Raw genomic sequence first — 57,671 nt, forward strand, 5'->3', positions numbered from 1 at the left:
ATTTATTAAGAGGCGAAAATTAGCTATTTTTAAAAATGTGTCTAAAGTACTGCCACAAAGCTGTATTATGAAACGAAAGTATAGAAACGATAAATGGGATAAAAAATTGGCATTTAAATATATAATACGTTCTCGAGAAAATATTGAAATGATGTATTTATTCATAAATGGAGAGAATAAAATTTATAATAAAATGAGTCAAGGCTATTTAACCTAGAATATATTTTAATTGATTGGGTTTATGTGAACACTGATTATAGTCGACATTAAGAGCGTTATTGATAGTATAAAAGTTGTTCTATTGCAAAAGATAGTCCATTTATTATACAACAAGAAGAATAAAAATAAAAATTGATCATACGCTATAACCAGCAATAAGATGGTTATTATACAGAAAATAAAATAACTAAAGAAACATTAGGATAGATCAAACCGAGAAGGAACAATGAATATTGACTTGATTTATGAATCAGTGCGTTTATTGCGTTGGTAGATGTGTACTAAATCCTATGCTATAGTAATATTAAGATTGAAATTGTGTGGCTAAATTAGAGAAAGAGGTGACATGCATTCACTGCTACAAATGCATTCATTACATTTCATGCTAAACTCAGGGAAGTATACGGAATACCGTTCAGATCCCTGGAAGGAATTGCCAGGATATTCTCCAGAATCAATGGAATGAGGTCGGCATGCTACACCAGCATATTCAAGATGATCAGGAAGGTGGTTCCACAACTTCTTGGAACCACTTGAAAACCTGTGGAATGTGCCATTGATTCCACAGGTTTCAAGATCACAATCCGAGGTGACTATCTGGGAAACAAATGGAACAGAAAGAGAAAGGAATGGCATAAGTTACATGCGATTATATCCATCCGTGATGTTATTCAACATCACCGATGATCATGTTCATGACGTAATGGTCGGAAGGAAGATACCTGAATCCATAAAGGATCGTATAGCAAAGATATTCAGAGAGAGGCGTTATGATTCAAAGGCAATATTCAATGACTTTAGATCAAGGAAAGTAATACATCCCGGAAGGAATGCATCTTCACGGAGTGGATGTTCTCAAGCAAGGGCAAGTATTGTGAGACTGATAAAGAAGACATATGAGGAGGAGTGGAAGGAATCTGTCCAGTACGGAAAAAGGTGGAATGTTGTGATCTATTTTTTAGGCTTGAAGAGAACCATGGGAGAGGTGATCAAGGCTGTTAGGTCTGAATACATTGTTCAGGAGATTGCCCTGAAGGTGCAGTATTACAAGATCATGAGAGATAACCCATGCGTATTGAATTGTGCAACATACTTATTCGTAACCTATGCGGATACTAGAAATAACATCGAAAGAGTACTCTAGGTATGGAAGCATAGTGATTAGGGATAGTAAATTATCCGAGTGTCCAATTGTGTAAACGTTGACCACGATTAGGACGACTGTGATCCCAGGACATCCGAAGCTTTAGCTATGATAGTATGTCAGTAATCATACAACACTCTATAAAAGTACCATAGAAAAGTATATGTTAAATAGTAGAATAGGGAATAAGGTACCTAATTTGGAATTAATCTGCTGTATTTCAGTAGATATTCTATGATGGGTGCAGAGGTCATATCATGTACACCGGGGCACAGTCGTTGAGATATTACGCATATTTGAATATAACAATTCCAATCTGCACTGGGCCTTGGATACAAACTGACGAAGTCGCAAAATTTTGCAACTTTTGTTTTGCAAACTAATATACATACTGCAGAGGTGTATTTTATGGCAGATGATGAACAGATAAGAAGATATGAATTTAAAAGGGCCTTGGAAGAGCTTTCAAAGCTTCACGGGCGAGGTACTGAGCTTATTTCGCTTTATATACCTCCGGAGAAGCAGATATCTGATGTAGTAGCGTATCTGCGTGATGAATATTCGACATCCTCTAACATAAAATCAAAATCAACGAGAAAGAACGTATTGGCAGCGATAGAATCCATTATGTCAAGGCTCAAGTATTACCGATTTCCTCCACCAAACGGCCTAGTTTTTTTTGTGGGCCATATAGCCACAAGGGGAGACCAGACTGAGATGTATACGAAGATAATTGAGCCTCCAGAGCCAATAACCACGTTTATGTATAAATGCGATTCCGAGTTCCATACCGAGATGTTAAAGGCAATGTTGGATGAGAAGGAGATCTATGGGCTCATTGTTATAGATCGAAAAGAGGCTACGGTAGGTTTCCTTAACGGTACGAGGATCGAAGTGGTTGAAAATGTTCAGTCTCAGGTTCCGAGCAAGCACCATCAAGGTGGTCAGTCATCGCGAAGGTTTGAGAGGCTTATTGAAATTGCTGCAAACGAATTCTTCAAAAAGGTAGGTGAAATCGCAAACAATGCTTTTATACCAAGGATAAAAGAAATACGTGCTATTTTCCTTGGCGGCCCGGGAGCTACAAAAGAGTATTTCTTTGAGAAGGACTACCTGAGGAATGAGGTTAAAGATAAGATCAAGGATTTATTCGACGTTGGATATACTGATGAATCTGGTCTAAGGGAACTTGTTGAAAAAGCCTCAGAATCCATAAAAGATATGAAAATATCCAGAGAAAAGGATCTCATGGATAGATTCCTAAGAGAAGTCAAAAAACCGGACGGAGGGCTTGCAGTATACGGAGAAAAAGCTATAAGGGATGCACTTGAGCAAAAGATGGTTGATCTGCTTTTGATCTCAGAAGGCATAAGGAGAGTCAAATATACTTACAAGTGCCCTACATGCGGAGAAGAAAAGACGTTTTCTGAGGAACCCTCTGAATGGCCTGTCTGCGACAAAGATGGGACGCCTCTTGAGCTTATCGGCGAAGATGACATGATCGAAGATCTGTATAAGTTAGCAAAGGAATCTGGAGCCCAGGTGGAGATTATCTCGGATCAGAGCGATGAGGGGAAACTCTTGAAGCAGGCTTTCGGTGGCCTAGCTGCTGTACTCAGATTCATCAGAAAGGATAACGTACAAAATGTAATGTGATCAATATGATGCACGCAGAATTAGGGCCAGATATGGTTTCCAAGATTCTTGACCACATGAAGGCTGCGCATATAGGAAATACGCCTGTAGAAGAGATCGATGCGAATGGCAATATATACGCTAAGATAGAATGGGAGAATAGGTTCGGGTCGATCAAAGATAGGCCGGCATTCTTCATAATGGATTATCTTAAGTCCAAGGGTGTACTTGAAGGTAAGGCTATAGTAGAAGCCTCATCAGGAAATACTGGCCTTGCGATATCTACAATATCCTCTATGTTGGGCTTGCAGTCCTGCATTGTTTTGCCAGAAAACGCAAGTCAGGCAACAAAGAAAATTATAGTTGAAAATGGCTCTCAACTCATTCTTACGCCTCCCGATCTTGGTACTGAGGGGAGCATAGAAAAAGCAAGGTCATTAGCCTCTTCAGGCAGTTTTTATTGGATAAATCAGCATTCGAACCCACTCAACAGCGATGTACACTACTACAGTACAGCACCTGAATTGCTAGATCAGGAAGGGATGCCTGAAGCAATAGTTGCGGGAGTAGGAACGGGTGGTACGATCACAGGCATAGCAAGATACTTTAAGGAAAGAGACCCATCAGTAAAGGTGATAGGCGTTCAGCCATCGCTATATTCCCACATCCCTGGGCTAAGGGATATAAAGAAGACTTCTAACAAAGGCTTGATCGATCTTTACGGCAGCTACATCGATGATTTCCTATATGTGAAGGAATCAGATGCCATTGCAGAAGTTTTCGATCATTACGTAAATACAGGGGAGCTTATAGGGATATCTTCGGGTGCAAATCTTTACGCGTCTAAGCAGCTCTCGAGCAAATTTAAGAAGATATTCACAGTATTCCCAGATAGCGGCCGCAAGTATTTGGATATTTTAAAGCCATACGATAAAAACAACGTTTTAAATTATTGAATATAATTTGGTTGTTAATGAATATAGTTACTTTGATTTCGTGGGACTTTAAAAGAAATAATGAATCATTTCAAAGGGCAATTATTAATGGATATGATTATTGGTCACGTATATTGGACGATCATGGAGTAGAAAAATACGTTATACTCTTGACATGCAACAGAGTAGAGCTTTATTATAGGGGCGACCCGTTCGATGTTCAGGAAAAAGGTTATAACATAATTTCTGACGATATGGCAATAAATCACCTATTTCACGTTGCTGCAGGATTAGATTCAATGAGTATTGGTGAAAACGAAGTCTTGAAACAGGTAAAGCAAGCCTATGAAAAGTCTTCTTCTATGGGGAAGAGTGACAAGTTTCTATCCCTAATTTTTCAGCGTGCCATAAGTGTTGGCAAGCTTGTAAGGTCAAAAACAGGCATAGGCAAGGGGAAAGTATCTATCCCATCGATTGTATATGATATTGTCCGAAAGAATGGTGGCAATAAGATACTTCTCGTAGGAAACGGAATGCTAGCATCTGAAATTGCTCCCTATTTTTCATACCCGCAGTACAAGGTCACAGTTGCCGGTAGGAATATAGATCACGTAAGAGCTTTTGCTGAAAAGTATGAATACGAGTACGTACTTATAAACGATATAGACTCTTTGATAAAGAATAATGACGTAATAATAACAGCAACTTCTTCGAAGACACCAATAGTGGAAGAACGATCATTGATGCCTGGAAAACTCTTCATAGATCTTGGGAATCCGCCTAACATTGAACGCGGAAATAATGTAATAACCTTGGACGAAATTTATGAGATTTCAAAAAAGAACGAGATGTTACGGGAGGAGAAGATAAACCAGGCTGAAATACTTATAGAGAACGAAATGAAAGCAACGATGAACAAGATAAAGGATCTAATGATAGACGACATATTCTCTCAATTCTATAGATTTGCCTCCGTGGTTCAAACCATGGAGATACAGAAATTCAGGAAAATGCATCCAGAGGTAAACGAAAATGATCTTGAAGCTCTTGCACATTCAATAATAAACAAAATACTTAACGTACCTGTAACGACACTCAAAGCGGTTTCCAGATCTCAGGGCAACTCAGATTTCAACAGATTATTTGAATCATTCTCAAGCAATTTCAACGATATCGTGTCTGCTGCCCTTCAGAGCTACGAAGGTCTTCGAGATACCCAAAGTCTACGAGACCGAACTCGTCAGTTATTGCAAAAATCCTGAAGCTGGAGGCCTTCATGCCCTTTAGTGAAGGCGTGAAGTGTTCTTCGCTAAGCAATGACTGTGATAAGTCTGTTCCGGATGAAAAGAAGCTCATTGCCGGTGTTATTATTACGTTCTTCTTAAAATTGAAGGCAAAAGCTGGCAGTTTGTATATCCCGCCGACTCTATCCCTCAGTACAAGCGAAGGATGCTCGTGTCCAAGAATGGTTATTTTCTTTGTTGAGAGATCTTTGTCTCCGTGGTATATAAAATATCTATCGTCTTCATAGTAGTCCAGAAGTTCTTTGTTCTTCTTAGATAGTATTGTGGCAAGGTAATTGTCATGGTTTCCTCTCACAAATATGAGATCTCTATCATCATATCTATTTATGAAATATATAATATCGTCCCATTCACTTGGGAGGTTTTTTGAGAACTCCTGTTTAAAGTCTCCGTTTATTATTATTTTTTCAGGATCGTACCTCTCAACAATTTTATCCATGATATGCGTAACGTGATCTCTTTGCATCCTAGGCAGGAACAGTCCGTGAAGGTTCATCTCCTCCTCATAACCCAGATGGAGATCTGACACTACCACTGCGCTAATGTCACGAAGGTAAACACAGTAGAGATCGCTTAGAAAAACGTCTCTAAGTATCTCGATGTCCCTCATTGATACCTCCAATAAAATGCTAAATTAAACAGTGATGCCTTTCTGGTATATCAATTACTACGGTCTTCCTGGAGTAAAAAAATCGTTAATAATTATGTATCCTTCAAAAATAATGATATAGAGCATTTGGATGGATCTTCTATTTTCCAACCTGCTTAGATCCGATAAACTTTATGTATTTTATGACCTCTGGTATGTTAATTTTCATTGGGCAAACTTCTTTGCAACCCCCAGAATGAACACAGTATGAAGCAGGCCATGGATCCTTGTTTGTTATGTAGTTCCACATAACGCCTGTAGGCCCATTGTACGGCGATTTTGTGGATATCCACTCCTTGCCAAGCGTCCTATATATGGGGCACGAAAAATAGCACCTGCCGCACTTTATACAAAGCAGGGCTTCCTTCAGATCTTCATTCTTGCTCGCTTCAAGCCTTCCATTATCAATTAATACAAGGTGGAAGTCCTTCGGTCCAGTAGCTGGAGATACTCGCCTAAGTTCAATGTCGGCTGTGGAGCTCGGGCCGGAAGTCACGTTTATGTACGTTGGCGGAAATATCCCCGCGTATGCAGCCTGTACCATCACTTCGTCGAGCGCATCTCTCATTGTGGGCACTATTTTATCTATGCCAGTAACGGCGATATGCATCGGTGGCATAACAGTATCAATCCTTATGTTCCCTTCATTTTCGACTAGAGCTACGGATCCACTGTCAGCAGCAACTGCATTTGCGCCAGTTATCCCCACGTCAGCTTTAACATACTTCGACATTAGGAACTTCCTAACCGCCGCTACTATATCCTCTATTTTTGAATTCTCATTTATGCTAGGATCGATCTTTTTCACGGCCTTTGCTGCTTCTTCTCTCGTCATATCCAGTGCAGGTGCAACAATGTGTGTCGGCCATCCTCGTGATATCTGTACTAGGTATTCACCTAGATCTGTTTCCCATACTTCGTTATTTCTCTCTTGCAAGAATTCCCTAAGGCCTATTTCGTATGCTACGTTTGTCTTTGAAAAAACAACGGTTTTCTTTTCTCCTACGAGATCCCCGATTATTTTTCTTGCCTCGTCTTTATCCTTTGCTAGATAGGCATGTCCGCCAAGTTTCTCTACGCTATCCATAGTTCTTTTTACATACGTGTCTAGATTTGCGATGACCTTTAGCTTCTGCTCTCTTAGGTGATCCGCCATGTCGACTATGTAAGGATAATCCTGAAGTATCTTCTCCACTTCCATGTAGTTTCCGGCTGAAACGAGGGAAATTATTTGAGACCAATTCATGCAATCACCTCCGCTATATCCTTAACATTACAGAACTCGGATAAGTTTGCATAGCAAAGAGGACACGCTACGAGTACATCTTTATTCACGGATGTTAGTGTTTCAGCCCTTGCCTTTGCAATTTCATTGCTTAATTTATCGTTAAGCGGCCCTACTGGCCCACCACAGCAGAAACCCGCGCCCTTTCCAGTGACCGTGGGATCCTCTACTAGTTCGACACCGGCTGATCTTATCGTCGTTCTTATGCTTTCGTACATACCGAGGAAACGGGAATATAGGCAGGAATCATGAAGGACGAATTTTCCGGTACCTTTCGCTTCCTTTATCAAGTTTAAATAGGGAGTAAACGGAATATCAAAGCCGATGTATTTTTTTAGGTTTGTTAGAGTATTTGTGGTATGCGGATCTATTGTTATTATGTTTGATACTTTATGCTGCTTAAAGAGTTCAAATACCTTTTTGCCGTATTCTTTGAATTCGTCCATGAACCCAAGCTCATAGAGTAAAGATCCGCTATAAGGCTCCTCTTCGTAAAGATACCCTATATTTTCATTACTTCTCTTCACTATTCTGTATATATTCTGAAGTATTGCATTGAACCTTTTTATATCCTCTTCCTTCGGCTTTATAAGTTTTGCTCCTATTGAAGCTATTATTTTTGAAGACCCAAGGGAACCAAATGTAGGCACATACTTTTCGTATGATTTGAATACATTCGCCATTTGATACATGTAAGATGTGTAAATAATTGTCGAACCACCTCTCGGAACATTTATGGCGTAAGCCCATTGTGTTGCGATCTTTTTGTCGAGAGGAAAAGGGACGTAACTTTCCATTAGGTTCTTTACAAGGACATTTCTTATGGTAGCTTCCTGCTTCTTTACATAGTCTTCGTCCAAGATTTCACCTTTACATGTAAAGGAACTAGAACCTAATAAATTAATTTACGACCTAGTCCAGAATTTTTAAATAAATTCAGGATGGACTTGAAACGTCCAACCTGGCGTTTTTGCTTTCCTTTCCCAATGCCCAAGCAACCATTGTTAATGGGAAAACTATAAGCACCAGTAAAAGCAAAGAGTAGGAATAGTTATCGGAGAACATCGATGATACCGCAACTTCTATGGAGGCGGCAGTTGATGTTACCATAACCCCAACCATGTAGGCAACACCAGGTATGGTTGCCCTAGCTTCAGCAGGTGATCTCTCATTCATGTATACTCCTGGCATCGCCCAAGCGCCCTGTACTATGAACTGCATAACAACTGGGGCCAGGAACGCCATGTATATAAGTGAACTATGTCCGAACAATTGTGGAAAGGCCCAAAGCGGTGATATGACTATACCAACAGCCAAAAAAGCGACAGCGTTCCACTTCCTGCCGAGCCTAGTGTTCTGAGATATGATGCCTGATAAGATCCCTCCAACTATTGCCGCTGCGTTATACGCTATAGCTATAGAAGCTGCGTATGTAGGAGAAAATTTGAGCTGGTGCTCCAGGAACGTAGGATAAAGGTCCTGAGTAGAGTGGGAAACGAAGTTCATTCCAATGAGGAGTATCGAAAGATATACGAACAGTTTCCAGTTTTTCCCTATGGTAGTCAATGTCTTCTTAAAGGAGGCTCTTTCTTTGTACTCTGCGTACACGGGGCTTTCCCTTGTTGTGAGCATTATGTAGATAACTGCAATGGCTGGCAGGGCCGCAAAGAAGAACATAGGCCTCCAGCCGAATCTTGGATAAATCGCAAGATAAACTACGGCTGCGAGAAGGTAACCAGTTGGATATCCGCCCTGTATTAAGCCGGAAACCCAACCTCTAGCCTTTGCTGGGAGGGATTCCATTGCAAGGGCAAATCCAGATCCCCATTCACCTCCCATACCGAAACCGTACAATGCTCTCAGTATAAGAAATATTGTTATGGTTGGTGAAAATGCAACAAGGGTGTCAAAGAATGCAAGGAAAAGCAGGCTTATTATCATAGTTATCTTTCTCCCGTATTTATCTCCGATAGGGCCAAAGAATAGTGAGCCGATGAACCTCATCGATAGAGTTAGTGTTATACTCAACGTAACTACTATTAACGCTACATTGAAGGTTTTGGCTATCGCTAGCATAACAAACGTTATAAGGAAGAAATCAAATGCATCAAGCGACCAACCCAGATACGTAGCTATTATAGTATGCATTTACCATCTTGTCATCTTATTAGGGGTTTGATCTGAATAATTTTCCATAGCGGGCTATGATTATTCTAAATAAAAATTATTTGATTTCATCTGTTTGTCATATAAAAAATATTATGAATACATTTCTGGAAAAATTATTAGTCGGAGAGAGAATCAATAATATTCAAAAGTGCTAAGTCATTGAAGCGCGAATTTCCATAAAAATACGTGATGCCGGACTTAAAATAACGATTTCATTTTCGGATCGTAAAACCTATAACAAGAAATACAGAGTTGGGATATAATCCTTAGAAATGCTGATTTACTTGCCATATCTAATGCACTATGTATCATGGGGATTTCAATCAAATGAGAGCGGAAATGTCGTATACAGTGTCGTCCTTTGCCAGATTAGCATAACATATTGGACATGCAGTGATGATGGGCAACCCCTCAGCCTTTAATTCGGAAAAGCGCCTCTGTGAAATATTTTCTGATATCTGAGGAAATAGAAGTTCGTCTGGGCCGCCGCAGCATTTAGTTTGACCTGTGTCCGGAGAGACGTCGATAAATTTAGAGATGAACGATGTGAAATCGAAATATCTGGAAAAGTGGCATGGAGTATGCACAGCATACCTGCCTTCGAGCTTCTTTGGTTCTATGAGCTCAAGGTAGTAAACTACATCAAAATCAAACTTCACATACCTAGGATATATATATTTTAGAAGCTCGTATGTGTGTGGGTCTACCGTTATTATCCTTTCAACGCCGTGTTCCCTAAATAAATTCGAGACGTATTGTGCGTACGACACGAAGTCGTCCATAAAGCCGAGGTCATAGATGAAAGTACCTGGATAAGGCTCTTCCTCTCCAAGATACCCGAACTTTATTCCGGCTTTCTTAAGAGCGTTTACTATATTTCTCAAGTAAATGCTCATTTGATCCATCATCTTCCTATCGTACATTCTACTTAGGGCCCTTATCAACGAGGGCCTCTCCCTTATTAGCCGAGCGAACTTAGCGTCATAGCTTCCGATCATCTTCCTAACCCGGGAGAAAGATTTTAAGTAAGCCATAAGTTGGTACATGTTGCCAGTGTATAATATCGTCGAACTTTTATCAAAATCGATACCAGTAGCCCATTTAGCGCACATCTCCCTAACTGCCAGGGGATTCTTGTACAGCATAGTTATCTGGACTATCATCTTCGCAACTTCAGGGGCGTTTCCTGATTTTGCTACTATCTGCCTTCCTATTTCACTGACTTTGCCTGCATTGACGCCAGCCGGGCATACCGCTACGCAGGCGTAGCAATCTACGCAAGAGTAGAAGCTAGTCGATGGATCAATTACCGTGCCGTTTTTGTAGACGAATTTTGCAATATCTACTCTTCCCCTTGCGCCGATGCTGGCTATGAAACTGGATGCAGGGAGCGTAGGGCACACTGATTCGCAGAAACCGCAATTTACGCATTTTCCGGCTTCCTGAATGAGTAGTTCCATCTCATTCAAAGATATTACCCCTGTTTAAGATGTTCTTTGGATCGAACACCTGCTTTATCGCCTTCATTATATCTAGCGTACGCAGATTGTTGTTGTACTTCATCTCTTCTATCAATAATTGCTTCTTTTCTATCCCGATGCCGTGTTCAGCAGAGACGCTACCTCCGTGCTTCACTGCCACCATAGCGAGGTCCATCATGAATCTGTTTACTTTGTCCATCGCCGAATTATCACCTAAATCTGCGAATATGTTTGCGTGTATATTCCCATCGCCTATATGCCCGAATATAGCAGCCCTGACACCGTCTTCATCCCTCTTTTTCTCTATCTCCTTTAAGGATGTAGGCAGCTCGGATACCGGCACAACTATGTCCCCTATAACTATATATTCCTTTTCGCTTTTCCTTAATTTAAGTATCGAAGCATAAAGTCCTTTTCTAGCTCTGTATATCTTCTCCATTTCTGCTGGATCAGTCGTACTTTTTGTAGAGATCGCATACCTCTTCAATAGCTCTTCCGTTTCAGTCTTCTTCTTGCCCAAGAGTTCAGGTGGCCCTGACACATCGATTATGAGCGCATATTTTGTGCCTGGTGGATATGTTATGGCTTCCGGAACGGAATCCAGGGATATTTTATCCAGAAACTCTGCCATCTCTGGTATTGTTGAAACTTTCAGTTCGTTCACAGCTCTGCCAGCGCTCTCGATGTCTTGGTAAAAAGCAACGAGCCTTGCAACTTTTTGAGGCTTTGGCCAGATTTTTAGATACGCTTTGGTGATAACTCCTAAAGTACCTTCTGATCCTATCATTAGGGAAGTTAAATCGTAGCCAAGTGTCCGTTTTAATGTTTTATTTCCGAATTTTACCATCGTGCCGTCAGCAAGTACCACATCAAGGCCGAGGATCCAGTCCTTCGTCACGCCATAAGCTACGCCACGCAGACCACCTGCGTTGGTAGATATTGATCCACCCACAGTTGCAGCCATAGAACTGGCTGGATCAGGTGGATAGAAATGCCCGTATTTATCCAGATAGAGTTGCAGATCATTCAATCTCAAGCCAGGCTCTACAGTTACGCATTTGTCGTTCAAGTTTATATCTAATATACGGTTCATTCTTAGCATCGACATTACTATGCCACTTTCCTTTAGGATGGAAGATCCAGTTAATGAAGATCCCCCACCCTTTACAACCACTGGTTTTTCGTATTTATAGGCTAATCTCATTATAGTTTGAACGTCTTCTGCGGATCCAGGCAGCACGACTGCCTCTGGCATTTCACCGGTAAAATAGGAAGCGTCATTCATATATGGTATAAGATCTTTCTTCTCAGTTATTACGTAGTTGCCCAATGCTGACTTGATCTCTTCTATAAAACCCATACTTGATATAACATCAGATAGTTAATTACCTTTTTGAATCTAGATTCGCATCTATTTGTGTTAAGATGAACAACTATTGTATAATTAACAACACTTTATTAAAATGCAGGATATACCATCATAAAATACTTATGAAATGCTTAAATTAGCCAATTCGAAACATTTTATCGAAATATAAAAATAAAAATGATGGATCGCGTATAATGAAATTGATACATATCTTAATTGTCGCAATGCTTGTCGTCCCGACCTTATTTTTAGGGATAAGTTCTGCTCAGGGCATTAATAGTTCAAACATAGGTGATGCGGAAACGCATTCTTCCTACTATTTCTACGGAAACATGACAGTAAATGCAAATTCAACACTGGACATAATTAATGAAAATTTTTACTTTTTTGGTCAATCAATAAGGATTTATGGGAAGCTAACATTGATAAGTTCAACTATATACTCTCAGGAGGCAAATCTATCTGTTATTGACGGTACCCTAGATATTTATAGCTCGGTATTTCTTATGAACGGAAGCATATACGTTTATGGATCGGATTTTAGTTGCAATGAAAGCAGAATTGGAAACCGTAATTCGGTAATAGGCATTAACTTCCTTAATTCAATGGTATCCATAACAAACTCAAGCATATTTGGTCAGCAAATCGCTAATGAACTGAATTTTACTTCCATGGCTTTATTCAACAATAGTTACCAGCCGTTTAGTGGGAACATCGATCTTAAAAGCATTACCTACGTCAAAGCTTTTGTAAACGAGGTGGTGCTGAACGTTGAATACCAATCAACAAATAGCACAAGCGCATATCTTCGCCTAAATGTATCTGGCAAGAACTTTATGTACCATTTTTCGAATTCATCTGTACTGGCAAATAAAACTGCAGAATTCGATCTCTCTAAACCGGTGTTTGATCCCAGCATAGTACTTACATATTCCGAAGGTAGCTCGAATGTACGGCTTTACGGTGTAAGCCTTTCTGAACGTTCTAACGATACATATGATTATTACGGCCAATCTAGGTTCAACATTGTCTTTAAAAACACTACTGCCTTAATTTCGCATTCTCTCCTTGCTCTAACCAACGGATCACCGTTCATCTATTACCACTTGAGAAATTATAGGAGGACAGGATTAGCACTCTATAATTCTACGGTATTCCTCATAAGCTCTGCGTCATCATATGGCGATATAGAGAGCTGCCCGATAATATCGTTTAATTCCCGCACCTACTATTTTGAGGAAACTAATATTACGAACTCTACAGACGGACTTTATTTTGGGCAAGATAAGAATGTATTTTATTCTAATTTAACACGTTATGAGGAACCAAAAAGTCTTCTTGAAACCGAATCTTTTATGGATGCATACGTACTAGGTAATCCGCTTCTTGTGTGGATATACAATGGCACATTCAAATACTACGGAAATTATGCCGCAAAGGTCTACAGTGCATTCGAGTATTTTTCTATTAAGCCCTTTCCAGATCTTACACTCCTGCCCTATGAATTCAACGTCACATACAAAGTGCCGTTAATATCCATCAGTGGAACAATTAATAAACTTGTTTCAGGCGCATGGAACAACTTTACTTTTTTACTTTCCGATTCTTATGTTTCCAGCAGGAACGTCTCACTTAACTTATATATAGAGAACAAAACAACAAATGTATTGATCGCCTCAAAGGAAGGAGTTTACATAGGTTCCGGCACAGAAAAAAACGAAACTTTCCGTTTTTATTTAAATGTCGATCCCGGATCTTACGATGTTGTTGTGACGGTTAATGAGTCAATTCCACATATCGGATTATATGCCTATGATTTTCCTGTTAACGTAAGCGATGACGTAAACCTGACTTTTAGCTACGAATATTCCTATCTAGTTCCATTCACTAATTTATCTTTAAAACTTTACTTGGAAAATAAATACGGTGTAAATGCGTGCGGAACTCTTGAAATATTTTCCGGAAATGCGTCCTATAAAAAAATATACAATGATATTCCGTTTAATATTGAGCCGGAAAATTCTGAAGAATATAGCATGATTCTACATAGCAGCAAGGCTGTGAGAAATCTAACTATTGTTGTCAATTACGGAGATAATATGCATAACCTGCTGAAGCAAAGCGTTTACGTAATAAACCTGAAACCTCTATTTTTGGTATATCGTGTAAATTTCCATATAGTTGGCAATTACACAGGATCGGCAGTAGCTTATATCTCAAATAAGAGCATCGATATAGTGAACGAATCAGGCTATACTTATCTGCCCAATGGTACTTATGCATTGGCGATTTGGCACGATTCTGCGTATTCACTTAATTATACACATACATTTTCAGTGAACGGCGCTATACTAAATATAACGATTGAGGCAACGCCGATCACTTACGAGGTAATATTTCGTTCATACTTAAATGTGAGCTGGTATGGCTATTTACAGGATCGCCTCGTGGAAAATAATTCCGTATTATACCTTCAGAACGGCAGTTACGCACTCCATGTATCCGCAGTTAAAGGATACTACAATACAACGATTAGCTTTAATATCTCTGGGCGGCAGAAAATAGTGATGATCACTCTGTCACCTTTCACTTATTTTGTATCAATATTTTCGGAACCTTCGATCTATCCATTCACCATAGCTATAGATAGAAGAGTTGTAAATATAACCCATCCAGGCTACACCCTACATTTAAGTACAGGTACTTACAAAATTATTGGACTTGGAAACGCGAATTATACATCAACTTTCTTTGATACAGTCACTCTTAGCAGCAATTTGAGCCTAACGATACAGCTTGTACGAAAGGAATCTAACGTTACAATCCGTTTGCAGAACTATACAGGCAACTTGACGCTGGAATTGGGCAAAGAAGCTTACAACGTGAAAAACGGAAGCGTATTAAGAATAGTCTACGGTTTATACACCGTAAGGACCTCTGGAAACCGCAATTTCTATTTCTTACATAGTGAAACAGTGGAATTATATACAGAAAATGCAACTATTTACATCAATGCCTCAGCATATAAAAATCCAGTTACACTGTCATTCAACGTTCCGGTACGTTTAAAAATTAACAACATGTCAACAAAAGGACAAGTTTTTGATATGGAATTTCAAAATGGGACATACTATGCTTTAGCCTATGCGCCAGGTTACAGACCGTTAAGTATCCTCATAGAAGTTAATGGCTCGGAAAGCCTAAACTATACTATGAAGCAATTTACCTATGCCGTATCAATAATTTCGAACATTAAGGGCTTCAATTTAAGCTTGGGGTCTAGGTATTACACGTTCAGGGGCAGAACAGCTTCAATAGATCTTCCAAATGGTACTTACACAGCCGTATTTGAAAAACGAGGATACGCTCAATCTTCTATTAGAATAATCGTGGATGGATCAGATATATCGGTCTCTATAATTATGCATAAGATTACTTGGTATCAACATCTATTATCATATCTCATTAAAAATATCTGGGGTATTATGACGGTCTCTGCTATAATCTTAGCGATCTACGTTTTCTTGCTTAGAAGAAGGGTTTATATTAGTGTTAAGAGTATTGAGAGCGAAATAGATAAACTGCATTTAAATTATGGGGTGTTAGATGAAAATAATATACAAGACTGATAAGGAGGAAATGAAGACATTATTTATAGATAGGGACGGAACAATTAACAAGGATTGTCCTTACTGCCACAATCCATCGGATCTTTTCATATACCCCGATGCAGTTGATCTTCTTCAAAGATACCAGGATGATGGATTTAGAATAATAATTGTGACAAATCAGTCAGGTATAGGCAGGGGTTATTTTACAGAAAGCCAGTTTAAGGAATTTTCAGATTTCATGAACGACAAGCTCAAGGAAAATGGTATTGTAATTTCAGCCATATATTACTGCCCTCATAAGCCAGAAGATAGCTGCAACTGTAGGAAACCCGAAACCGGTCTCTTTAGCGAAGTATTAGAAGATTATAAAGTGGATATCCCATCATCCATAGTGGTAGGGGATAGGAACGAGATCGATGGGGAATTTGCAAGGAGAATAAAGCTTCCATTCAGGCTTCTAAGGCATTAATTTTTGTCTTGAACATGCTTTCTATTTCAAACGGCATGGAAAGATGCCGTCTCGCTACAACAGGAACATCGTATTTCCCTGGAGAAATTTCTCTCTTAACCTCATGATAGTCGGGCGTATTATACCTTCTCCCGCATTTGGGGCATCTGAAATCGTTTTTACCCTTTGATTTTGTTCTCGTGTTGCAGAACTTGCATAACGGCGTTACACGCGAAAACACCCTGGATACCGAAATTATCTGCATTTTTTCAACATTCAAGTTTCCATTTGTAAAGCTACCATAAAATGTAACTGTGTCTCCTGGCATTAGCTTTGAGAATGTATGCCTAAATTCCTTTGTTGGCTCAAACGCTGCAGCAGTGAATTCACCTGCTCTGGAAATAGACCTCACAAAATAATGGCCCCCTGCTACTGAGAATGGTTTATCAATTATCTCTGCTGTTATCTTGTAAGAATGAAGATCCTCTATAACATTTGGTTCATCTATTATGTGGTCATCAGTTGCCTGATTTGTCAAATAAGTGACTGTGGAATCATAGTTTATAGAACCATCATCAATTACCTTCTTTGCTGCATTTGCTAGAACGGATGGATATAACCCTCTGATCCCGAAGATGACCGGAGTCTTAGGATTAGGAAAAATAGCCGGATATTTATTCGCAATATCTACGTTGTTAAAAGTACCGCGAAACGTATCTGCTAGAATAGAAAGGCGCATCTTTTTTTCTGTTTCTATCTCCTCTGGATGAGGGTATTTATAAGCGAGTATCTCGTATGTCGTTCTAGTTGCAGGCCACGATATAGCAGCGCCTGATCCTATAATACCTCTTCCACTTTTGAATTTTAAGAACTTGCCGTTGTTTTCTGTAATGAAATTTTCAGCTTCCTCTATCCTTATTTCTCTTTCCAGAGCTGACCAGTAATAGTTCTCTGGAAATGGATTTTTGGAAACAACGATACCTGGATTTGTATTGAAATAATCCAATTCAGAGTATTTTTCTACAAGATCCTTCATAACATAAAGGACGTTCTCATCGTATTCATCTTCACCTTCAGCATAACCATAAAGTATCTTCCCATGGAGTTCGCCTATGGTGTGTTTTTTTCCGATCCCTCTTCCAAGGTGTACACTAAGGGCGCCATTGCCGCGGGTCTTGTACCTAATATTTGGGTTTAGGCGGACAAGGCGGGGATAGCCAATAACATCAAGATTCACCTTCCTAAGGAATTCTTCCATCAAGTAGGTGGTGCACATTCCAGAAGGTGAATCGGTATCATCAAATGCAAGAAACATATAGATTACCTTCCAAACCTCCTCTGCCTCCTTTGGTACGAATATATTGCTCTAAGAAAATCTAATTTAGAAAATTCTGGCCAGTAGACATCAGAGAAGTAAAGCTCAGAATAAGCGCTTTGCCAGAGGAGGAAATTTGAAATTCTCTCTTCGCCGCTAGTCCTTAGAATAAGATCTGGATCCGGTAAATTTCCATCGTATAGATAGTTCCTAAACTTGCTCTCGTCGATCTCATCTACGTTTATTTTTCCTGCGATAGCATCTCTAGCTATTCTTTTAATTGCGTCTAAGATTTCCTCCCTACCTCCGTACCCTATGGCGAGGTTCATATGGTAATTAGAGAAGTTTTTAGTCGTTTCCTCTGTTATCTTAATGGTCTCTCTTAGATACTCTGGGAGCATTGATACATTACCTATGACCTTGACGTTTATTTTATTTTTATAAACGCGCTCGTCCTTTAACAAGGAAATGAAAGCATCATTTATTAGGTGAAATAGAAAATCAACTTCCTCAGGGCTTCTTTTGAAATTTTCCGTTGAAAATGCATAAAAAGTTACGATTTTAATATCAAGCTCCATACACCAGTCGAGGACTTCCTCGACTTTGTTTTTGCCCTTTACGTGGCCCTCGTTCTCGGGAATACCAACTATTCTTGCATATCTTCTGTTTCCATCAGTTATTATGCCGACATGCCTAGGTCGCGGGTACTTCTTAACCTCTTCCATAAGTACGTCTTCATATACCTTAGAGGCTATGTCCCCTAATTTTCCTGATATTCCCATTGTCGCTCGTTATAATAATAAACCAGTATTTAGCGTTATGTAATGGATTTACTTTGTCTTTTTAAATGAAAAATACAATATATCTTATATTAGTCTTGGACAATTTCATCTACAAATGTAGAGATTCTAATGATGGTACTTTTCTTTACAGTTTTAGGTATCCTCAGTATTTTCACGCCGTCTATAAACGCAACGTACTTTTGTATATCCTCATCTGTGACGTTCTTAAAAGTCAGTTCATCAATGTTTCTGAAGGCTACTTTTTGGCCAAAATCCTTAAGATCCTCTGCGGTAACTTCCAGCTTCTTGAAATTATCTATATATCTGGGTAATGCTGATTTCGCCCCTTCAACGAAATTCTGGGAAATGTTTCTTATTCCTTCAATGCTTCCTATAAAGGTTCTATAGGCATCGTTAGTTATTTCCCCTATTGTTTTTCCGGTATGTTTTGCTAAATCAGTCACATTTTTGTAGAGATCGTCTCTAATGCCCTTTACGGATATTGTTATCTTCTTTGTTTCTTCTTCTTTTGTTTCTTTTTCTGCCATAATCATATATCCCTAGCCAGTATATAAGATTACTGATAATCTGGAAATCTGGATTACTAATTTTTCTTGTAAAACATTATAAGATATGGTTGATATACCCGTTTTATGAAGTACGCTATTAGAGAATACAAAGGAAAAAATGTAGATCTATCTAAGCTCTCTAGTATTATAGAAAATTATTTTCGTGAAGAAAATTTCGTTACCCAGTCTTCACAACATCCAAGGGGATACGTAATACAGGCTAAAAAAGGCGGTATTTTTAGGACAATACTTGGCATGGATAGGGCATTTACCATCGTCTTAGTAGGAGATTCTTCAGATTTTAAAGTACAGATCGGTGTAGGTAAATGGCTTCAGGATTTAGGCGTAGCTGCGATTGAAGCGTTTTTGATAACACCCGTTGTGGCTTTTGTAGAGGTTCCTGAATCCCTCTGGTCTTTTGAATTGGAGCACGAATTTTGGCAGTTTCTGGAAAATCAAATAAATCTTGGCATTCAATGAATGAGCCTTAGAGACGTACTGCTTCGGGAGCTTAAGCGAGCCAGGGGCCTCGGAATAGATCAATTCCAGATAGAAGAAATGATGGGGTTCTCCAAATCCACGGTATCCGAGGCTCTGAAGGATCTAGAAGAGAAAGGTATAATCAAGAGAAGGACAATAGGTGGCAAGATAAAGCACGTTTGGCTTGCAGAATACTACCCTTACTATGATGAAAAATTACTGAGGATAGGTTGTCTCAGGTCGACCGAGTACGTTAAATTTGTTAGTGTAGCTAAGAACTACAGTGAATCTAAAGGTATAGATTTAATTGTCAGATTCTACGACGATGCAATTAGCTTGATGAACGATCTTTCACAGGGGCTTCTGGAATTCGCTTTAGCTCCTATTTTTACAGAGATAATATATTCTATTTCAAATAGAAACTCAATCATACTAGGTGCTGTTGCTTCAGGTGGATCTGGAGTATATAAAAATGTGAATTGCAACTGTGGAAAGATACTAACGAGCGAATCATCTTCAATGATGATCCTCGCAAGAGAATTTGCAAAGACGAGGAAAATAAGTGAAATTGCAATATTTAAGGATCCGAGAAGAGCAATAAAAGACTACGAATCATTTAAAGCAGAATATATCGTTATATGGGAACCATACGCCTCAAAAATAATGGGAGAAAAGATGGCTAGTTTCTCCGACGTATTGGATAGCTTTCCGTGCTGTGGGATTAGCGTATCTGAAAATAATAGAGAAAACAGAACCCTCATAGAAATAGTCAGGTTATATAAGAGATCAAGATTTACTGCAAGGGAAGACGTGATCGATATATTTGCTAAATCTACATCCGTTTCACCTAAAACGGCCAAGGCTAGCCTTGAAAACTATATATGGGACATAAAGTTCTATAGGTCAGACTTAAAAAAATACCTTGAATTTATAGGCTATCCGCCAATTGAAGAAATAATAGAAAAGATATACGAAGAAGTCTAATATGTCTTTAGTTAGCGAAATAAATGTACTAATTAGAAAAATTTATATTTAATTATTAGCTATGTCTGACAATAAGGGGAGGTAAAGAGAAATTGGTCGAGGAGAAAAGAATCACCGTTAGATTGCCTCTTTCGCTTGTTGATGAAATTCAGAACTTAGTAGATACAGGGGAATTTGAAAGCATGTCTGATGTTGTGCGTAGGGCTTTGGTCTATTTGACCGAGTCCAGAACGGCAAAGAAGGAATACGTTAAAGTGGATCTGCTGATACCGAAGAAAATTGTTTCTGATAGTGATGGAAAGATAGGCACGTCCATAACTTTGGACGATCTTGCTTCGCTGGTACTGGATAGGATGAACAGCAGGGTAGCAAGAGACGCCATAAAGAAAATAGTGAATGAAGAAAATATTAAATAAACAGGCAATCTAACGCTTACAAATGGTAGTTGTACGAAGATTGAGACAGTCGCTTGTTGATGAATACGGGAAGGAGATATATTCTCTATTGAAAAGCTTTGCAGATGTAATAGGGTATTCGTTTGAAGATGAAGAAGAAATAAAAATTGAATTCAATCCAGACCGGCCTGATCTGTTTTCGATTCCCACGCTTGTTGGCGCAGCGAAGATTTTCTATTACAACGAACCTATTGTCAGGTCTCTATTTCAGGCAAGTGAAATTGAGGTTGCTATTTCAGAAGGTGTCAGTTTTATACGGCCATATTTCGCTGGGTTTGTCGCTGAAGGTCCATCCATAGGTTCTAAATTGGACGATCTCATAGATTATCAAGAAATCATACATCAGACCGTGGGTAAAGAAAGAAAGAAAGTATCGATAGGGATACACGATCTTGACAAAACAGAGCCACCATTCCGTTATACTACAATTTCTAAATTGGAAAGGATGAAAACGTATGATTCATTTGAGGGGACAATTGAGGATGTATTACAGAAGCATCCTAAAGGGATGGCTTATTCATCTCTACTGCCAGATTCTCGGCGTGTACCAGCGATACTTGATAAGAACGGTGGTATTTTGTCTGTACCACCAATAGTTAATGGTATAATGACAAAGATAGAGCCAGAAACACGTAAATTCTTTGTTGATATAACAGGAATGGATTCAAATTCTGTTAAATATGCTTTTTACCTTTTGGCAAATTTCTTCCAGAGCTCGAAATACAGGATCAGCCTTCCTAAGATAAAGGGAAGCTACGGCCCTTCAAAGAAGGAGATTTTAGATTTCAATTTCCGTCCCTATCGTTTAAACCTGAAATATGTATCTAGGTATCTTGGCGATAAAGTATCTGAAGAAAATGTTATTTTGAACTTAAGAAAGATGGGTTATGTAGCTGAGCCAGGATATCCAGAGGTTATGGTTTACGTTCCTGGTTTTAGAGTAGACGTAATGGGTCTTGTAGATATAATTGAAGATTTTATAAAATCATATGGAATAGAAAACGTAAGGGAGCAGTACGTATCGCCTGGAACAATAGGTTCCCCTAATATATTCAATGAGATCAAGGAAAAAATCAGGGATGTTGTAGTGGGCTTAGGGTTTCAAGAGGTAATGACATTCGTGTTGACTGGAAAATATTATCAAGAAGATTTTCAGGGTGAGGTGCGTATTGAAAACCCAAAGAGCGAAGACTACTCTGTTATAAGGGATAGACTCTATCTAAACTTGCTTGATCTCCTCGCAAGAAACAAGAAACACCCTCTTCCACAAAGGATATTTGAAATTGGAGATGTCATCGTGCATGGCAAACAAGAAACACATCTTTGCGTGATGGTTGAAGACAATAGAAGCGGAGTCTCAACATCTAAATCAATTCTTACCTCTTTTCTAAAAAGATTTTCGGACCACGAATCGAAAATATCGGGCAAAAAGATCTATGGCTGTATTGAAGGAAGATCTGGGGAAATATTCCTTTCAGGGAAAAGTATAGGTGTAATTGGAGAGGTACACCCATCCACACTGGAAAATTTCGGCCTAGTAAACCCTATATCATTTTTTGAAATAAATATCCAGGAGCTAATAGACCAACATCAATGATCAGAATTTTTCCTGTACCTTTCAAATTTCCCCGAAAGGTATAGATCCCTGAGTTTTATGTAATCCTCAGCATTGGCTTTTACATAAGATATCTGGTCTTGATTTAACCTCATCACTTTTGCTGGTAAACCAAGTATTACAGAATATTCAGGTGCTTTGAATCCTTTTGTTACAACAGCTCCAGCTCCAACTATAGATCCGTGTCCAATTTGAGCCCCGTTCATAATTATTGCGCCCATACCAATGAGTACCTCATCCTCCACAGTACATCCATGGACGACAGCGTTGTGTCCAATTGATACATATTTTCCAATTCTTGTTGGATACCCCACATCCGTATGTATAGTTACGTTATCCTGGATGTTTGTGTTTTCTCCTATTATGATTTTTTCTAAATCTGCTCTCAAAACTGCACTGTCAAAAATAGAAACCCCATCGGCTATATCAACATCACCTATTACTACTGCTGTTTCAGCTATGTATACGTTCTTTCCAATCCTCATAACACATAAGCACAGTGATAAATAAATCCTTTAATGTTTGTAGGGCCTTGCAGTAAAATACGGTACGTAAATATGTTAAATGAAAACAGCTCTTCAGGCACTGCATAACTTAATTATCGCTATTTTGCAGATTCATCTATTAATTTTAACCTATAAGTCTCGTAGTTTTCATCGGTTTTGCGCTTGAAACTACTAAATAAAACTTAAGCGTCTTTTTTTACATTCCAGAAAAGTTCTTGAACTGTATTCATAAGTGAATTAATATTTATTTTGTCCCAACTTAAAAGTATGTGACATTGATGTGCATCTGTCAGCCTTTTAAGAAAGCTGCAGGGAAAATACGTCTGATTCGCAAAGATTTATGTAAGCTATGATGGATTTTATAAATCCACTATCACTCGGCATTATTATAGACAGAAAATGCAAATAGAAAGATGTTGCTATCATTAAACATATTCATATACATAAAAGTATACTTTAAACTCTGCAAAAAAGCCGTATATGTATATCGGAGATCGAAACTTTGAGGTGCTAGATGAATAAGCTCTTAAGAAAAGTGCGTAAAGCGTTCAGCCTTAAGGCAGATAACAAGGCTGAAACGGGGATCGGCACACTGATAGTTTTTATAGCCATGGTTCTCGTGGCTGCAGTGGCTGCAACTGTCCTCGTACACACCGCAGGAACTCTGCAGCAAAAGGCAACGAGCACGGGGTCTCAGACAACACAGCAGGTATCTACCGGTATACAGGTTAACAGTATATATGGGTTAGACTCAAACAAAAGTGTGCCAACACATGGCGTAATAGAATGGCTAGCTATACAGATATCCATAACGGCAGGAAGCTCACCTATTAACCTAGCCAATGTGACTATATCGCTGACATACCATGGTGTATCCGCATCCTTAACATATGTTGGCCTAGAAAACATAGGGAATGCTACTGTAACAAATGATGTGTACGGTTTCAACTCAGCAGTTGGTGGAACAAACAATGTGTTTAACAGCTCCTACTTCAAGACTATAAATGGTGCGTCCAATGGATCGAAACACTTTGCGATACTCGTTCTGAGTGATCCTACTAACTCTATGACAGCCCAGTACCCAGTGATATCATACGAGGATCAAGTTGATCTGCTAGTTAATGTAAGTGCAGTGTTTGGCGGAATTACTGAGGGTCAGGCAGTATCGGGTGAAGTACAAGCCCCAGTTGGATCTCCAGGTGTTATACAGTTTACTGCGCCAGAGTCCTTCGTCTCCGATGTGATACAGCTTCAATAAGTATATATTGAAGCTGTACCATATTTTTAGTGACTACTATGGGTCTCTTAAATAATATGAAAAAACTGGTTAAAAAAGAGGCCACAGCGACCCCCCAGCAAAGCATTAGCGAAGAAAAGCAGGTCCAAGCCATACATGTTACCAATGGAATTGATCCAAAAGTAATAGATGCAATGAATGAGAGGATGACAAAGATAGAAAATAATCTTGGAAAGATGACAGCGGAACTCGAAGGTCAAAAGAAAAGTCTCAGCGATATGAAGAATGAATTAGAGGGAATTAAGGAGAATGTAAAGATGGTAGTTTCACTGTACGAATTGGTATCCAGAGATTTCAATCCTTTCATGGACAAGACACCGGAGGAAATAAGAGGAATAACAGAAGAGCTTTCAGATCAGATAAATAATCTGAAAAGGCTTGTAGAGTCTGCAATAAAAGACTTGAGGGAACTGTATGGTGTACCTGACATAGACCAGGTCATTCAGATGGAGGAGAAAAAATGATCAATGACGCTTTGAAACCATACCTGGAGGAGAAAATTGAGAGCGCTAAAAAAACCGTCCCCAGTTTCGCTCTTGAAGAACTAAAGCAGAAGATAATCTCTTCGCCAATACAATTCGGAAAGAGTGATATAGACGATTTGGTAGCAAACCTGCTAAAGAGATATGAGCAGACGAAGGAAAATTCGCTGATTGGGAAGATCGACTCAATATTCAAAGAAATATCCGACATGGAAAAGGTCATGTCTGGAAAGGCTGCAGAGCCTGCTCAACCTGCTGAAAAGCCTAAGAAGAAGGCAAAGCTGGAGGCAATAGGGGATGATGTAGTTTCGATAATGGTGTCGCTGCGCTGGCTCGAGTTTCTCTTGGACAATTACGGCCCTGAGAATACATTGGATGTACTCGACTACTATGAAAGCCTGGGCTGGATATCATCTACTGTTAAGGAACAGATGATGAAGTATGCAAAGATGACTGGGGTGATGAATCCTGCACAGGAATATAAGATAAAACCTTCAATACAAGATCACATAATAAACATGCTCTTCATAGAAAAACTCAGGGGAGAGGAGATAAACAGGGATCTAATAGAGGCGCTCGAGAGAGAGTTTAGAACAATAAGGAAAGGAGTTGACGAGCTTTATGGGATTTAGCTACACTGTAGCGGCGGTCATAATGCTCTCGTCTACTCTCATATTTTTTGGGATAGTCTATTCATCTTACGTTCAATCTAATACCAGTATAACAAATGCAAATCAGAAATTGATAAAGAATATATATAATTTAGAAAATACAAAAATAGAGATAGTTAGCTATTATTATAATTCATCAAGTTCAACTTTTTATGTTAATGTAACTGACAACGGGAGCACTTCGTTCAATCTCTCGGAGTCCAATGTCATACTTAATGGTACGTTGATAAGTTTCAACGAATCAAACCAGTATATATTCCCGCTGGAAACGATAACTATATCGTTTAAGGCGAGTCCTGGTATATATTCCTTCGAATTAGTTATGCCAGATGGATACGAAGTATTTAAGGAGGTGAAGTCTTAGATGGCTTCAACTGCAGTTTCAGAACTCGTCTTCTTTATAGTAACGTTGCTTATCACTGCTTCTGCGGTTGCTGTCCTCTCAGACCAGACGATACATATAGTATACGGGATGCAAAGCTCTTCTCAGAGAACTACCGACATGATCCAGGAAAATTTCGCCATAATAAACAACCCGGATCAGATACCATATGACAACGGTTACGTGTTCTATATAAAGAACACCGGGTCAGTTGGCTTTGCATTTGACAATACTAGTATATCCGTACTAGTCGATGGTTCAGCAGTTACCGGAAAGTACGTTAAGTTCATTTCTCTGGAAAACTCCTCGATTCTCGTACCTGGCCAGGTCGGAGAGATAGTGGTTAACGAGACGTTGTCCGGATACAATTCAATAACAATCAGCTTGGGTACAGGTGTATCGCATACATTTAATTTCGAGGTGTAATAAGATGTTCTTCAGCTTTAAGATCGATGGGGACGAACTCGACAAGAGGATGGGTGGCGGTGTTTACGTAGGGCAACTCTTCACCATCCTTGGAGACAACAGCGAGGGAAAGACTCTTCTATCGCTACGGCTAGCATACGGGTTTTTGAAGAATGGTACGTCTGTTGCTTATGTGTCTTCCCAGATGCCCGTGAGAGAGTTCATCTCATTCTCAGATGCCCTAGGGTACCCTGTTCTTAATGAGATCATCTCCGGTACATTCATGTTCGTAACGCCTGTATTTATATTGAGAAAGCCAAAAAAGGCAAGGTTAGACGACCTACTTAATAATGAAAAGATAAGGGAAAAGAATGTACTGATAATAGATTCATTAAATCCGGCGATGTTCTATGATTTTGATATAAATACTTACATGGAAAAACTCAGGAAATTTTCAGAGAACCGAGTAGTTATATTGACGGCGAGCCCGTCAAGCTTGGACGATGCAACCACGCTTAGGATTAACCAGCTCTCCACAACGATAGTTACGCTGCATTCAAAGGAGCTTGGGGGGATGAAGAGGCATTTCATCGATCTGGTAAAGTATCCAATGGTAGTCCGTAGTATACAGCAAAGCATACCGTTTAGGGTAGAACCAGGCCGTGGGCTCATAGTGGAAATATCTAGTGTGTCGTGAGCAATATGGAGAAATCCATAATATCTGATAGTTACGATGTTGCTATATCACGTAATCCACACTTGGCAGAATATCTTAGCAACTATAGGAATGAATCAGGGAGAAGCCCATCGTTCCTTGTAAACATAGATTCTTCTTTAAAGAACTTAGCTCATGTTGATGTAATTTATCCGGTAGGCGATCCTATATTCATACATATATACGAAAAAGGGAAAGAAAGGAGGTACAAACCGATTGAGCCCATGTTGAAGGATGACGAGTATCATTATATGGACGCCATAATGGATATAATTATGACTAGGGCTTTTGAGTACCCTCCAGCAGAATCCGTTGAGGAACAGGAAAAAAACATTGAAGATATATTTAAAAAGACGGTCACCGTTGGAAGCAATAAAATACGGAGAGGCAGCGTTTCTCTAGAGAAGGAACTTTACGATAAAATGCTCTATAATGTGAAGAAAGAGATCACGGGGCTAGGCCCTCTCGAACCGCTTATAAGAGATTCGCACATAGAGGATATAAGCGGCATCGGGCCTGACGATGTATACATAGTGCATAAGATATTTGGATCAATGGCCACGGATATAACATTTGGGAGTATGGAAAGGTTAATGGTATTCAGCAAAAGGCTTTCTGAAAGAGTCGGCAGGCCGGTTAGCGATAAAAGGCCAATAGTAGATGCTACCCTGCCTGATGGTTCAAGGCTTTCACTCGTTTACAGTACAGACATATCGCAAAGAGGCCCCAGTTTCACAATAAGAAAGTTCTCAGAGGTACCGCTCAGCATAATAAACCTGATAAAGTACAACACAATGTCTTATGAAGAAGCTGCTTACCTCTGGCTTGCGCTGGAATATGGACAGAGCGTATTTGTTTGCGGTGAAACGGCGAGTGGTAAAACAACTGTTGTCAACGCAATCATACCATTTATAAGGCCTGAATCAAAGATATATAGTGCAGAGGATACACCTGAAATAAGAGCACCACAAAAGGCGTGGCAGCAGCTAGTTACCAGGGAGAGCGGTTCGGAAGAAAGCAGAGTATCATTATACGATTTATTGAGGACAGCGCTCAGGTCTAGACCTAATTATATAATAGTAGGTGAAATAAGAGGTGCTGAAGGGGCTATGGCCTTCCAGGCCATGCAAACGGGCCATCCTGTCATCTCTACATTTCATGCATCATCTGTAAAGAAGATGATACAGCGGTTTACCGGCAATCCGATAAACATACCTGTTACATTTATGGATAACCTGAATATAGTGCTGATTCAACAGGCTGTCTACGTAGGTGGCAAATTCCTGAGGAGGACTACGAGCATAAACGAGATAGAGGGTTATTATGAGGATCTCGGAGGAGTGGCTACTAGAGCGGTATTTGAATGGGATCCTTCGACAGATAAGCATATATTCCGTGGAATGAACAACTCGTATATACTTGAGGAAAAGATAGCGAAAACGGCAGGACTCGTTGATACAAGCCTTATCTACAACGAGCTGTTCAGACGGGCAAGGATACTCAAGGAACTGTCGGATCAAAAAATAAGCGATTACTACGAAGTTTATCAGAAGATAAAGGAATTTTACGAAGGGGGCTCTGGGTATGGATACTAAGACAAAGAGAGGCTTTTGGATAGGGATAAACTACTCAAAGACGAATCTGTCCCTCATAACTGCCAGCGCGATCCTCTCCATAGCCTTTTATTTGATCTACTATAACACTAAAAAGACAGTCGCTGCGGTTCTCTTTTTGGCATTAGCCATCGGTGCAGCATTCTTCTTCATAAAGCCGATAGTAGACCGGGATAACAAGAAGAACGATATAAATTCTAACATACCATTCTTCATCACCGCTTTCTCTTCGCTAGTTACCAGCGATGCGAATATAATAGACGTGCTTATTCTGCTCTCGAAGAAGGAAAAACTTGGTTATCTCCGAGTAGAGATTGAAAAGATATTAAACTTGGTCAAAAATTGGGGAATGGGACTTGCTGAGGCAATTAACTTCGTTGCAAAGAAAACACCTAGCGATCTATTTTCTGATTTCTTAACGAGGTTTAGCCATGCCATAGACAGTGGGCAAGATCTCGAAGAATTCACGAGAAGCGAGGTCTTTAGCACAATGAACAGCTTTGAAACAGCCTATGTATCAGCGTTATACTCATTCGACCTATACAGAGATATTTATGTCTCACTTCTTCTTTCGTTTGCATTTCTTATAACTTTTATAATGATAATGCCCATTCTAATACCTATAAACGTGTTTTCTGTCCTGATGTTGAGCCTGATCATGGTAGCATTAGGGGAGTTCATGCTTGTATACGGAATTAGCATAGTGTTGCCGAAGGATCCGCTATGGCACAGAACCGGAATAAAAACTGATACCGATATAAAAATGAGAAATCTTTTCCTAATTTCAGGTACATTTTCGATGATGATATTCATAGTAATAGATGTAATGAAGATTATGTTCAGAATTCCATTCTACTTTTCATTTGCCCTCATAGTTACACCTTTAGCATACCCGAGTTACGTGGGAACGAAGATGGAAAGGGAGGTGCAAAAGAAGGACGAAATGTATGGAAGCTTTATACGATCCCTTTCGGGTTCTGCCTCTGCAAGGGGCAATCTTCTGATAGATGCATTGAAAGCTATAGTCATGCATGACTTTGGGATACTTTCAAAAGACGTAAATAAACTGTACAGGAGGCTGCTTTACAGAATAAATTCGTTGAAGGCGTGGAAGATGTTTTCCGCTGATACTGGATCGCATTTAATAGAGATATACTCTGAAACCTATGCTGAGAGCATAGACCTTGGGGCCGATGCCCTAAAGAGCGGTATGGTTATATCGGAAAACTTCGAGAAGATAGTCGGTCTTAGAAAAAGAAAGCATTCCTCTGTAACAAGCTTCGTTGGCATTATGTATGGGATCACTGCTGGCTTGGCATTTTCACTTGCGATATCATATGGTATACTAAAGATAATAGACGGTATATTTTCTTCGTTCAACTTGAGCTCTCTAGGTATGACTGGTATATTCCTCTCCCCACCTTCATCCTCTATATTTCTGATCGAAATATTCCTATTGATAATCCTATTTGTACATTCTTTTATAGGAGGTATTTCGCTGAAGGTTTCGGATGGCGGCAGGATAATCAACGGATTGCACCACACTGTTCTGATGATCTGGATCGTCTCCTTTGTAGTTTATGGAACTATGTACATAACAACGATCCTTCTTGGATCTACTGTCAGTTAAATAATAATCCCAAACTGCAAATTTTTTTCGGCAAGAGGTGAAGATAAAAACATAAGGGCTTGCCAAGTACCTGTTTAGGTTTGGCTTCCTGCCATATTCTCCACATCTTTTGACTGATTCACATCTTTACTTAACGCGACTTTAGTGTATCGTTTCGAACATGTGCGAAGACTTTTCTATGTGTTCGTAGTTACATTTACTTCTCTATCTGTAGTAATGGAAAAGGAATTACATTTCAATACTCTTAAAACAATAGTATGCGGATAATATTAGCCCATCCACATGCGGTACTCTTGCTTTTTGCCTTTTCTCATTATTTTCCTACAGGCTTTAACAAGTGAAACGCTTTATCGATTATATTCGAATTATGACGCTAAGACATATCTTATTTTTTAAGTTAACTGTAAACTTACTTTTATACAGAACCACTCGATGAAATATTCCTATCGATAATAATGTCGGTAGAATGGTTAACAATATTGGTAAACCTATGCATTGAACATCTTTAATTTATTGTATGGTAGAAAATCATATGTTATCGCCTTATAGGCATACACGGATGTTATAGACAGCATGTATCGAATTTACTTACTGTATTTCACCTGAAGTACGGATACATTAAAAAATAAACAAAAAAATTGACAACATCAAATATAAGAAAAACTAATATTTACTGTAGTGTTATAATTAGCTTAATTTTATATTAACCTAAATTTATTAAGCCTTGAATCTGTCAACAAGCAAAAGATCCAGTGACTTAGGAAAATTTACAAAGATTTTTCCTGTAAAAGTTAATATAGATAATTCAATGTTCTATCTATATTTCAATATATGGTGTTGGAATGGTGGATGCAAAGTTAACTAAAAATCTCATGATCAAGATAAATGCCATTATAGCCGAAAAAGACCAAGATAAGAAATTACAAAGGATAGATGATCTAATAAGCCTACTCCGAAATACAAATCCCGATGATATAGACAAAAAGGAAATAGACCCGTTTGTGTCGGTACTTGTTAGGAACGTTTCAGATGAAAACCAGCTTCGGGAGCTTATAACTTTACTTGACTCAATTGTGCCCCAAAATAAAGGGCTTTTGGAAACAAAGGTAGTAGATCTCTACAAAAATGGATACTACGATGACGTTGTAAAGATAATTACTTCGGACAATTATTTTTGTTCAATCGACAGCATTATAAGCCTGCTTGTTAGCAGTTCAGGCCACATAGAAAGATACGACGCAGCAGCCCTCTATCTTTCAAAGTGCGGAAGGTATGAGGAAAAGATAGTACAAATGTACGCTGAGAGAAACAGAAATCCTGACACAACCAAAGCCATAATAGAAGGATACGTGAATGGGAATCACTGTGAAATGGCCATCAAGTTCATTATGGAGATCATGTCTAGGGAGCAGTCAGAATTATACCTTGGCCCATTGATAAATTGCTCCATCAAAACTGATGACAAAGATGGCATGAGGGCTGCGCTTGATTTTGCCCTAAAGATCGACATTTCGGACGCAGATCTCATAAAAAAGCTCGTGCAGGCTGCTCTGTCTCTTGGCGAATATACAATCGGTAAAGAATTGGCAAAAAATGGGCTTAAACTTAAGCCTGCAGACAAAGATCTCATGAAATGGCTAGCTCTTTGCCTTTCAAAGTCCGGAAATTATGGGGAGGCAATAGAAACTTACAAGGATTTACTTACGTCCTATCCTGATGATATTGATGCAACGATAGATCTTATGGATTTACTTTACGAGCATGGAAAGGCCTCTGAATATCTATACGTTGTTGAAAAGATAGGAAGAAACCAGTTAAGGCCACTGGATTACATAAGGTTAATTCAGCTTATGAAAGCATCAGGAGACATAGGAAAGGCAGTAGAATTAGCGAAAGAAGCTTACAAGAAATTCCCGAGCGAAGATGATGTAATTATTGAGTATGCGAGGATCGTCGACGAAATAGGAAACAAAGGCGAGAGTTTCGACGCTTATTCAAAGCTCTTCGATAAAGGTGGAAAGGAGGCGCAGTCATTCATCTTAAACTACCTTTTTTCCAGAGAAAGATATGAAGAGTTCGTAAAACGATTCGAAAGCAGTGATAATGAAGATGTTAAAGATGAATTCAAAGGTAAATTGGCCGCCTCGTTTGTGTACCTTGGTTTCTTTGATAATTTTAATAAGCTTGTAAAAGAGAATAAAAATCTACTAGATGATCCAGATACTGTAGATTCCGTATTCTATAAAGTTAGAGATAAAGAAGCGCTTGAAATATTAAACTCATTGGATATAAAGGGATCTTATGTCTCTGTGGTATTGGATAGGCTGCAGGGAAGGGAAATAAGGGGTTCTGATTATCTCCTTGACTACGCAGTATCGAAGTGCTCAAAATCTATTGCTTATATTTCTGCAGAAACATATTTTAGAAGGATGATATCATTGCCAGATAAGGTGCGGTCCGCTTTGTCGACCAATTGCCTATCTGAGATTTATGATATATTCGATATTCTCACTAAGATAAAGGGTGGTACAAATTCAGGCATATACGAAGATCGGCCAAGATATCTGTACTGTTTTTCCTCAACCTTTATAGATGCAGGAAAACTGGACGATGCTTACAAGCTCCTCCAAAGATATGAAAAAGAGGTCGACCCATTTTATTACTTCACTTATGCAAAGTTACTCTGGAAATCGGGGAGAAATAAAGAAGCATCAAGAATGGTTGAAAAGGCCATAGAGCTCTTCCCTAATATAGATTTCCATATTCTGCATCTTAATGTTGATCCAGAATCTTGCCTTGAATCAATTCAAGCTATATTTGACATAGACGCAGCTATGATCCCCTATGATGTTCTGCAATCACTAATAGAAGATCATCCAGACCTCGTAAGCGAGGCGGTGAATTTTCTTATATCTAGAGGGATAGATGATGTCAGGCTTTTAAGGCTTTCCAGGGACGTTTATCTCAAGAATAAAGATATAGGGGATGCATTGAAGGTATCCTCCCGAATAATCTCTCAGAGCAGTGAATCCAGAGACATTGCAATACATTACAGAATACTAAAGGAGATAGACTTGGATGCTGCCTTGGCCTTCATGAAAAATAACATAGACACGTTCAACGGAAAAGAAGAACTGATAGAAGCCGGAGAACTAATGTACTCAAAGCGGAAGTACGAAGATGCCATAAGTGCATTCCGGAAGGCGATAAGGCTGGGAGTAAATCCCCTTTCCATCCCTCACTATTTAGATTCACTAATAGAAACAGGAAGTTACGCGGAAGCTGAAGATCTTGTTGGAAGGCAGATATCTATGGATGTTTATGCCGTTAAACTTTTTTTCCGTGAAGGCAAGATTTCGGAGATCGTAAATTACCTGACTGACACTCAAGAGAAGGATAATGCTGTTCTTAGGTATATAGTGCAGCAAGGCTGGGATAACCCAGATGTAAAGAAAGCGACATTTGATTACTATAAATCGACTGGTGATACCGAAATAGGGAAGGTTATAGCAAAGAGGCTGCTGAATGAAAACAAACTCGATGAAGCTCTTGAAATTCTTAGGCAGATACACGATACAGACGAATCAGATGCAGAAGCATCAATCATGACCACGGATGTGTTGAGGAGACAGGGAAAGCTAACGGAAGCATACGAAATAGCGGCTTCGGCGGCTGCACAGTGCAGCGATACAGAATGCGAGAAGGAACTTTATCGCAGAATTTATTCAATAATGTACGACCTCGGAATGTATTCGCAGATAGTCAAGATATTTAAGAAAAGGAAAGAAAAGGATAACAACGTCATCCCGTATGTAGTAAAGTCAATGGTGGAATTGAAGCAGTTTGACGATGCCGAAGAAGTGCTGTCATCTTTTAGCACACTTCCTGAGGCAGTAAAGAATGCATTAGAGTCCTATATTAATCAAGGCCGTTACCTCGACCGTTTAAACAAGTATGCATCGCGTGTGCTTTCTCATGAATTTAAAGCAGGAAAAATAATGCCAATCGATGAATCAGTTAAGAAGAGTGATGTTCCAGAGGATATGATACAGGACATACGTGATTTCTTAACAGGTGAGAAATATATCGGAAAAGTAGATGAAAACAAGCTTGAAGAACTATCGGGAGATGTAATAAAAAGAATCGCTCTTAAACTTAAGATCTCTGACTTATCCTCCATTAAAATAAACACAGTTTATGCATTCCTACAAGATGACAGCGCAATTATGGCAAAAAATCTGTATTTATATATCAAGAGAGCAAAATATACACCTCATATATTTACACAAAGCGATGTTGAGGCAATTCGTGGATCTTTCAGTGAAATTGCTACTTCAAATCCGATAGATGTTATAAAAAGATACGGGGTGGGTATAAAGAAAGCTTATGCATTAATAGAAGCTGCTAAAAGCCTACTTCAAAATGAGGATGGATCATTGAAGCAGAATTAGTAAGGAATAAAGTAATATAAAGTTGTGATACGGCACCTGGTATCATGTATGGCCACAATCTTAACAATGAAGAGAAGGATATACTTGTATCTGTACTCGCTTTGACGGCAGCTTTCGGTATAGCATTCAGGTTTAGGTCTCCTTACGGACCAATATTCGTACTTGCTATGGCTTTCTTAGTATCAGTTACTGCGTTTTTAATGCACGAATTAGCACACCGCTATGTTGCAAGATCCTATGGTGGAATAGCATATTTCAAGATGTGGCCACTTGGTTTGCTCCTTGCTCTCCTAACTTCTGTGTTCGGTTTTATATTTGCAGCTCCAGGTGCGGTCAACATTGGCGGTCTATATCGTAAAGACCAGATAGGAAAAACTGCTCTCGCTGGTCCTGCGATGAACATTTTTCTCGGCATTCTTTTCTATGGCCTATCACATATTACTGTTTTACCTGTAGTCGCCCTAATATTTGGATACGTTGCGGCAATGAACTTTTGGTTTGGCTTCTTTAATTTGCTACCAATACCACCGCTTGATGGCTATAAGGTGATGAATTGGGATATTTATGTATTCCTCGTCTCGATAATAATAGCCCTGATATTCGTGGCGCTGGTGGTTTTTTAAAATATCTTGCAGAATAAATACTGCAATAGCCTACGGGTCTAAAATTTTTTGAAGCTTGTACTGCCTTCCGCGCCAAATGATTTCACCCATGCGTTTAGCTTTCAGTAAATTCGCAAGATAAATGAAGGGGATAAACAGGTATATGATGGCAAATATTGGGCTTTTTATCACGCTTCTCTCGTATACTCTGTACACACCAATTGCAACTGGAATAAAAAGGTAAACAAACGCGAGGGATATAGAAGTAAGAAGGACTGCAGAGAAAAATTCAAAAATATAAAGAGAATAAAATATGATGCCATAAGTGAATACACGCGGTGAGGCATTTATCGAGAGCGCTGTCTGCCTGTTTGCCCACTCCCAAAATTGTGGAAAATTTTCTGCAGTATATATAGCAGGCCTTGCCTCTTTCACGTAGGCTATATCTAATTTTTTAGATTTGCATATTGCGGTAAGCGCAGAGTCATCTGAGATATTTGATGTGAAATAATCCATTTTATCAGATATTAAGCTTTTTTCAAACGCCAGCGAACCTCCCCAACCAAATCTCGTCAGTTTTGATTCCATCAGGCTCTGTCCTACTGTTCCCCACACTGCTTTAACCTTTGATGCAAGGCCGCCTATTGGAACAAAGTAGGGGAAAGTTGTTGATAACCCAACCCTATCATTGCATAATGGCGAAACCAGATCTTCTAGCCAATTGCTATTAGGTCTTATATCAGAATCTGCGATTACATAGGCATCATAGTCAGTGTATTTTTTAATAGCAGTAGCTATTGCTTTTACTTTCCCGCTGCATTTTTCGCATGTATAATCAGAAATTATGTAATTAATTCCAACCTTTTCCAGAACACTGACAGATTCGTCTTGTAAACTGTCTACAACGCCTAAATAATCCGCTCTATCGTAGTTCTGTTTTGTTATTGCCTTTAGGTTGTCTTCAAGCCCTAAGTCAAGACCTTTGCATGGTATTATAACAAGCGTTTTTGGCCTGCAGTTTTTCCTTTGCTTAAGTTCATTAGATTTGTATATTCCAATATAAGAAAAACCAACCGCAATAAGTGATGCAATAGAGACGTAAAAAACCAATAAAAAATTCATATTAAAGAAACGTTTTCAGTGTTGATTTCCCCAACTCCCTTTACCATGGATAGAACTTTTTCTATCCTATCCACCTCCCCTTCTTTGTCTTCCACAATTACTTCCAGGTGTATGTACTTTAGGCCAAAGCCTATGTCCTTCTCCTCGATATTATTTATCTTGCATACGCCATTTAACTTTTCTTTTACTTCTGATTCCATAACTGAGGTATCAACATCGCTATCGCTCGGTAGAAGTTTAAATGAAACAAGTACGTCTGCCATCTCTATCACGGGCCCTCAAAACCACATTTGCTACATACATAGGGTGTAGAATGTTCTCTGCATGTCTTGCATCTGCCTATAATCTCGTTTCCACAGTTGGGGCAAAGGAATATAGAGAAGCCTTCATCGATCAGTCCGACCCCACAGGATGTGCACGTCTCTTTATAAACCATAAACTCGGATGTCAAACCTGTATATAGTTATTATTTTCCATTCCTCTCGAACAATTCTCTAAGGCTTTGTTCAGCCTAAGTTTTCGTTAATAAATGCGTATGCTCACAGCGGAAGGATATAAAAAAGTAAATATGATATAACGATCAATAAGGCATGGCAGTGGAGAGACTATTCGGTACTAATGGTATCAGAGGAATACCAAATGACGATATGTCGCCAGATTTCGCAATGAGTGTCGGAAAGGCTATAGGTACTTACGTTTCAGGAGAGATCGCCTTTGGAACAGATACAAGGCTAACTGGCGATATGATAAAAAATGCTGTAATTGCAGGCATTCTTTCTACCGGTATTAGTGTAATAGACCTGGGAGTATTGCCAACTCCAGCAATCCAATACTACTCCAAGAAGCACGGCATATACGCTGTCGTAATAACAGCCTCACACAATCCGCCACAATACAACGGCATAAAGGTTATAGATAAAGACGGCACCGAGCTAGAGCGTCCTGGAGAGGAAAAGATAGAGGAGATATTCTACTCCAAAGCCTTCAGAGTTGTCAAGTGGGAAAACATAGGAAGAATACGTCAAGTAAGTGATGCAATAGACATATATATAAACGGGGTAATATCCAATGTAGATTCTGATAATATAAAATCACATGCATTTAAAGTACTTGCTGATGCAGGAAATGGTGCGGCATACTATTCAACTCCTAAATTGCTTGAAAAACTTGGATGCTCAATCACTACGTTAAATGCAAATCCGGATGGAAGATTTACTGCTAGAAACGCTGAACCTGTACCTGAAAACCTTGTCAACCTTATATCACTGATGAAATCTGGCAGGTTCGATCTCGGCATAGCACATGACGGGGATGCGGATAGGGCAGTTTTTATAGATGAGAAGGGAAACTTCATTGACGGTGATAGGATGCTTGCTTTAATAACTAAGTACATAGCAAAGGCAGGGGATGTAGTAGTAACGCCGGTAAGTTCTTCCGACACAATTGCTGATATCTGCAATGCTATAGGCGCTAAACTCATAAGGACAAAGGTAGGGGCGCCTATTGTTGCTAGGGCAATGATAGACAACGGTGCTACTATAGGCGGCGAGGAAAACGGCGGTGTAATATATGGAAAGCACCAGTACTGCAGGGACGGGGCAATGACTGTTTCGCTTGTACTTAATTTGATGGCCTCCACTAACAAAAAATTATCGGAACTTATCTCAGAGCTTCCTGTATATTATTTGATAAAAAAGAAGGTAGAGCGGCGTGTAGATTGGCCGTCTCTTGCAAGGGAATTGAAGAAGGGGGAACGGGTCGATGAGACCGATGGTATAAAGATATTGAAGGATGACGGATGGATACTTATACGGCCATCCGGCACTGAAAAAATTTTAAGAATATATGCTCATTCTTCAGATTTCGAACTGGCTAACAAATACTGCGAACAATACATAAGAAAAGTTAACGACATTCAGGATAAGTTATCGTAATTCTTTAAATATAATATAAAATCTTTGGACAACAGTAGCCGATCCTAGGATTCCAAATATTAAGAGCATCAAGTTAGTTGGAGTAAGGGTAAGGAAAGGAAACCTAACTATGATTCCGATGGGGATCTGCAATGCTATGAAGATAACCATCAACACTAGCCTATCCGCTCTTCCCATTATGCCTGCGTACAGCCTGTTCAGGCCAAGTGCTTGTGCCTGAGTCCCCATATAGCTTGTAAGTATCACGCCGATTAAAGCAAATATCCCTAGGTCAACGTTTGCATAACGGCTGAAGGTGAATCCAAGAAGAATAAACACGTCTGAAAATCTGTCGAAACTGTGATCTATGAAATCACCTCTCTTCGATGATTTTCCTTGTATCCTAGCTAATTTGCCGTCAACAGCATCAAACAGCGCAGATATAATAAGAAATAATAAGCTTAAGTAAAGATAATTGAGATAAAAAAAGATGCCTGTCAGACCTGCAGATATAAGGGAGATAATAGATATTGTATTCGGACTTAAAAAGCCTAAAGCCTGGGCAATTGGTGTCAAGATACTGTCGACCTTTGCCCTGTATGAATCCAGCATAGTACTTTAAATTCTCCTCTTATTTATTATTTCTTGATCTCTCAATTATAGAGATGATCCGCTTTGCTGTTTCATCAATGTTTCCGTTATATAAGGTAAAGATACGGTTTGCTGGCAATCTTTCAAGGCTTTCGTAATAAAAAATAGACGACATCTGAGTCTCTATATTTTCTTGGATCTTTTCTTCACTATAACCCCTTGCTCTCATTCGATCGATAAGATCATTTAGATCCGCTTCAAGAATGAAGACAGTACTACATCCTAACAAATGCGAATAATGTGAACATATTATCCCGTCAAATCTATCTTCTGCCAGCTTCTCTTCTAGACATTCTACATCGACTTCTTCATCGAATAGGCATCCATATTCCTTGGCGAGTTCGTTACCTTCCTTGCAGTTGTAGCCGTATTCTCTTAACTTAGAGCACACTGTGGATTTGCCTGCACCAGGAGGGCCGGTTATACATGCAATTTTGCCCATAACGATAGATCATCTTTATACCGTTTAAAAAATTAGCCTTATACAGCTAATTTCCTATTTTCTAGTTTCCCGTACAAGTAAACGTATAGAATCATGGAGGTAAAGAATGAAACGAAGTAGCTTATATCGACGCCTCCAAGGATCGAAGCTATAGGCATATTGAATAGGCCAGCTGGGGACATGAATGGGATAGAAATCAATATAGATATGAGATATGAAAGAACGCCAGCCATATTTAGCTTCGTATTATTCATAGTACTGGTATTTGGATGAACAAGGAAGAAATGGGCTATCATTACACCGATCCATGGAGTGATCCAGTAATCAAGAACAAAAAGAAAAGTTTCATAAAACCCGTAGAACCTGGTAAATCCAAATATGCCTAGAATCACCGAAAATAGTGTAGCGATAATAACTCCAGTTATCCTTCTGGTCTTGAACCCCATTGCAATGAATGATAAAGAGTTAGAATAGAGGTTAATTGCGTTTGCGGATATTCCACCTAGAAACAATGATATCATGCCTGCGAGGGCGAATGATCCCATAACTAATTCCAGATCTGTTGCTGGATTGCCGGACGGATTCCCGGAACCTATGGCTACGAACATTCCAACTATTTCCGCAAATACAGTTGCCAAAGCAGAACCGCCAAGAGTGAAGAGAAATACTTTCCGTGAACTTTTCGGCGAGTACTGGTGGCGAGAATAATCTGAAGCATAAGGCCCCCAAGACATAATGTAGGAAAAAGCAGATGCAAACGTTATACCGAAAGCTGGGATAAAAGATACGCTGCTTGAACCACTATAAATTAGAGTGTAGTGTCTTAATACCATAAAAATAATTATCACTATGAATAAAATACCAAGAACGTATGACATATACCTTTCTAGAGCCCTTATTGCCCTATAGCCTAGCGCTGCAGTAAGAGCTACTATAACTGCTATCAGCAAAATAATGAAGTAATAGGGTATTTTTAATACCTCGTAGAGTGCAAAGGATGATAATATAACGTTTACGGTTAGCCATCCGGCGGTGTTGCCCCACTGCAGCAGTGCAAGGAAAGAACCTCCAATCCGACCGAAGGGACCCTTCCCCATCTCCATTTGGGGCATATGATTGATCGACCCAAGCATGCTCATGTATGCAAGAAGTATTCCACCAGCCAGCGTACCTAGCACCATAGACAGGATAGCGTAAGATTCTGAAAGGCCAAGATAAACTGGTATAAAACCAAGGGCGAAATCACCAACGGTCAGATTGGACGCAAACCATATATAGAACATAGACGAAGGATTATCCCTTATTCGATCTGACAATGCACCCTTAATAATACGGTTTTTTGTTTCAATATCTCCGAACTTATGTTCGGTAACCATGCCACCAGATTCTTATCACCCATATAAAATTTGGCGTTTGTATTTCCTTATATCATAAAGCAAATCAATTTATGCATATCAAATATGATCAAGCAATGGATGATGAGACAAAAGTTGAGGCTATATTATATGCGACTAGGAATCCCCTTTCTGTTAGATCAATCTCTTTGATACTAGGTATTGAGGCTGGAGCAATATCTAGAATAATAAAGAAACTTAGGCTAGAGTACAAAAAAAGGAACACATCACTGGAAATTGCTAAGATTGGCAACAAGTACAGAATACAACTCAAAAAAGAGTACTACGATTTCGCGTATAGGGTAATGGAACCTGAGCTATCGAAGTATGAAACTGGTTTTCTTGCAACTGTAGCGCTGAACGAAGGGGCCTCATTATCATTTTTTAGGAAAAGATATGGAAGCAGAACAGACGATATGATAAGCAAATTAAAGACTATGTCTCTTATACGAACCTCAAAGAAAGGGAATGGAACAGCTATATACTTAGGAGAAAATTTTGAAAAGGTATTTGGAATCACAAAGAAAGAGCTTCTTGAACGAGCAACCGAATACGATCGCCAGAATTAAATCATGGTTAAGTTGCTTAATGTAAAATTTTAGCCGGGTTGAAAATTTAACTGCATAGCAACGAAGAACTGTAAATGAAATATATAACTGTGGTGTAACGAAAATACCATGGTAAGCAGGGTACTTCTGATAGGAAGCGGTGGAAGAGAAGACGCAATAGCAAGGGCCATAAAGAGATCCGGCGCAAAACTGTTCTCGGTAATAGGCCATGAAAATCCATCTATCAAAAGGTTATCTGAAAAGTACCTCATCGGTGACGAGAAAGATTATAAAAGCATAGAGGATTTCGCATTATCGTCTTCAGTGGATATTGTATTTGTGGGTCCTGATCCTGTATTGGAAACACCACTTGTCAACAACCTTCTAAAGAGAGGCATTGCAGTAGCATCGCCTACTATGGAAGCCGCCCAAATTGAGACTTCAAAGATGTTCATGAGGGATCTGCTTACTAGGCATAGCATACCTGGCAATATAAACTACAAGAAGTGTTTTAGTGAACAGGAGGTTAAGGACTTCTTTGATAAGAATAAGAAAGATGTTGCTGTAAAACCCATAGGGCTAACTGGAGGGAAGGGCGTAAAGGTTATGGGTGAACAGCTAAAAAGTCAGGGAGAAGCTATAAATTATGCTATCGAGGTTTTGCAGCGCGATGGCGTTGTATTGATTGAAGACAGGATGATAGGCGAAGAATTTTCCCTTCAGGCCTTCACAGACGGTAAAAATACGTCCTTTATGCCCATAGTGCAGGACTACAAGAGGGCCTTTGAAGGCGATACAGGGCCTAATACCGGAGGCATGGGATCTATATCAGATGTAAATTTTTCGCTGCCTTTCCTAAGCAAGAAAGCGCCAGAAGATGCAAGACATATAATAAACGATGTTGTTAGAGCCATGTACGACGAGAACATACCATTTAAGGGAGTTATGTACGGGCAATTCATGGATACGCCGGATGGAGTTAAAGTTATAGAGATAAATGCAAGGTTTGCGGATCCAGAAGGGATAAATGTACTTTCTTTGCTTAAAAGCGATTTCGTCGAGACACTTTATCAAATATACTCTGGTGAATTGAACGGCGAGCGTCTTTTCGAGGATAGGGCAACAGTTCTGAAATACATAGTCCCACCAGGCTATGGGCAGGCACCTTTGCCTGGAGATCTGCACATCGATCCAGAGATAGAGAAGCTGGATACTGAGCTATACTATGCGGCTGTTTCCGGCACCTTATACGATGTTAAGATGTCATCATCCAGGTCGCTGGCTATTTTAGGGAAGGCAGATAATATACCAGAAGCTTCGGAAATGGTGGATTCTGCACTTAAGTACGTTCACGGCAGTTATTATGTAAGGAGGGACATAGGGAAGAAAGAATTCCTGGAAAAAAAGATAATGGCTGCGAGTAGAGCTAAGAGTTAAAAATGGCTTGTTTGTTTAAAGAACATAAGTTCAATATAATCATCGAACAGACAATTTGCTTAAAGGCTTGTATATAATTGTTAATATAACCCATTCATGATGTTATTTGCGGCAATTTGGTAGTAACGATATTAAGTTATTTGTGAACAAAACGTTATTTGAACTTCGAATTAAATAATTGCAAGTTAAACCCAACGATCGATATTTCGGCTATACGTAATACATTAATGAAAGGTTTTTTCTTCTATAAAAGAAGAGGCTTTGGTTTACACCTAATCTTTTTATAATTGTAAAATATAGCTTGCCATTAATATGGTGATGGCCATGGATCAGAATCTTTTTAATGAAGTTATGTACTTGCTGGATGAATTATCTCAAGACACCACTGTGCCAAAGAACGTAAGGAAGGTTGCCCAGGATTCAAAGACCAAGCTTAGCCAGGAAAATGAGAGCCTAGATTTGAGATGTGCAACAGTGCTCTCTATGCTTGATGAAATGGCCAACGATCCTAACGTACCATCGCATGGCCGTACAGATCTATATACAATAATAAGCAAACTTGAGGCCCTTGCCAAAAGTTAGTTATATAAATAATATATTTCTAATTCATATACTAAGTAAGATAATTATACGGGAATCGTTTTAGTAAGGATTTACATGTGCTCGATCAAAAAGTATATATACTCGATTATTTAAAAAGGCTAAATATTTATATAAATATAATATTTAGGTACGATGAACATGGTACTGAGTGAAGATGCTGAGAAATTGGCTAAATACCTAATGATAGCTGATATACCAAGAAGCGTTGCCTACACCCTTGTCTATATCCGCGATAAGGACGAGGTAACTAGCGTGGAGATAGAGAGGGAAACCGGATTGAGGCAGCCGGAAGTCTCTATAGCGATGCAGTGGTTAAGACGCAAAGGGTGGATAACCAAACGGAACATGAAGAAGGAGGGCAAGGGTCGTCCTATACACGGTTACAGGCTGTCAAAGTCATTCAGCGAAATTCTAGACGAGATAATTCAGGACCTAAGTAAAAAGATAAACGATATAAACTATAACATAGAACAGCTTAAAAACTATAGAAAATAAAATTTATTTTTTGCCGAAGTTGAAATTATCTGTTGGTGGAGAAAATTAATTAAGGTGAATTCATATTACCACGTTTATGAACAGGAAATCCTTGGCGATACTGGCCCTGATAACCGGCGTTGGTATCGGTATAAGGATTATTCCGTCCCTTACGAGTTACGGTTGGGGAAATGATTTTGGGATTTATTATACTATAACTCAGGACTATATCCGCTCCAGGCTGGCCGTCATTGATGTACCATCGCCATGGGGAATTTCGGGTTACGGCTCTTTTCCTGTAATGTATTGGGTAATTTCTGTTATATACTTCTTTACAGGAATAAAGTGGGTATATCTTCTTAAGTTTGTGCCTCCTGTGTTCGGAGGATTAACCGTTACGATAATATATTTCATAGCCAAGGAGATAACAAAGGATGAAAGGGTAGCTTTTCTTTCTGCGATTTTTCTCGCTGTAGATCCTGTGCAGGCCTACCAAACCTCTATTTCCTCTATTTTAGTCTTTGGCCATTTCTTCGGTTTATTGACTATACTTACGTTCTTGACCTCTTTCAGAAATACAAAGTATTTTGTTTCTGCTACAGTATTCTCAGTGTTGCTTGTAATGTCCCACCAGCTATCTACTTTTATGTATCTGCTTGAGATGCTTGGTATACTTGCATACTACAAGCTTAGCAGAGGTTCAATAGGCCTATATCATAAGATATATATAGAGGCTTTTTCATCCTTCATGTTTTTATATTGGATAATAAATGTAAAGCACACTTTAGGATTCATATCTGGTGGGAGCCTTGGCATCCCATGGTACATAACAATTTCAATTTATTTCGTTTTACTTACCTTGTTTATCAGTTTACCAAAAAAATACACTTCTTCTTTGTTATGGGCTATTAAAAAATTGAGACCGATCAATTACAAGCACACGACTAAGCTGGCCGTATTGCTATCATTTGTTATACCGCTAGCAGGAATAGTCCTTATGAGAAGGTACATCACCAACATCACGGGATATACTTTCGCAGTATTCATCCCAATCTTGTTAACTGTTTCTATAGCTTCGGTTGGTTATATAGTTGCTTGGAAAAAATATCCTGTTTTACTGGGTATGCTGGCTCTGCTTCTAGTTACAGCAATATATGCAGTGGCCACGATGAGCACTGTGCTCTTGCCTGGAAGATTCTTCGAATACATATTCGAAATACTGTCGATATACGACGCCGCAGGCCTTTATTCCTATATAGATTCAAGGAGGCCAAAGGGCATAAAGATAGAATATGTTAAAAGTAATTCGTTAGGTGCACGCCAATTATGGGATGTTTCCGTTGGTCAGCCAGGGATTGGGCCGACAGCCATAGTATATTCCAAGGTAAACTCCAGATCCTACCAAGCTACTTATTATTATGAGAAAAAAAGGTACAGCAAATCTCAGGTTATTTCGGCTATCGTACTGTTTATCGTACTGATCGGATCTGCAAGCGCGGTGTATCCATTGGGCCAAGTTGTTGTCCCATCGGGGACACAGGCAATATCCTATCAGGATGAATACGCCATAAACTGGGTGGTTGCACACGACACTGGAAACTATTCTGTTCTATCTGACCACCGCCTTGGACTTATGATAGAAGCCTATAATATTACAGATCCATTCGAGTATGCGTCATACGTCTGGAATTCCACAGACTACGCTGTTATAGTTCCTCAACTCTTAGGAGAATACAAAAATATTTCGATGCATCCAGTGGAATTCATACTTATAGACAACTACATGTATAAAGACGGGGTTTGGGGCTACAAGGGTGGTGTGAATCCAGACATTCCGCCAATTAAATTCACAAACCAAAGCTTTCTCAAGTTCGTGGCTCAACCATTCATACCTGTTTACTTCAACTTCTCTGCAAGTACAGGGGACTGGGCTATGGTAGTGGCAGTCAACTGGACATTTATATCTGAAAAGTACCACTTTGAAGTACCTGTAGGATTATTGAATTTAACCTTCAATAATTCGGTAAACGCAGTTCAGCTTTTACAAATCGTGAATCCAGCCCTAATTCCATATTACACTTCTTACTACCAGGGCTAATTTTTATTTGTTTTATTGAAGTTTCCAACCGTTTGATGAGATATAGAAAAGATCGAGGAATAACATAAGTAGGAACGCAGGAAATCCTTCGCAAATAAAATATTAGAGAGCATTTTCTAAGCAATAATAAAGATGATAGATCCGTTCAAGAAAAGTCGTTTTAGACGATGCATCTTATATGAAGAGGAAAAATGTATAGCCTATCAAATGCTCCAATAATTAAGATGCCCACGGCTTGTGGAGGTACTAAATAGCTTATTACTGGCAGAGAAAGATCAATGTGCGAACAGTACAATGCAAGGAGAGCAGATCACGAATAGATGTCTAAGCATCGATCGGGCCCAAAGCTTGAATGCGAATAGATAAAAGGGGATCCTAGATCCGGAAATAGATACGATCTTTAAAGTAGCTACACATTGAACTCATAGGCGATGCTTAAATAAGATAAGAATCATGATGTTTATATACAAAACGACTTAAAAAGGAAAGCAGAGGGATGCAGACGGAAGATAATGAAGATGCTTTTGGGCACGCGCTCCTTGATTTTTCTAGCGGACACTGCAGCTATGAAATGATAGAAACGTCAGATGGGAAGATCGATGTAACGTCTATATCCTATTACTTTAAGAATTATGATCAGTGGCCTCTTATGGAACAGAAAGCCATTGAATATGCAAAAGGTATAATTGTGGACGCGGGTGCAGGTGCTGGCCGCCATTCTCTTTATCTTCGCAAAAAGGGTTACCAAGTATTCCCTTTTGATATTTCTCCTGGTGCAGTATCGGTAATGAAAAAACGTGGGCTTGATAATGCCTCTATTATGTCGTTAGAAGAGTTCGATATGTCTTTCGATACGCTCCTTCTACTCGGAAACAATTTCGGTTTACTCCGCTCTTATAAAAAAGCGCCAATATATCTGAGAAAATTGTACGAAAAGTCTAGCGATCATGCCATGATCATAGGCGAAACAACAGATCCTGTATCAACAAGATTCGCCAGCAACGATTCTGGCCTCGAAGCAGGGGACCTTACTATAAGAGTAGTATACAAGGAATACAAAACGCCATGGTTCGAGTATATGCTTGCTTCTAAGGAAAAATTAGAAATGTTAGTTAAGGACACCGGGTGGAGGGTAAAAAAATTCATTGAAATGGATGGTGTTGATGTTTATTGCTTTTTACTTGAAAAGGAGAAATAAAGCTGTAACCAGAAACATAAAATAACCATGCCAGCATGCATGTAATAATGCTAAAGAATCTACTAAGCCATTTCATTCTTTATGAAATAGGTGATGTTTGAATGGATAGGCTCCTATTTCCGTTTTCAGCTGTTGTAGGCGAAGATGATCTGAAGGAGGCCCTGTTGATAAATGCGGTAAATCCTAGGATAGGTGGAGTCCTTATAAGGGGGCCAAAGGGCGTAGCGAAATCCACCATAGCAAGATCCCTTATCGACATTTTGCCAGAGATAGATGTTGTTAAGGATTGCCCGTTCAAATGCGACCCGGACGATTATGAAAGCATGTGCGATGAGTGTCGCATAAAATACGAAAAAGGGCAGATCGTTAGGGATAGGCGAAAGATGCCTTTCGTGGACCTTCCGGTTAGTGCAACAATTGATAGAGTTATAGGCAGTATAGATATTTCCAAGGCTGTAAATGAAGGGATTAAGGCCCTTCAGCCAGGGCTATTGGCTGACGCAAATAGGGGGATAATATATATAGACGAGGTAAATCTGCTCGATGATTCTGTCATTGATGCTATTCTTGATGCGGCAGCATCAGGAATAAACGTGGTTGAACGGGAGGGTGTGTCTATAGTCCATCCGGCAAAATTTATCTTGATAGGTACTATGAACCCAGAAGAAGGAGACTTAAGGCCTCAGTTAAGGGATAGATTTGGGCTTTCTGTGGATGCTGTTCAGCCAGATTCACCCGACGAGCTCATAACGATATCAGATAGGGTAGAGGAATACGATGCGAATCCCAGAGCTTTTGCGGAGAAGTATCGTAGGGATCAGGAAAAACTTAGAGCATCAGTTATAGAGGCAAGGCGTATTCTTCCCGAGGTCACCATATCCAATGACTTGAAGCGATATATAGCAAACGTTGTAATTAAGTTAAACGCTGGAAACAGGGCAATGATAACCGCTATTAAAGCCTCTAAAGCGATAGCTGCACTTGCCGGAAGAAAAAAAGTAAATATAGAAGATGTAGAAAGAGCTTTATATCTTACTTTAAAGCACAGAGTTCAGGACAAAAGTATGATAAAGGGCACTATTGAAAAGGAGTCAAGGTTCCTTAAAACAGCATCCTATGAGGCAGGTTCCGAATCTGGTAAGGAGAATAGCCCTTCCCCTAATGGAAACAATAGAGACAAGCCTCAACCTTCTGAAAATGAGGTATTGGAGAGAAGAGTATCCGCTTCTTTCAATGAAAGTGGATCAACTTCCGGCAGGGCGGGGGTAGCCGACATAATAAGAAACCTTGACTATAACAGGACAGGAACAGTTTTTAACGCCTACGAAACTCTCGTTAAGATGGCTCTGAACCACGACAATCGCATAAAGCCGGAGGATGTTGTAATGACCAAAGCAACATCCAGGTCTTCACTTCCAGTTATACTTGCACTTGATGCAAGCAGATCTATGGAAACCATGAAGAGAATAGCGATAGCCCGTGGCATTGCAAGGGACTTTTTGAAGTCTGCATATAGAATGAGAGTGAAAATGTCCTATCTCACGTTTTCTGGCTCAGATACAGCTGTACGAGTGGAAATGACAAGAGATATCGGAAGGATAGAAGAGGAGATTATGCACACTGTAGCAAAAGGGAAGACTCCACTCCCATCTGCGCTCAAGAAGATGTACGAAATCTCTTCAAGGTACAGAAAACGCACAGTATCTATTCTTATAACAGATGGCAGGGCAAACGTACCCATAAACAGGTCAGTTGAAGAGGATTTAAGATACTGGTCCAAGAAACTTGGCCTAAAAAGCGACCTGTTCCTAATTTCTTCTACCATGGGAAGCGAACAATTTATACCTACCTATAACAATGACATATGCAGCTATTCTCGAGGCAGGCTCATAGAGCTTAACAGCAATGGCGATTTAAGCATTCACTCTGGATACAGAAAATTTTAATGCCGTGCGCTCATTTTTATCAGAGTAATGGTTTGATACGCATAAAATTTTTAATATCTCGGTCATATCCACCGGATGTTAAAGAATAAGAGTGTTGTCTCAATCGATGATGTACAAAATGACGATCTCTTTGAAATTTTCGACCTATCCGAATCGATGCTGAAAACTATTGAGAGCAAAGGGAACGCCCCTCTTCTAACAAATAAAATAATGGCAACCCTCTTCTATGAACCAAGCACTCGAACGAGGCTTTCATTTGAGAGTGCCATGCACAGGCTTGGGGGTTCCGTAATAACGGTCTCGGACACTAAGACAAGTTCTGCGGCAAAGGGAGAAACGCTTGCGGACACAGTGAGAATGGCATCATCATATTCGGACATAATAGTGATTCGGCATCCCCTTGAAGGTGCAGCTAGACTGGCATCTAGGTTTACAAGCAAGCCCATAATTAATGCAGGAGATGGATCAGGGCAGCATCCAACTCAGACCATACTGGATCTTTTTACTATAAAGAAGGAGCTTGGATCCATAGACGGAAAAGTAATAACAATGGTCGGAGACTTGAGATATGGTCGAACTATACATTCTCTGATAATAGCCCTGAGCAGGTTCGATGTTAAGGTTAACTTAGTAAGCCCGGAGATCTTAAGGCTTCCGGAATACGTTTATTCTATGCTACCTGACAGAAATTATGTAAAGGAGTACAACGATCTTGAAGAAGTGATAGGAGAAACGGACGTGCTGTACGTTACTAGAATACAGAAGGAAAGATTCAGTGACCAGAATGAATATCAGAGTGTTATCGGTTCTTATTCCATAAATTCTGAAACTGTGGAAAAGATGAAGAAAAAGAGCGTCATAATGCATCCACTTCCACGTGTTGATGAGATCTCTCCAGATGTGGATAATATGCCACAAGCAGCTTATTTTAGGCAGGCCTATTACGGAGTACCGGTAAGGATGGCTTTAATATACAAGATTCTGGGTGATTAAAATGGAGGAAAAGACTCTAAAGATATCAAAGATTAAGGATGGAACTGTTATCGATCACATACCTTCTGGCAAAGCACTTAGAGTGCTTTCGATATTAGGAATAAGGGACGACGTTGATTATACAGTCAGTGTTGGAATGCATGTACCAAGCAGCAAGATGGAGTATAAGGATGTTATAAAGATAGAAAACAGATCGCTCGATAAAAATGAGCTGGATATGATATCTCTTACTGCGCCTAATGCCACCATAAGCATAATAAAAAATTATGAGATAAGCGAAAAATTTAAGGTTGAATTACCGCCGAAGCTAATAGGAATAATCAAGTGCAAGAATCAGAACTGCATAACAAATACACGGGAGCCTGTAAAGCCAGAGTTCGAAATAGTATCGCGCCATCCGTTGGTGCTGAGATGTGTTTATTGTCAAAGAACAATGAATGAAAGGGACGTGTTCGAGTAAACCATCCGTTGAATGGAAGAGCCCAAGATCCAGCAGAATAAAACTAAGTATCAGTTTCAGATCGTGATGTACGTCTGGCCTATCAAATAAACAATTATCCTATTTTTGTTAGTTATTTTGCATATATCTGTATTATTTATTCTCTGCATTGCAGATAAAATAATCGATCTTTTTTAGAAGCTCTAAAAAGTCTGAGTTTCCTGTAATATCGGGCATAATACCGTGAGACATAAGGGTATTGGTGGTTGTCACTCCTATGGAGAATACCATTTTTTTGTCTTCTTTTAAAAATGGTATTACTATTTCTGCCTCCATTGATGAGGTAATTATCACACCAAGGCAGTTCTGGTCTTTGTAATGCTTTTCGAAATCTTTTGTGTCTGGTACTGCATCATAGATCCTGAACTCTAAGAAATCGATCCCCTCTTCTTTTAGCTTCTCAGTAAGGACTTCGTTTGCCTTCTTGCTTCTTAAAATAAGAATTTTCTTGTCTTTGCACTTACTTATTATTAAGTTCGCAAGCCCTTCGGAGTCCATATTTTCAGGGTATAAGCATTTGTGTCCATAGGCCTGCACCCTCTCGCACGTCGCCTTGCCGATACCCAAAATAGTAAAGCCTTTCATATTGACTCTTGAAAAGAAAAGATCAACTCCAAAGGTGCTTGTGAATACTATACAGTCCGCAGCGCTCTCTTTAAGTATCTTTTCTATATTGATATCCAATGGCATGAGTCTTGTTACTGGTATATTTATCAGGTCAAAGCACGGTGAATCAAACTTTACGAATTTCTCAGCGGGCCTTAGCGAAATTATGAATTTACGTAAAGTCATTACTCTTCACTCGCAATATATCCGTATTCTCTTGGGATATTCTCCCTTATGTAAGAAACTAAAGAATCTACATCTGATAAATCGTTTAAGTATTGTTCAAAGACCGAGACATCGTCTCCCTGCATCGAGAAAAACTGTGCGATAATTTTATGGCCTTTGCCTGAAGGCCTGCTAAGTATTCCAACTGGTGTTGAGCATCCAAGTTTTAGCTGTTGAACTACGCTCCTCTCTATTTGCATCTCTTCAAATGTATTTTCGTCGTTTATTTCTTCCAGAATTTTTCTAACTGTTCCCTCTTTTTTTGAAACAACTGCTATTATTCCTTGATTTGGAGCAGGAACAAATTTATTCTCATCCAGCTTAGAATATTCCACGTTAAGGCCAAGCCTTTGTATAGCAGCTTCTGCCATAACTATTGCATCAAGGCCGAGTTCAGACATCTTGGCTATTCTTGTTTCAATATTTCCTCTTATGTTTTCGAACTTAAGGTCCTGCCTTGCGTATTTTAATTGAAAGATTCTTCTTATGCTTGATGTGCCTACTTTTGCAGAAATAGGAAGTGATCTTAAATCGTACTTTGAAACAAGGGCATCATTGAATGATCCTCTCTTCAAGGTTGCGGCTATTGTAAGTCTGTTTTCTATTTCCGATGGTATGTCCTTGGCGCTATGTACGGCTACATCAATTTCTCCTCTGAGTATCATATTGTTTAGATCCTGGACAAATACTCCTGTCTTTCCGATGGAATAGATGGGGTTTTTAGTATCAATATCTCCGGCTGACCTATGCTTTACTATCTCTGTATCTATTCCTATTGCTTCCAACGAAGAAGCGACCATATTTGCCTGTGCAACAGCCAAGTTGCTTGGCCTTGTGCCAATCTTAATCTTCATTAATCCATCTCCGCCACTGCCTTTTCAAAGGCTGCTAGAGTGGCATCTATGTCGGAATCAGAATGGGCAAAGCTCACAAAATTAGTTTCATATTGCGATGGAGGCAGGTAAACCCCGTTTTTCGATAAAGCCTTGAACAGTTTGAAATACACCTCTTTTCGTGCTTTTAAGGCATCATCATAGTTGTTTACATGATCGGCAAAGAATACCTGAAACATAGTGCCGTAATATTTAATTGTATGTGTTATGTGTTTTCTATCCAATATATCGTCTATACCAGACACTAGTTTTTGGGTCCTTTTTTTTAGGATCGAGTAATCCTGTTTCGATAGCTTTTCCATGGCTGCGTATCCTGCAGCCATGGACATAGGATTCCCCGAAAACGTCCCCGCCTCATAGACATTGCCGGATGGAGAAATATTCTTCATTATTTCTTCGGATCCACCAAACAAGCCTATTGGCAAGCCTCCGCCTATGATCTTCCCCATCGTTGTGATGTCTGGATCTATCCTCATAATATCCTGAAATGGCGAAAACGCAAATCTATAGCCTGTAATAACCTCATCAAAAATCAATAACGATCCGTGTTTCTGCGTTATGTCTCTCAAAAACTCTAGGAACCCCTGTTTTGGTAATATAACACCTGCATTTCCCATTATGGGTTCAGTTATAACAGCTGCTATCTTATCCCCATATTTTTGGAAGATCTCCTTGATATTATTCTCGTCATTATATTTGCCAACAATCACCGTTTGAGCCACTTCGTCGGGTATTCCCGGGGATGAAGGTGATCCGAACGTAAGCGTACCGCTTCCAGATTTTATTAGTGAATAGTCGTGCGCACCATGAAATCCCCCTTCCATCTTTACTATTAATTTTCTTCCAGTGATTGCCCTTGCAAGTCTTATGGCGTGCATTGTAGCCTCTGTACCAGAATTCGTAAACCTCATCATTTCTATGTTCTTCGAAGTCTCTTTAATCATTTCGGCTAGCTTAATTTCGTTCTCACTTGGTTCTCCGAAAAGTAATCCCTTTTCTGCCTGTTCGATTACGGCTCTCGTGACATCTGGATCAGAGTGACCAAGTATAAGCGGGCCATAGCCAAGGCAGTAATCAATATACTTGTTTCCGTCAACGTCCAGGATAGTTGATCCTTTTCCCTCCTTGACGTAGAACGGGTAATCTTTAAAGTACCTAACAGGTGAGTTCACTCCCATAGGAAACAGCTTAGCTGCGAGTTCAAACAGTTCTTTTGATGACATAATATGACCCCAAGCGGTGTACAGAAGATATTCGCAGGTTTTCCAACCTACGAGTATACCACCTCAACCGCCGATAGAAAATCGATGAACAGTATAAAACGTTTTGATCCAAACTGAAAGACCGAAGTGCAATGATCATTCTATAAAAAGGGAGAAAAATTTAAGGTGCAAATAATACAAGGAGAGGTGAACAGTTGGTATTGAATGATAACCAAATACAAAAAATGGTAGAACAAGGGTTCCTAATCTCTGAAAACTTTTCTGATGCATGCCTAACGCCTAATGGCTACGATGTTAGAGTAGAATCTATACTTGCAGACGAGAAGGAAGTTGATGAAACTATTGTTGGGACGATGAAACATTTTCTTGTGTCAACCTTGGAAGTATTGAGGCTTCCCGAGAATGTCATCGCCAATATTTGGATTCGTTCAAGTTACGCCAGGCGTGGAGTAATAGGCTCTTTTGGCACAATAGACGCCGGCTATCATGGCAGCCTTACATTATCATTTTTTAATGCTGGGCCCGATCTACACATATCCCGTGGAGACAGGATAGCACAGGTGATATTTCTCGAAATGAAAGAAAAGTCATCAATGAGCTACGAAATGAGATCTGGGCATTACCAACATTCCAGAGGAGTCGTTAAGGGCGAAGATAAGGATATTTAATATAGTGATAAGCATAGAAGTTGATTGCTAATGTTGGACTTTATGTCCGCGCGGTGATGAATTGGCTCAATGTATTTATAATATATATCTTGTCTAATTTTGAATAGTTAAAGATTTTAACCATATTATGATCGCTCTGTTATGGAAACTAAAAAACCGTCTGAATCTGAAACATTCGTTGAAAGGATGGTACTACCTGAGGATATGGATATTTATGAATACCTGTATGGTGGCAGATTAATGGAATGGATAGACAACTGCGCATCCATAGTAGCTACGAAACACTGCAGAAAAAGAACTGTAACCGGGAGCATCGATTCCTTGTTCTTCCTTCTGCCTATACACTTAGGCGACATGGTACTGCTGCATGGCTATATAAATTATACCACTAAATCTACTATGGAGATAGAAATAGATGTAATAAAACAAGAGGGCCTTACAGGGATAAGGAGATACGCAACAAAGGCTTACCTAACATATGTAGCTATTGATGCGGATGGTCGTCCAACGGAGATACCACAAATTGAGCCGGAAACCGATGATGAAAAGAGGAGATATGCAGAAGCAGAGAAAAGAGCCGAAGAGAGAAGAAAAAGGCTCGAGACAATTAAGCAACAGATCCTTAACTCACCACTATAATTTTATATATTTCTTGCATATGTTCTAATTATGGTATCTATTCCAAGAATACCAATTACGTACATAGCTTCATATGGTACAAGTATCTCGTCAATATTATCGCGATTAGATACTATTGTGCTGTCGGTTTCTGCGGTAATTATATCTATACTCTGGATCCCAGTTGCACTTGAATTTTTTAGTTCAGATGAGAGTAAGCGTATTTCTGCAAGGACAAGATTAAAAAACGCCGCTATAGGTACATTCATATACATAATGGCGGTAAGCGGAATATTATATGCCTTAGTGAAATATATAATTACAGGATCTTAGAGAAATAAACCGAGGGCTTAAAGTTGAATCCCTTTCTCTCTGCGATACTCAGCATTGTAAATGCTATCGTCATCCTCTATACAGCTACCCTATCTCCGCTTTGGTACTATATAGTCTATTATGGGCTTAACCCAAAGTTCTCATATTCAATTATTTTGAAACCTCCTGGTTCATTCTACACTTTTTATAATTTTATTTCCATAAACTTTTATACAGAAACGCTGACCATAGCTTCACTGATCTTCATCATTGCTATTTCCGCTATGATGATAATCTACGGTGTGAATCTTCTAAGAAGGGCTTTGCTAGCTTTATTGTCTATATCGCTTTACTTTGTCGCAGTTAGGGCCATGCTCGCTTTAGTATTGCTCTCGTATAGTATATATCTACCATTCTGGCATTTTGGCGGTATAAACTGGTTTTCATTTCTAAACGTTAATGGTTTCCATATGGATCAGGGTTCTGGAAATGCTTCTGGCGTCTTGAATTTTATATTTTTATCCACCTATTTCTGGGCCCTCCTTGCATTATTGTCGATGTTAGTTTTCAGAGAAGCTGCAATGCTTTTGTTGGTCATCGTGATTCCGCTTTTCGTGGGTCTTTCCTTTCTCGACACTTTTAGAAAGGTCGCAATACGTCTTATTTCTCTCTTCGTAGAGCTCTCCTTTTTACCTGTATATGTACTCATCGATCTTTATTTGGCGCATGTATTCAGCTTCGACTTTATTCTTGAACTAGGAATAATTGCTATATCACCCGCTATACCCAGTATCCTCTTTGCAGAATCTGTGCTTTTGGGTTTCCCATTGAAAATCTTAGATCCAATGAAAATTTACGGATTGGCTTCTCTTCCGCTCGAGAAGATGGCTAAGAATGTTGATAGGTTAGATTGGTCTGAGCATATGCGATCTGAATTCGACTACAGGAGAGAAGATTGAAAGCAGAGTATATGCATACAGATAATAACAATTCGAGGAAAACATCGGATAATAGATATGATAACGTTAGTGTACCTCGAAATGTACTATTATATGTACCACGTGTTTATGGAATTCCATCGGAATTTCTCCTGGTACTCGCTTTTTCGTCCTTTATTTTTCTTGTTCTATTTTATTTAATAGGTCTCTATTCACTTCTTTCGTTTCTAATACCCGTGGTAGTCGAAATAAATAGGAAACCGTCCAATAGGGTAAAGCAATACTTGACAAAATATACAGAAAAAATTTTGCAACGCCTTAGAAAAAGTAGCAAAACATCAGTTTCTCGCAACGGAAAATATGTAATAGTAAAAAACGGCAGCGCCAAAGGTATAATTATAAAGATAAGTACAGAATACGATAATGGAGAAGCCTCATTTAATAAGTTGTCTAAAGAAATTGCAAGTCTATTCAAAGGCATAGAGGCAAGCTTAACGTTTTATGCGATTCCAGAGAAAGTTGATGTTCGTATACCCTGTTATAATAAAGATGGCCTATTTGGAGATTTCATTTATTATAGGATGTTTCTCGTTCTGTGGAAGCGGTTTGTAAACGAGGAGCTTCTGTTTGACATTATAAATAAATCTCAGCATCGATCTTCGTCCATCAAATTAGATGCAAATTTATCAAGCGAAGAATTTGGCCTCCTAAAAGACTTGTTTGATAAAAACTACACTAGGATGGGTTCTTACTATAGCTCCAAGAAGCCATTTACTATTTTCAAAGTCATGGATGCCAACAAGACAATGTTTCCAGGTTATTGTGAAGCAATAGAACTTTCTAAAACAAATTGCGTAGTTAAATTCTCAATGATAAAAGCCCCCTCAAACTATACGGGCATAATATCGAGAAAGTTGGCAGACATTCAATACGAGATCAAGGAAAGGGAAAAGAGAGGAGAAAAACCCGAATATCTCCAAAATTTAGTCGAATCTGCTTCAAGAATAATTGAGAAAGGAAGATCCCCTGGTAATTACATAGTACTTACGGATCTATCCTTTTTAGTATACTCAAACAATTCGATGAACCTTCCAAGAGATGCCAATTTATTTAACGATTATATAAGAATGGCTGGGCTAGCAGTTAGAAATGAAACATCATACAAAGTATTATCGGCAAAACATTTTCTTGATTTTTCTAATTTAGGAAAAGCGTATCCAATGGACCTTCTCTCAGCTGCAAGCATGACCCCCATTTATTTCTCTAAAGAGGAGACGAAAGGCATTTTTATTGGTTTCAACGAGGCAAACGGTAAACCTTTCTTTTTTGACCCATTCTCAGCGCCATCATATAATATAATTGTAACTGGCGAAACTGGATCCGGAAAATCTTATTTTTCTAGAATACTTGCAATATCGTTTGTTGAAGATATGGATAGATCTGTAGTTATTTTAGACCCGCTGGATGAATACAGCTGTGATTGTTTTAATGCGAGTTGCAGTGTGTTGGATCTTCGGAAGTCTATCTTTTTAGATGCTTTAAAGACGGGCGGAAACTATGAAGAAGGAAAGAGCTCTCGTACTAAAGTTGTTATAATAAAGTTCGAAGGTAGAGATAAAAATAAACTCAGCAGCATAATGGATTATATACAGGCATACTTTCGTTCA

At 39.2% G+C, this 57,671-nt stretch carries 53 protein-coding genes and 1 pseudogene (1 of these 54 only partly in view); 34 read left to right on the plus strand and 20 right to left on the minus strand.

The genetic code is table 11. The annotated features are described in order from the left end of the window. Nucleotides 1-564: 564 nt before the first annotated feature. The 4 genes and pseudogenes from TVG_RS03100 to TVG_RS03115 all read left to right on the plus strand — a co-directional run. A pseudogene (locus TVG_RS03100) lies at nt 565-1,298 on the plus strand (transposase); the annotation flags it as partial. A gap of 473 nt (nt 1,299-1,771) precedes the next feature. Then, nucleotides 1,772-3,019, plus strand: a complete 1,248-nt coding sequence (gene prf1, locus TVG_RS03105; RefSeq protein ID WP_010916846.1) for a peptide chain release factor aRF-1 — start codon at nt 1,772-1,774, stop codon at nt 3,017-3,019. 5 nt (nt 3,020-3,024) lie between these two features. Continuing rightward, on the plus strand, nt 3,025-3,954 hold the full coding sequence (locus tag TVG_RS03110) for a cysteine synthase family protein (protein ID WP_010916847.1): 930 nt from the start codon (nt 3,025-3,027) through the stop codon (nt 3,952-3,954). 113 nt (nt 3,955-4,067) lie between these two features. Beyond that, nucleotides 4,068-5,195: a glutamyl-tRNA reductase gene (locus TVG_RS03115; RefSeq protein WP_277770632.1), complete on the plus strand. Its 1,128-nt coding sequence runs from the start codon at nt 4,068-4,070 to the stop codon at nt 5,193-5,195. Here the strand turns inward: TVG_RS03115 and TVG_RS03120 are convergent. The 6 genes from TVG_RS03120 to TVG_RS03145 form a co-directional block, all read right to left on the minus strand. Further along, entirely contained in the window at nt 5,098-5,847 is a 750-nt protein-coding gene (locus TVG_RS03120; protein WP_010916849.1) for a metallophosphoesterase, read from the minus strand. The two genes, TVG_RS03115 and TVG_RS03120, sit on opposite strands and share 98 nt — an antisense overlap. A 139-nt stretch (nt 5,848-5,986) precedes the next feature. Next, on the minus strand, nt 5,987-7,132 hold the full coding sequence (locus TVG_RS03125; protein ID WP_010916850.1) for an LUD domain-containing protein: 1,146 nt from the start codon (nt 7,130-7,132) through the stop codon (nt 5,987-5,989). Next, entirely contained in the window at nt 7,129-8,031 is a 903-nt protein-coding gene (locus TVG_RS03130; RefSeq protein WP_010916851.1) for a (Fe-S)-binding protein, read from the minus strand. The genes TVG_RS03125 and TVG_RS03130 overlap by 4 nt, the downstream gene beginning before the upstream one ends. 76 nt (nt 8,032-8,107) lie before the next feature. Beyond that, nucleotides 8,108-9,319 carry an MFS transporter gene (locus TVG_RS03135; protein WP_010916852.1) on the minus strand — a complete coding sequence of 404 codons (1,212 nt, stop codon included), beginning with the start codon at nt 9,317-9,319 and terminating at the stop codon, nt 8,108-8,110. Between the two features lie 344 nt (nt 9,320-9,663). Then, nucleotides 9,664-10,800: a (Fe-S)-binding protein gene (locus tag TVG_RS03140; RefSeq protein WP_010916853.1), complete on the minus strand. Its 1,137-nt coding sequence runs from the start codon at nt 10,798-10,800 to the stop codon at nt 9,664-9,666. Nucleotide 10,801: 1 nt separating this feature from the next. After that, nucleotides 10,802-12,181 (minus strand): FAD-binding oxidoreductase, encoded by a 1,380-nt coding sequence (locus tag TVG_RS03145; protein WP_010916854.1) that lies wholly within the window; start codon nt 12,179-12,181, stop codon nt 10,802-10,804. A 203-nt stretch (nt 12,182-12,384) separates the two neighbouring features. Here TVG_RS03145 and TVG_RS03150 point away from each other — a divergent pair, with 203 nt between their 5' ends. Both TVG_RS03150 and TVG_RS03155 read left to right on the plus strand, forming a co-directional pair. Next, nucleotides 12,385-15,819, plus strand: coding sequence for a hypothetical protein (locus TVG_RS03150; RefSeq protein ID WP_156769058.1), 3,435 nt, complete (start codon nt 12,385-12,387; stop codon nt 15,817-15,819). Beyond that, entirely contained in the window at nt 15,797-16,270 is a 474-nt protein-coding gene (locus TVG_RS03155; protein ID WP_010916856.1) for an HAD family hydrolase, read from the plus strand. The genes TVG_RS03150 and TVG_RS03155 overlap by 23 nt, the downstream gene beginning before the upstream one ends. Here TVG_RS03155 and TVG_RS03160 read toward each other — a convergent pair. From TVG_RS03160 to TVG_RS03170, 3 genes are all read right to left on the minus strand, one after another. Then, nucleotides 16,251-17,564, minus strand: coding sequence for a tRNA(Ile)(2)-agmatinylcytidine synthase (locus tag TVG_RS03160; RefSeq protein ID WP_010916857.1), 1,314 nt, complete (start codon nt 17,562-17,564; stop codon nt 16,251-16,253). The two genes, TVG_RS03155 and TVG_RS03160, sit on opposite strands and share 20 nt — an antisense overlap. 5 nt (nt 17,565-17,569) lie before the next feature. Next, nucleotides 17,570-18,346, minus strand: coding sequence for a polyprenyl diphosphate synthase (uppS, locus tag TVG_RS03165; protein WP_010916858.1), 777 nt, complete (start codon nt 18,344-18,346; stop codon nt 17,570-17,572). Nucleotides 18,347-18,435: 89 nt separating this feature from the next. Then, nucleotides 18,436-18,894, minus strand: coding sequence for a hypothetical protein (locus tag TVG_RS03170; RefSeq protein ID WP_010916859.1), 459 nt, complete (start codon nt 18,892-18,894; stop codon nt 18,436-18,438). A 105-nt stretch (nt 18,895-18,999) separates the two neighbouring features. On the opposite strand from TVG_RS03170, the gene TVG_RS03175 reads away from it, so the two are divergent. From TVG_RS03175 to pheT, 4 genes are all read left to right on the plus strand, one after another. Further along, nucleotides 19,000-19,395, plus strand: a complete 396-nt coding sequence (locus tag TVG_RS03175) for a hypothetical protein (RefSeq protein ID WP_010916860.1) — start codon at nt 19,000-19,002, stop codon at nt 19,393-19,395. Next, nucleotides 19,396-20,379 (plus strand): MarR family transcriptional regulator, encoded by a 984-nt coding sequence (locus tag TVG_RS03180; RefSeq protein ID WP_010916861.1) that lies wholly within the window; start codon nt 19,396-19,398, stop codon nt 20,377-20,379. 92 nt (nt 20,380-20,471) lie between these two features. Then, nucleotides 20,472-20,795 carry a ribbon-helix-helix domain-containing protein gene (locus tag TVG_RS03185; protein ID WP_010916862.1) on the plus strand — a complete coding sequence of 108 codons (324 nt, stop codon included), beginning with the start codon at nt 20,472-20,474 and terminating at the stop codon, nt 20,793-20,795. A gap of 22 nt (nt 20,796-20,817) precedes the next feature. Then, the gene (pheT, locus tag TVG_RS03190; protein WP_010916863.1) at nt 20,818-22,431 is read left to right on the plus strand and encodes a phenylalanine--tRNA ligase subunit beta; all 1,614 of its coding nucleotides are present in this window, start codon (nt 20,818-20,820) and stop codon (nt 22,429-22,431) included. Here pheT and TVG_RS03195 read toward each other — a convergent pair. Beyond that, nucleotides 22,425-22,934: a gamma carbonic anhydrase family protein gene (locus tag TVG_RS03195; protein WP_010916864.1), complete on the minus strand. Its 510-nt coding sequence runs from the start codon at nt 22,932-22,934 to the stop codon at nt 22,425-22,427. The two genes, pheT and TVG_RS03195, sit on opposite strands and share 7 nt — an antisense overlap. 535 nt (nt 22,935-23,469) lie before the next feature. Here TVG_RS03195 and TVG_RS03200 point away from each other — a divergent pair. The 10 genes from TVG_RS03200 (at nt 23,470) to TVG_RS03245 (ending at nt 35,224) form a co-directional block, all read left to right on the plus strand. Next, nucleotides 23,470-24,213, plus strand: a complete 744-nt coding sequence (locus TVG_RS03200; protein WP_010916865.1) for a flagellin B1 — start codon at nt 23,470-23,472, stop codon at nt 24,211-24,213. Nucleotides 24,214-24,251: 38 nt separating this feature from the next. Continuing rightward, on the plus strand, nt 24,252-24,716 hold the full coding sequence (locus TVG_RS03205) for a flagella accessory protein C (RefSeq protein WP_010916866.1): 465 nt from the start codon (nt 24,252-24,254) through the stop codon (nt 24,714-24,716). Then, nucleotides 24,713-25,366, plus strand: a complete 654-nt coding sequence (locus TVG_RS03210) for a FlaD/FlaE family flagellar protein (protein ID WP_010916867.1) — start codon at nt 24,713-24,715, stop codon at nt 25,364-25,366. The genes TVG_RS03205 and TVG_RS03210 overlap by 4 nt, the downstream gene beginning before the upstream one ends. Then, nucleotides 25,356-25,769: a flagellar protein F gene (locus TVG_RS03215; RefSeq protein WP_010916868.1), complete on the plus strand. Its 414-nt coding sequence runs from the start codon at nt 25,356-25,358 to the stop codon at nt 25,767-25,769. The genes TVG_RS03210 and TVG_RS03215 overlap by 11 nt, the downstream gene beginning before the upstream one ends. Further along, a complete protein-coding gene (locus TVG_RS03220) occupies nt 25,770-26,213 on the plus strand; it encodes a flagellar protein G (RefSeq protein ID WP_010916869.1) in 444 nt (147 codons plus the stop codon). A gap of 4 nt (nt 26,214-26,217) precedes the next feature. After that, entirely contained in the window at nt 26,218-26,889 is a 672-nt protein-coding gene (locus TVG_RS03225) for an ATPase domain-containing protein (RefSeq protein WP_010916870.1), read from the plus strand. A 5-nt stretch (nt 26,890-26,894) separates the two neighbouring features. After that, complete coding sequence (locus TVG_RS03230) at nt 26,895-28,502, plus strand: type II/IV secretion system ATPase subunit (RefSeq protein ID WP_010916871.1); 1,608 nt, start codon at nt 26,895-26,897, stop codon at nt 28,500-28,502. Then, on the plus strand, nt 28,492-30,150 hold the full coding sequence (gene flaJ, locus TVG_RS03235) for an archaellar assembly protein FlaJ (protein WP_010916872.1): 1,659 nt from the start codon (nt 28,492-28,494) through the stop codon (nt 30,148-30,150). The genes TVG_RS03230 and flaJ overlap by 11 nt, the downstream gene beginning before the upstream one ends. An 842-nt stretch (nt 30,151-30,992) precedes the next feature. Further along, a complete protein-coding gene (locus tag TVG_RS03240; RefSeq protein ID WP_010916873.1) occupies nt 30,993-34,601 on the plus strand; it encodes a tetratricopeptide repeat protein in 3,609 nt (1,202 codons plus the stop codon). Nucleotides 34,602-34,645: 44 nt separating this feature from the next. Beyond that, nucleotides 34,646-35,224, plus strand: a complete 579-nt coding sequence (locus TVG_RS03245; protein ID WP_010916874.1) for a metalloprotease — start codon at nt 34,646-34,648, stop codon at nt 35,222-35,224. Nucleotides 35,225-35,254: 30 nt separating this feature from the next. On the opposite strand, the gene TVG_RS03250 is transcribed toward TVG_RS03245, so the two are convergent. Genes TVG_RS03250 through TVG_RS08300 form a run of 3 tightly spaced genes read right to left on the minus strand, consistent with a single transcriptional unit; the run spans nt 35,255 to nt 36,761 of the window. Next, the gene (locus TVG_RS03250; RefSeq protein ID WP_241760313.1) at nt 35,255-36,313 is read right to left on the minus strand and encodes a glycosyltransferase; all 1,059 of its coding nucleotides are present in this window, start codon (nt 36,311-36,313) and stop codon (nt 35,255-35,257) included. 8 nt (nt 36,314-36,321) lie between these two features. Then, nucleotides 36,322-36,588, minus strand: coding sequence for an elongation factor 1-beta (locus TVG_RS03255; RefSeq protein WP_048053942.1), 267 nt, complete (start codon nt 36,586-36,588; stop codon nt 36,322-36,324). 5 nt (nt 36,589-36,593) lie between these two features. Next, nucleotides 36,594-36,761: a zinc finger domain-containing protein gene (locus TVG_RS08300; protein ID WP_010916877.1), complete on the minus strand. Its 168-nt coding sequence runs from the start codon at nt 36,759-36,761 to the stop codon at nt 36,594-36,596. A gap of 154 nt (nt 36,762-36,915) precedes the next feature. Between TVG_RS08300 and glmM the strand changes: the two genes are divergently transcribed. Then, entirely contained in the window at nt 36,916-38,259 is a 1,344-nt protein-coding gene (gene glmM / locus TVG_RS03260) for a phosphoglucosamine mutase (RefSeq protein WP_010916878.1), read from the plus strand. Here the strand turns inward: glmM and TVG_RS03265 are convergent. The 3 genes from TVG_RS03265 to TVG_RS03275 are packed head-to-tail and all read right to left on the minus strand — an operon-like array spanning nt 38,251 to nt 40,707. Further along, on the minus strand, nt 38,251-38,850 hold the full coding sequence (locus TVG_RS03265; RefSeq protein WP_010916879.1) for a CDP-alcohol phosphatidyltransferase family protein: 600 nt from the start codon (nt 38,848-38,850) through the stop codon (nt 38,251-38,253). The two genes, glmM and TVG_RS03265, sit on opposite strands and share 9 nt — an antisense overlap. A 19-nt stretch (nt 38,851-38,869) precedes the next feature. Further along, nucleotides 38,870-39,331 carry an AAA family ATPase gene (locus TVG_RS03270; protein ID WP_010916880.1) on the minus strand — a complete coding sequence of 154 codons (462 nt, stop codon included), beginning with the start codon at nt 39,329-39,331 and terminating at the stop codon, nt 38,870-38,872. A 38-nt stretch (nt 39,332-39,369) separates the two neighbouring features. Then, the gene (locus TVG_RS03275; protein WP_010916881.1) at nt 39,370-40,707 is read right to left on the minus strand and encodes a purine-cytosine permease family protein; all 1,338 of its coding nucleotides are present in this window, start codon (nt 40,705-40,707) and stop codon (nt 39,370-39,372) included. 95 nt (nt 40,708-40,802) lie between these two features. Here TVG_RS03275 and TVG_RS03280 point away from each other — a divergent pair, with 95 nt between their 5' ends. From TVG_RS03280 to pyrI, 9 genes are all read left to right on the plus strand, one after another. Beyond that, entirely contained in the window at nt 40,803-41,294 is a 492-nt protein-coding gene (locus tag TVG_RS03280; RefSeq protein ID WP_010916882.1) for an SMC-Scp complex subunit ScpB, read from the plus strand. A 108-nt stretch (nt 41,295-41,402) separates the two neighbouring features. Beyond that, entirely contained in the window at nt 41,403-42,710 is a 1,308-nt protein-coding gene (purD, locus tag TVG_RS03285) for a phosphoribosylamine--glycine ligase (protein WP_010916883.1), read from the plus strand. 324 nt (nt 42,711-43,034) lie between these two features. Continuing rightward, entirely contained in the window at nt 43,035-43,292 is a 258-nt protein-coding gene (locus TVG_RS03290) for a UPF0147 family protein (protein WP_241760314.1), read from the plus strand. A 153-nt stretch (nt 43,293-43,445) separates the two neighbouring features. Further along, nucleotides 43,446-43,808, plus strand: a complete 363-nt coding sequence (locus tag TVG_RS03295; protein ID WP_010916885.1) for a MarR family transcriptional regulator — start codon at nt 43,446-43,448, stop codon at nt 43,806-43,808. 76 nt (nt 43,809-43,884) lie between these two features. Beyond that, complete coding sequence (locus TVG_RS03300; RefSeq protein ID WP_010916886.1) at nt 43,885-45,885, plus strand: hypothetical protein; 2,001 nt, start codon at nt 43,885-43,887, stop codon at nt 45,883-45,885. 496 nt (nt 45,886-46,381) lie between these two features. Further along, nucleotides 46,382-47,083: a class I SAM-dependent methyltransferase gene (locus TVG_RS03305; RefSeq protein WP_010916887.1), complete on the plus strand. Its 702-nt coding sequence runs from the start codon at nt 46,382-46,384 to the stop codon at nt 47,081-47,083. Nucleotides 47,084-47,184: 101 nt separating this feature from the next. Further along, a complete protein-coding gene (locus TVG_RS03310) occupies nt 47,185-49,029 on the plus strand; it encodes an ATP-binding protein (protein WP_010916888.1) in 1,845 nt (614 codons plus the stop codon). Nucleotides 49,030-49,104: 75 nt separating this feature from the next. Next, nucleotides 49,105-50,022, plus strand: a complete 918-nt coding sequence (gene pyrB, locus TVG_RS03315; protein WP_010916889.1) for an aspartate carbamoyltransferase — start codon at nt 49,105-49,107, stop codon at nt 50,020-50,022. A gap of 1 nt (nt 50,023) precedes the next feature. Further along, the gene (gene pyrI / locus TVG_RS03320; RefSeq protein ID WP_010916890.1) at nt 50,024-50,482 is read left to right on the plus strand and encodes an aspartate carbamoyltransferase regulatory subunit; all 459 of its coding nucleotides are present in this window, start codon (nt 50,024-50,026) and stop codon (nt 50,480-50,482) included. Between the two features lie 132 nt (nt 50,483-50,614). Here the strand turns inward: pyrI and TVG_RS03325 are convergent, their stop codons facing one another. From TVG_RS03325 to hemL, 3 genes are read right to left on the minus strand one after another with little or no spacing between them, the layout of a single operon-like run. Further along, nucleotides 50,615-51,313 (minus strand): uroporphyrinogen-III synthase, encoded by a 699-nt coding sequence (locus TVG_RS03325; RefSeq protein ID WP_010916891.1) that lies wholly within the window; start codon nt 51,311-51,313, stop codon nt 50,615-50,617. After that, nucleotides 51,313-52,206, minus strand: coding sequence for a hydroxymethylbilane synthase (hemC, locus tag TVG_RS03330; protein WP_010916892.1), 894 nt, complete (start codon nt 52,204-52,206; stop codon nt 51,313-51,315). The genes TVG_RS03325 and hemC overlap by 1 nt, the downstream gene beginning before the upstream one ends. Further along, nucleotides 52,206-53,468, minus strand: a complete 1,263-nt coding sequence (hemL, locus tag TVG_RS03335; protein ID WP_010916893.1) for a glutamate-1-semialdehyde 2,1-aminomutase — start codon at nt 53,466-53,468, stop codon at nt 52,206-52,208. The genes hemC and hemL overlap by 1 nt, the downstream gene beginning before the upstream one ends. 194 nt (nt 53,469-53,662) lie before the next feature. On the opposite strand from hemL, the gene dcd reads away from it, so the two are divergent. After that, nucleotides 53,663-54,136 carry a dCTP deaminase gene (dcd, locus tag TVG_RS03340; RefSeq protein ID WP_010916894.1) on the plus strand — a complete coding sequence of 158 codons (474 nt, stop codon included), beginning with the start codon at nt 53,663-53,665 and terminating at the stop codon, nt 54,134-54,136. A 141-nt stretch (nt 54,137-54,277) separates the two neighbouring features. Next, complete coding sequence (locus TVG_RS03345; RefSeq protein ID WP_010916895.1) at nt 54,278-54,775, plus strand: acyl-CoA thioesterase; 498 nt, start codon at nt 54,278-54,280, stop codon at nt 54,773-54,775. A 2-nt stretch (nt 54,776-54,777) separates the two neighbouring features. Here the strand turns inward: TVG_RS03345 and TVG_RS08460 are convergent, their stop codons facing one another. Further along, nucleotides 54,778-55,029, minus strand: a complete 252-nt coding sequence (locus TVG_RS08460) for a hypothetical protein (RefSeq protein WP_156769060.1) — start codon at nt 55,027-55,029, stop codon at nt 54,778-54,780. 81 nt (nt 55,030-55,110) lie between these two features. Between TVG_RS08460 and TVG_RS03355 the strand changes: the two genes are divergently transcribed. After that, a complete protein-coding gene (locus TVG_RS03355) occupies nt 55,111-56,025 on the plus strand; it encodes a hypothetical protein (protein ID WP_010916896.1) in 915 nt (304 codons plus the stop codon). Further along, nucleotides 56,022-57,671: the 5' portion of an ATP-binding protein gene (locus TVG_RS03360; RefSeq protein WP_048053946.1), read on the plus strand. 360 nt of this gene lie beyond the right edge of the window; 1,650 of the gene's 2,010 nt are visible here — the first part of the coding sequence; its start codon is at nt 56,022-56,024; its stop codon lies off the right edge, out of view. The genes TVG_RS03355 and TVG_RS03360 overlap by 4 nt, the downstream gene beginning before the upstream one ends.

It is taken from the genome of Thermoplasma volcanium GSS1, from assembly GCF_000011185.1.
Classification (GTDB): domain Archaea; phylum Thermoplasmatota; class Thermoplasmata; order Thermoplasmatales; family Thermoplasmataceae; genus Thermoplasma; species Thermoplasma volcanium.

Bases quoted from the DNA above. Each gene is read 5' to 3' on its own strand.
- TVG_RS03175 (WP_010916860.1), top strand. From the start codon at position 19,000: ATGAAGTACGCTATTAGAGAATACAAAGGAAAAAATGTAGATCTATCT.
- TVG_RS03240 (WP_010916873.1), top strand. From the start codon at position 30,993: ATGGTGGATGCAAAGTTAACTAAAAATCTCATGATCAAGATAAATGCC.
- TVG_RS03345 (WP_010916895.1), top strand. From the start codon at position 54,278: ATGGAAACTAAAAAACCGTCTGAATCTGAAACATTCGTTGAAAGGATG.
- TVG_RS03125 (WP_010916850.1), bottom strand. From the start codon at position 7,132: ATGAATTGGTCTCAAATAATTTCCCTCGTTTCAGCCGGAAACTACATG.
- TVG_RS03140 (WP_010916853.1), bottom strand. From the start codon at position 10,800: ATGGAACTACTCATTCAGGAAGCCGGAAAATGCGTAAATTGCGGTTTC.
- TVG_RS03170 (WP_010916859.1), bottom strand. From the start codon at position 18,894: ATGGCAGAAAAAGAAACAAAAGAAGAAGAAACAAAGAAGATAACAATA.
- TVG_RS03205 (WP_010916866.1), top strand. From the start codon at position 24,252: ATGGGTCTCTTAAATAATATGAAAAAACTGGTTAAAAAAGAGGCCACA.
- glmM (WP_010916878.1), top strand. From the start codon at position 36,916: ATGGCAGTGGAGAGACTATTCGGTACTAATGGTATCAGAGGAATACCA.
- TVG_RS03215 (WP_010916868.1), top strand. From the start codon at position 25,356: ATGGGATTTAGCTACACTGTAGCGGCGGTCATAATGCTCTCGTCTACT.
- TVG_RS03230 (WP_010916871.1), top strand. From the start codon at position 26,895: ATGGAGAAATCCATAATATCTGATAGTTACGATGTTGCTATATCACGT.
- TVG_RS03270 (WP_010916880.1), bottom strand. From the start codon at position 39,331: ATGGGCAAAATTGCATGTATAACCGGCCCTCCTGGTGCAGGCAAATCC.
- TVG_RS03180 (WP_010916861.1), top strand. From the start codon at position 19,396: ATGAGCCTTAGAGACGTACTGCTTCGGGAGCTTAAGCGAGCCAGGGGC.
- purD (WP_010916883.1), top strand. From the start codon at position 41,403: ATGGTAAGCAGGGTACTTCTGATAGGAAGCGGTGGAAGAGAAGACGCA.
- TVG_RS03160 (WP_010916857.1), bottom strand. From the start codon at position 17,564: ATGTTTCTTGCATTTGATGATACCGATTCACCTTCTGGAATGTGCACC.
- TVG_RS03220 (WP_010916869.1), top strand. From the start codon at position 25,770: ATGGCTTCAACTGCAGTTTCAGAACTCGTCTTCTTTATAGTAACGTTG.
- TVG_RS03225 (WP_010916870.1), top strand. From the start codon at position 26,218: ATGTTCTTCAGCTTTAAGATCGATGGGGACGAACTCGACAAGAGGATG.
- pheT (WP_010916863.1), top strand. From the start codon at position 20,818: ATGGTAGTTGTACGAAGATTGAGACAGTCGCTTGTTGATGAATACGGG.
- TVG_RS03295 (WP_010916885.1), top strand. From the start codon at position 43,446: ATGAACATGGTACTGAGTGAAGATGCTGAGAAATTGGCTAAATACCTA.
- TVG_RS03280 (WP_010916882.1), top strand. From the start codon at position 40,803: ATGGATGATGAGACAAAAGTTGAGGCTATATTATATGCGACTAGGAAT.
- TVG_RS03310 (WP_010916888.1), top strand. From the start codon at position 47,185: ATGGATAGGCTCCTATTTCCGTTTTCAGCTGTTGTAGGCGAAGATGAT.
- pyrI (WP_010916890.1), top strand. From the start codon at position 50,024: ATGGAGGAAAAGACTCTAAAGATATCAAAGATTAAGGATGGAACTGTT.
- TVG_RS03135 (WP_010916852.1), bottom strand. From the start codon at position 9,319: ATGCATACTATAATAGCTACGTATCTGGGTTGGTCGCTTGATGCATTT.
- prf1 (WP_010916846.1), top strand. From the start codon at position 1,772: ATGGCAGATGATGAACAGATAAGAAGATATGAATTTAAAAGGGCCTTG.
- TVG_RS03150 (WP_156769058.1), top strand. From the start codon at position 12,385: ATGAAATTGATACATATCTTAATTGTCGCAATGCTTGTCGTCCCGACC.
- TVG_RS08460 (WP_156769060.1), bottom strand. From the start codon at position 55,029: ATGTATATGAATGTACCTATAGCGGCGTTTTTTAATCTTGTCCTTGCA.
- TVG_RS03145 (WP_010916854.1), bottom strand. From the start codon at position 12,181: ATGGGTTTTATAGAAGAGATCAAGTCAGCATTGGGCAACTACGTAATA.
- TVG_RS03290 (WP_241760314.1), top strand. From the start codon at position 43,035: ATGGATCAGAATCTTTTTAATGAAGTTATGTACTTGCTGGATGAATTA.
- TVG_RS03210 (WP_010916867.1), top strand. From the start codon at position 24,713: ATGATCAATGACGCTTTGAAACCATACCTGGAGGAGAAAATTGAGAGC.
- TVG_RS03200 (WP_010916865.1), top strand. From the start codon at position 23,470: ATGAATAAGCTCTTAAGAAAAGTGCGTAAAGCGTTCAGCCTTAAGGCA.
- flaJ (WP_010916872.1), top strand. From the start codon at position 28,492: ATGGATACTAAGACAAAGAGAGGCTTTTGGATAGGGATAAACTACTCA.
- TVG_RS03275 (WP_010916881.1), bottom strand. From the start codon at position 40,707: ATGGTTACCGAACATAAGTTCGGAGATATTGAAACAAAAAACCGTATT.
- hemC (WP_010916892.1), bottom strand. From the start codon at position 52,206: ATGAAGATTAAGATTGGCACAAGGCCAAGCAACTTGGCTGTTGCACAG.
- TVG_RS03120 (WP_010916849.1), bottom strand. From the start codon at position 5,847: ATGAGGGACATCGAGATACTTAGAGACGTTTTTCTAAGCGATCTCTAC.
- TVG_RS03305 (WP_010916887.1), top strand. From the start codon at position 46,382: ATGCAGACGGAAGATAATGAAGATGCTTTTGGGCACGCGCTCCTTGAT.
- uppS (WP_010916858.1), bottom strand. From the start codon at position 18,346: ATGGGAATATCAGGAAAATTAGGGGACATAGCCTCTAAGGTATATGAA.
- pyrB (WP_010916889.1), top strand. From the start codon at position 49,105: ATGTTAAAGAATAAGAGTGTTGTCTCAATCGATGATGTACAAAATGAC.
- TVG_RS03110 (WP_010916847.1), top strand. From the start codon at position 3,025: ATGATGCACGCAGAATTAGGGCCAGATATGGTTTCCAAGATTCTTGAC.
- TVG_RS03325 (WP_010916891.1), bottom strand. From the start codon at position 51,313: ATGACTTTACGTAAATTCATAATTTCGCTAAGGCCCGCTGAGAAATTC.
- TVG_RS03300 (WP_010916886.1), top strand. From the start codon at position 43,885: ATGAACAGGAAATCCTTGGCGATACTGGCCCTGATAACCGGCGTTGGT.
- TVG_RS03265 (WP_010916879.1), bottom strand. From the start codon at position 38,850: ATGCTGGATTCATACAGGGCAAAGGTCGACAGTATCTTGACACCAATT.
- hemL (WP_010916893.1), bottom strand. From the start codon at position 53,468: ATGTCATCAAAAGAACTGTTTGAACTCGCAGCTAAGCTGTTTCCTATG.
- TVG_RS03155 (WP_010916856.1), top strand. From the start codon at position 15,797: ATGAAAATAATATACAAGACTGATAAGGAGGAAATGAAGACATTATTT.
- TVG_RS03195 (WP_010916864.1), bottom strand. From the start codon at position 22,934: ATGAGGATTGGAAAGAACGTATACATAGCTGAAACAGCAGTAGTAATA.
- TVG_RS08300 (WP_010916877.1), bottom strand. From the start codon at position 36,761: ATGGTTTATAAAGAGACGTGCACATCCTGTGGGGTCGGACTGATCGAT.
- TVG_RS03255 (WP_048053942.1), bottom strand. From the start codon at position 36,588: ATGGCAGACGTACTTGTTTCATTTAAACTTCTACCGAGCGATAGCGAT.
- TVG_RS03245 (WP_010916874.1), top strand. From the start codon at position 34,646: ATGTATGGCCACAATCTTAACAATGAAGAGAAGGATATACTTGTATCT.